The 56833-nt window shown below is 71.8% G+C and carries 50 protein-coding genes and 1 pseudogene (1 of these 51 cut by a window edge); 22 read left to right on the plus strand and 29 right to left on the minus strand.

What is annotated here, in order from left to right:
* The first annotated feature begins 92 nt into the window (after positions 1-92).
* On the plus strand, positions 93-854 hold the full coding sequence (locus Msi02_RS04120; protein WP_204047127.1) for a hypothetical protein: 762 nt from the start codon (positions 93-95) through the stop codon (positions 852-854).
* A gap of 25 nt (positions 855-879) precedes the next feature.
* Here the strand turns inward: Msi02_RS04120 and miaB are convergent, their stop codons facing one another.
* On the minus strand, positions 880-2376 hold the full coding sequence (miaB, locus tag Msi02_RS04125) for a tRNA (N6-isopentenyl adenosine(37)-C2)-methylthiotransferase MiaB (protein WP_204047128.1): 1497 nt from the start codon (positions 2374-2376) through the stop codon (positions 880-882).
* 212 nt (positions 2377-2588) lie between these two features.
* Here miaB and Msi02_RS04130 point away from each other — a divergent pair, with 212 nt between their 5' ends.
* From Msi02_RS04130 to Msi02_RS04140, 3 genes are all read left to right on the plus strand, one after another.
* Positions 2589-4004, plus strand: a complete 1416-nt coding sequence (locus tag Msi02_RS04130; RefSeq protein ID WP_204047129.1) for a sensor histidine kinase — start codon at positions 2589-2591, stop codon at positions 4002-4004.
* A gap of 120 nt (positions 4005-4124) precedes the next feature.
* Positions 4125-6212 carry a sensor histidine kinase gene (locus Msi02_RS04135; protein ID WP_204047130.1) on the plus strand — a complete coding sequence of 696 codons (2088 nt, stop codon included), beginning with the start codon at positions 4125-4127 and terminating at the stop codon, positions 6210-6212.
* Positions 6184-6819: a response regulator transcription factor gene (locus tag Msi02_RS04140; protein ID WP_204047131.1), complete on the plus strand. Its 636-nt coding sequence runs from the start codon at positions 6184-6186 to the stop codon at positions 6817-6819. The genes Msi02_RS04135 and Msi02_RS04140 overlap by 29 nt, the downstream gene beginning before the upstream one ends.
* A 164-nt stretch (positions 6820-6983) precedes the next feature.
* Here the strand turns inward: Msi02_RS04140 and Msi02_RS04145 are convergent, their stop codons facing one another.
* Complete coding sequence (locus tag Msi02_RS04145; protein ID WP_204047132.1) at positions 6984-7628, minus strand: hypothetical protein; 645 nt, start codon at positions 7626-7628, stop codon at positions 6984-6986.
* 174 nt (positions 7629-7802) lie between these two features.
* Here Msi02_RS04145 and Msi02_RS04150 point away from each other — a divergent pair, with 174 nt between their 5' ends.
* The 6 genes from Msi02_RS04150 to Msi02_RS04175 all read left to right on the plus strand — a co-directional run bounded on the left by Msi02_RS04150 (position 7803) and on the right by Msi02_RS04175 (position 13887).
* A complete protein-coding gene (locus Msi02_RS04150; RefSeq protein ID WP_079312037.1) occupies positions 7803-8558 on the plus strand; it encodes an amino acid ABC transporter ATP-binding protein in 756 nt (251 codons plus the stop codon).
* Between the two features lie 59 nt (positions 8559-8617).
* Positions 8618-9451, plus strand: coding sequence for a glutamate ABC transporter substrate-binding protein (locus Msi02_RS04155; protein ID WP_079312032.1), 834 nt, complete (start codon positions 8618-8620; stop codon positions 9449-9451).
* Positions 9452-9484: 33 nt separating this feature from the next.
* Positions 9485-10156 carry an amino acid ABC transporter permease gene (locus tag Msi02_RS04160; RefSeq protein ID WP_079312030.1) on the plus strand — a complete coding sequence of 224 codons (672 nt, stop codon included), beginning with the start codon at positions 9485-9487 and terminating at the stop codon, positions 10154-10156.
* Positions 10153-11031 carry an amino acid ABC transporter permease gene (locus Msi02_RS04165; RefSeq protein ID WP_079312028.1) on the plus strand — a complete coding sequence of 293 codons (879 nt, stop codon included), beginning with the start codon at positions 10153-10155 and terminating at the stop codon, positions 11029-11031. The genes Msi02_RS04160 and Msi02_RS04165 overlap by 4 nt, the downstream gene beginning before the upstream one ends.
* 79 nt (positions 11032-11110) lie before the next feature.
* Entirely contained in the window at positions 11111-11848 is a 738-nt protein-coding gene (locus Msi02_RS04170; protein WP_204047133.1) for a transporter substrate-binding domain-containing protein, read from the plus strand.
* Positions 11849-11901: 53 nt separating this feature from the next.
* Positions 11902-13887, plus strand: a complete 1986-nt coding sequence (locus Msi02_RS04175; RefSeq protein WP_204047134.1) for a S9 family peptidase — start codon at positions 11902-11904, stop codon at positions 13885-13887.
* A gap of 10 nt (positions 13888-13897) precedes the next feature.
* On the opposite strand, the gene Msi02_RS04180 is transcribed toward Msi02_RS04175, so the two are convergent.
* Entirely contained in the window at positions 13898-14557 is a 660-nt protein-coding gene (locus Msi02_RS04180; protein ID WP_204047135.1) for a DUF305 domain-containing protein, read from the minus strand.
* A 285-nt stretch (positions 14558-14842) separates the two neighbouring features.
* On the opposite strand from Msi02_RS04180, the gene Msi02_RS04185 reads away from it, so the two are divergent.
* Positions 14843-16558: an LVIVD repeat-containing protein gene (locus tag Msi02_RS04185; RefSeq protein ID WP_204047136.1), complete on the plus strand. Its 1716-nt coding sequence runs from the start codon at positions 14843-14845 to the stop codon at positions 16556-16558.
* Between the two features lie 128 nt (positions 16559-16686).
* Here Msi02_RS04185 and rny read toward each other — a convergent pair whose 3' ends face one another.
* The 3 genes from rny to recA form a co-directional block, all read right to left on the minus strand.
* Positions 16687-18309 carry a ribonuclease Y gene (rny, locus tag Msi02_RS04190; protein ID WP_079312020.1) on the minus strand — a complete coding sequence of 541 codons (1623 nt, stop codon included), beginning with the start codon at positions 18307-18309 and terminating at the stop codon, positions 16687-16689.
* Between the two features lie 280 nt (positions 18310-18589).
* Entirely contained in the window at positions 18590-19195 is a 606-nt protein-coding gene (gene recX, locus Msi02_RS42975; protein ID WP_373308246.1) for a recombination regulator RecX, read from the minus strand.
* 407 nt (positions 19196-19602) lie between these two features.
* Entirely contained in the window at positions 19603-20703 is a 1101-nt protein-coding gene (gene recA, locus Msi02_RS04200) for a recombinase RecA (protein WP_030506474.1), read from the minus strand.
* Between the two features lie 329 nt (positions 20704-21032).
* Between recA and Msi02_RS04205 the strand changes: the two genes are divergently transcribed.
* Positions 21033-21308, plus strand: coding sequence for a hypothetical protein (locus Msi02_RS04205; RefSeq protein WP_079312016.1), 276 nt, complete (start codon positions 21033-21035; stop codon positions 21306-21308).
* Positions 21309-21333: 25 nt separating this feature from the next.
* On the opposite strand, the gene Msi02_RS04210 is transcribed toward Msi02_RS04205, so the two are convergent.
* From Msi02_RS04210 to Msi02_RS04235, 6 genes are all read right to left on the minus strand, one after another.
* The gene (locus tag Msi02_RS04210) at positions 21334-22419 is read right to left on the minus strand and encodes an ABC transporter permease (protein ID WP_204047138.1); all 1086 of its coding nucleotides are present in this window, start codon (positions 22417-22419) and stop codon (positions 21334-21336) included.
* Entirely contained in the window at positions 22416-23294 is an 879-nt protein-coding gene (locus tag Msi02_RS04215) for an ABC transporter ATP-binding protein (protein ID WP_204047139.1), read from the minus strand. The genes Msi02_RS04210 and Msi02_RS04215 overlap by 4 nt, the downstream gene beginning before the upstream one ends.
* Positions 23287-23595 (minus strand): winged helix-turn-helix domain-containing protein, encoded by a 309-nt coding sequence (locus Msi02_RS04220; RefSeq protein ID WP_079312010.1) that lies wholly within the window; start codon positions 23593-23595, stop codon positions 23287-23289. Before Msi02_RS04220 ends, Msi02_RS04215 begins: the two co-directional genes overlap by 8 nt.
* Complete coding sequence (locus Msi02_RS04225; RefSeq protein ID WP_204047140.1) at positions 23592-24023, minus strand: hypothetical protein; 432 nt, start codon at positions 24021-24023, stop codon at positions 23592-23594. Before Msi02_RS04225 ends, Msi02_RS04220 begins: the two co-directional genes overlap by 4 nt.
* 205 nt (positions 24024-24228) lie before the next feature.
* Positions 24229-24423 (minus strand): DUF3046 domain-containing protein, encoded by a 195-nt coding sequence (locus Msi02_RS04230; RefSeq protein ID WP_079312006.1) that lies wholly within the window; start codon positions 24421-24423, stop codon positions 24229-24231.
* Positions 24424-24518: 95 nt separating this feature from the next.
* Positions 24519-25007, minus strand: a complete 489-nt coding sequence (locus Msi02_RS04235; protein WP_204047141.1) for a VOC family protein — start codon at positions 25005-25007, stop codon at positions 24519-24521.
* 140 nt (positions 25008-25147) lie between these two features.
* On the opposite strand from Msi02_RS04235, the gene Msi02_RS04240 reads away from it, so the two are divergent.
* A complete protein-coding gene (locus Msi02_RS04240; protein WP_204047142.1) occupies positions 25148-30184 on the plus strand; it encodes an Lhr family helicase in 5037 nt (1678 codons plus the stop codon).
* A gap of 83 nt (positions 30185-30267) precedes the next feature.
* Here Msi02_RS04240 and Msi02_RS04245 read toward each other — a convergent pair whose 3' ends face one another.
* Both Msi02_RS04245 and Msi02_RS04250 read right to left on the minus strand, forming a co-directional pair.
* Positions 30268-30951 (minus strand): M15 family metallopeptidase, encoded by a 684-nt coding sequence (locus Msi02_RS04245; protein WP_204047143.1) that lies wholly within the window; start codon positions 30949-30951, stop codon positions 30268-30270.
* A 16-nt stretch (positions 30952-30967) separates the two neighbouring features.
* A complete protein-coding gene (locus Msi02_RS04250; protein WP_204047144.1) occupies positions 30968-32143 on the minus strand; it encodes an ROK family transcriptional regulator in 1176 nt (391 codons plus the stop codon).
* A 215-nt stretch (positions 32144-32358) separates the two neighbouring features.
* Between Msi02_RS04250 and Msi02_RS04255 the strand changes: the two genes are divergently transcribed.
* The 4 genes from Msi02_RS04255 (at position 32359) to Msi02_RS04270 (ending at position 37178) form a co-directional block, all read left to right on the plus strand.
* Complete coding sequence (locus tag Msi02_RS04255; protein ID WP_079311996.1) at positions 32359-33690, plus strand: sugar ABC transporter substrate-binding protein; 1332 nt, start codon at positions 32359-32361, stop codon at positions 33688-33690.
* A 3-nt stretch (positions 33691-33693) separates the two neighbouring features.
* Positions 33694-34710, plus strand: coding sequence for a carbohydrate ABC transporter permease (locus Msi02_RS04260; protein ID WP_204047145.1), 1017 nt, complete (start codon positions 33694-33696; stop codon positions 34708-34710).
* On the plus strand, positions 34707-35558 hold the full coding sequence (locus Msi02_RS04265) for a carbohydrate ABC transporter permease (RefSeq protein ID WP_030506489.1): 852 nt from the start codon (positions 34707-34709) through the stop codon (positions 35556-35558). The genes Msi02_RS04260 and Msi02_RS04265 overlap by 4 nt, the downstream gene beginning before the upstream one ends.
* Positions 35559-35693: 135 nt before the next feature.
* On the plus strand, positions 35694-37178 hold the full coding sequence (locus Msi02_RS04270; RefSeq protein ID WP_204047146.1) for a glycoside hydrolase family 3 protein: 1485 nt from the start codon (positions 35694-35696) through the stop codon (positions 37176-37178).
* Here the strand turns inward: Msi02_RS04270 and Msi02_RS42980 are convergent.
* A complete protein-coding gene (locus Msi02_RS42980; RefSeq protein ID WP_239108112.1) occupies positions 37168-37614 on the minus strand; it encodes an MFS transporter in 447 nt (148 codons plus the stop codon). The two genes, Msi02_RS04270 and Msi02_RS42980, sit on opposite strands and share 11 nt — an antisense overlap.
* Before the next feature lie 88 nt (positions 37615-37702).
* A pseudogene (locus Msi02_RS44405) lies at positions 37703-38293 on the minus strand (MFS transporter); the annotation flags it as partial.
* A gap of 131 nt (positions 38294-38424) precedes the next feature.
* On the opposite strand from Msi02_RS44405, the gene Msi02_RS04280 reads away from it, so the two are divergent.
* Positions 38425-38985, plus strand: coding sequence for a CGNR zinc finger domain-containing protein (locus tag Msi02_RS04280; protein ID WP_079311988.1), 561 nt, complete (start codon positions 38425-38427; stop codon positions 38983-38985).
* Between the two features lie 19 nt (positions 38986-39004).
* Here the strand turns inward: Msi02_RS04280 and Msi02_RS04285 are convergent, their stop codons facing one another.
* Positions 39005-40183, minus strand: coding sequence for an ROK family transcriptional regulator (locus tag Msi02_RS04285; protein WP_079311986.1), 1179 nt, complete (start codon positions 40181-40183; stop codon positions 39005-39007).
* Positions 40184-40415: 232 nt separating this feature from the next.
* Here Msi02_RS04285 and Msi02_RS04290 point away from each other — a divergent pair, with 232 nt between their 5' ends.
* The 3 genes from Msi02_RS04290 (at position 40416) to Msi02_RS04300 (ending at position 43659) form a co-directional block, all read left to right on the plus strand.
* Complete coding sequence (locus Msi02_RS04290; protein ID WP_204047148.1) at positions 40416-42308, plus strand: endonuclease/exonuclease/phosphatase family protein; 1893 nt, start codon at positions 40416-40418, stop codon at positions 42306-42308.
* Between the two features lie 66 nt (positions 42309-42374).
* The gene (locus tag Msi02_RS04295) at positions 42375-42839 is read left to right on the plus strand and encodes an RrF2 family transcriptional regulator (protein WP_079311982.1); all 465 of its coding nucleotides are present in this window, start codon (positions 42375-42377) and stop codon (positions 42837-42839) included.
* A gap of 34 nt (positions 42840-42873) precedes the next feature.
* Positions 42874-43659 carry a DNA-formamidopyrimidine glycosylase family protein gene (locus Msi02_RS04300; protein WP_204047149.1) on the plus strand — a complete coding sequence of 262 codons (786 nt, stop codon included), beginning with the start codon at positions 42874-42876 and terminating at the stop codon, positions 43657-43659.
* Between the two features lie 351 nt (positions 43660-44010).
* Here Msi02_RS04300 and Msi02_RS04305 read toward each other — a convergent pair whose 3' ends face one another.
* The 6 genes from Msi02_RS04305 to Msi02_RS04330 form a co-directional block, all read right to left on the minus strand.
* Entirely contained in the window at positions 44011-44367 is a 357-nt protein-coding gene (locus Msi02_RS04305; RefSeq protein WP_079311978.1) for a helix-turn-helix domain-containing protein, read from the minus strand.
* A 253-nt stretch (positions 44368-44620) separates the two neighbouring features.
* Positions 44621-45115 carry a CinA family protein gene (locus Msi02_RS04310; protein WP_079311976.1) on the minus strand — a complete coding sequence of 165 codons (495 nt, stop codon included), beginning with the start codon at positions 45113-45115 and terminating at the stop codon, positions 44621-44623.
* The gene (pgsA, locus tag Msi02_RS04315) at positions 45112-45867 is read right to left on the minus strand and encodes a CDP-diacylglycerol--glycerol-3-phosphate 3-phosphatidyltransferase (RefSeq protein ID WP_308441781.1); all 756 of its coding nucleotides are present in this window, start codon (positions 45865-45867) and stop codon (positions 45112-45114) included. The genes Msi02_RS04310 and pgsA overlap by 4 nt, the downstream gene beginning before the upstream one ends.
* Entirely contained in the window at positions 45864-47276 is a 1413-nt protein-coding gene (gene rimO, locus Msi02_RS04320; protein WP_204047150.1) for a 30S ribosomal protein S12 methylthiotransferase RimO, read from the minus strand. Before rimO ends, pgsA begins: the two co-directional genes overlap by 4 nt.
* Before the next feature lie 30 nt (positions 47277-47306).
* On the minus strand, positions 47307-48026 hold the full coding sequence (locus Msi02_RS04325; protein WP_204047151.1) for a helix-turn-helix domain-containing protein: 720 nt from the start codon (positions 48024-48026) through the stop codon (positions 47307-47309).
* Positions 48027-48168: 142 nt separating this feature from the next.
* Entirely contained in the window at positions 48169-48762 is a 594-nt protein-coding gene (locus tag Msi02_RS04330; protein WP_204047152.1) for a nuclear transport factor 2-like protein, read from the minus strand.
* Between the two features lie 81 nt (positions 48763-48843).
* Between Msi02_RS04330 and Msi02_RS04335 the strand changes: the two genes are divergently transcribed.
* On the plus strand, positions 48844-49395 hold the full coding sequence (locus Msi02_RS04335) for a winged helix-turn-helix transcriptional regulator (RefSeq protein WP_204047153.1): 552 nt from the start codon (positions 48844-48846) through the stop codon (positions 49393-49395).
* 33 nt (positions 49396-49428) lie between these two features.
* Here the strand turns inward: Msi02_RS04335 and Msi02_RS04340 are convergent, their stop codons facing one another.
* The 6 genes from Msi02_RS04340 to Msi02_RS04365 all read right to left on the minus strand — a co-directional run.
* On the minus strand, positions 49429-51975 hold the full coding sequence (locus Msi02_RS04340) for an FtsK/SpoIIIE family DNA translocase (RefSeq protein ID WP_204047154.1): 2547 nt from the start codon (positions 51973-51975) through the stop codon (positions 49429-49431).
* Positions 51976-52040: 65 nt separating this feature from the next.
* Positions 52041-52754: an alpha/beta fold hydrolase gene (locus Msi02_RS04345; protein WP_204047155.1), complete on the minus strand. Its 714-nt coding sequence runs from the start codon at positions 52752-52754 to the stop codon at positions 52041-52043.
* A 29-nt stretch (positions 52755-52783) separates the two neighbouring features.
* The gene (locus tag Msi02_RS04350) at positions 52784-53545 is read right to left on the minus strand and encodes a 4'-phosphopantetheinyl transferase family protein (RefSeq protein WP_204047156.1); all 762 of its coding nucleotides are present in this window, start codon (positions 53543-53545) and stop codon (positions 52784-52786) included.
* A gap of 64 nt (positions 53546-53609) precedes the next feature.
* Positions 53610-53879, minus strand: a complete 270-nt coding sequence (locus tag Msi02_RS04355; RefSeq protein ID WP_204047157.1) for a hypothetical protein — start codon at positions 53877-53879, stop codon at positions 53610-53612.
* 214 nt (positions 53880-54093) lie between these two features.
* Entirely contained in the window at positions 54094-55635 is a 1542-nt protein-coding gene (locus Msi02_RS04360; protein WP_204047189.1) for an acyl-CoA carboxylase subunit beta, read from the minus strand.
* A gap of 134 nt (positions 55636-55769) precedes the next feature.
* Positions 55770-56833, minus strand: partial view of an NAD-dependent epimerase/dehydratase family protein gene (locus Msi02_RS04365; protein WP_204047158.1) — the 3' portion only. The gene runs 43 nt beyond the window's last position; the window shows 1064 of its 1107 coding nt (coding positions 44-1107); its start codon lies beyond the right edge, outside the window; the stop codon is at positions 55770-55772.

Consider the following 56833-nt stretch of genomic DNA (forward strand, 5'->3'; position numbering starts at 1 on the left):
CCGGCAATTGACAGAACCACCGCGGGAATTCGTACGCGGCGGGCAGACTGAGAAATCGGAAACAACCGACCGCCGCACGGAAGAACACGACCTTGCCGGATTTCTCCCCCACTCCACGGCACCGGCGCGACGGTCATCCCGTCCTCGCCCTCACGGGCGTGATCGGTGTGACCGCGATCGCCGGGCTCGGCGTCGTCCTGGCCGTCCTGCCCGCGCGGGATCCCGTGCCCTCCGCCGCCCGGCCGGTGGCCGCCGATCTGGGCGCTCCGGCCGCACCGGCACGTCCGGCGCCGGGATTTCCCGCTGCCGGCCCCTTCTTCTCGCCGGCGACCGCCCCGCGGCAACCCGCCTCAGAGCGGCCGGCGAGCCGACGCGGTGCGCTGCCGCCCGGTCACGAGGCCGAAGCGTCGCGGTTGCCCGGTCGCCATGCCCGGACGGCGAACCCCTCCACCCGGTCCCGGCCGCCCTCACCGGTCTCGTCGGCGCGGCGCGGCGGAAGCGACTCCAGCGGTGCGACAGGCCTCGCCGGGACGAGGGAGGCGCACCGGCCGCGCCCCACCCGGATCGCTTCCCCGGGCACCCCGAAGCCGGCCGCACGGGGCCCTGCGACCGGCGACTCGGCGGCCGGGAGCACAGCCGCCAGGAACGCGGCGAAAACGGCCAAGGACGCAGCGTCCAAGGACGCAGCGCCCAAGGACACGGCTGCCCGGGACTCGGGCACGCGCAGCACGGCCGTGCCCCCCACCGGGGTGGACGGCGCGGCGCGCACCCGGATCCAGGACCCCTGCCTGCGGTTCGACGACGACCTGCGGCGTGCCTACTGCTACGAGGTCCTGCGCCGCCTCGCTCAGTGACCCGGCCGGCGCGGGGCTCCGTGCGTCAGACGGGCGAGCAGGCGGACGGCTCCGCGGGGAGCGGAGCGGGACGGCCGATGGTGGGCATCCCCAGGTTCACCGCGCTGCCTCGCTGCGGGGCGGCCTGCCGTGCCTCCCACGCGTCGCCCGCGCGGGTCCGCCGTACGGACAGGACCTTGTCGGCCACCAGGTGGTGCGGCGCGGCGTAGGTCACCTCGACCGTGACCATGTCACCCGGACGGGCGTCGGCGGCGGCGAGGTGCACGAGGCGGTTGTCGGCCGCGCGGCCGGACAGGCGGTGGGTGGCGTCGTCCTTGCGGCCCTCGCCCTCGGCGATCAGCACCTCCAGGGTGCGCCCGACCTGCTTCTTGTTCTCCTCCCAGGAGATCTCCTCCTGGAGGGCGACCAGGCGCTCGTACCGCTCCTGGACGACGGCCTTGGGCACCTGGTCGTCCATGGTCGCGGCCGGGGTGCCGGGGCGGATGGAGTACTGGAACGTGAACGCGTTGGCGAAGCGCGACTGCCGCACGACGTCGAGGGTCTGCTGGAAGTCCTCCTCGGTCTCGCCGGGGAAGCCCACGATGATGTCGGTCGAGATCGCGGCGTCCGGCATCGCGGCCCGGACCCGCTCGATGATCCCGAGGTAGCGCTCGGACCGGTACGACCGGCGCATGGCCTTGAGGATGCGGTCGGAGCCGGACTGCAGCGGCATGTGCAGCTGGTGCATCACGTTCGGCGTCTCGGCCATGGCGGCGATCACGTCGTCGGTGAAGGCGGCCGGGTGGGGCGAGGTGAAGCGGACCCGCTCCAGGCCCTCGACGTCCCCACAGGCCCGCAGCAGCTTGCCGAACGCCAGCCGGTCGCCGAACTCCACGCCGTAGGTGTTGACGTTCTGGCCAAGCAGGGTGATCTCCAGGACGCCCTGGTCGACCAGCGTGCGCACCTCGCTGAGGATGTCGCCGGGACGGCGGTCCTTCTCCTTGCCGCGCAGCGACGGCACGATGCAGAACGTGCAGGTGTTGTTGCACCCGACCGAGATCGCCACCCAGGCCGCGTAGGCCGACTCGCGGCGGCTCGGCAGCGTGGAGGGGAAGGTCTCCAGGGACTCCTTGATCTCGACCTGGGCCTCTTCGGCGATCCGGGCCCGCTCCAGCAGCACCGGCAACGACCCGATGTTGTGGGTGCCGAAGACGACGTCCACCCAGGGGGCCCGGCGGACGATCTCGCCCTGGTCCTTCTGCGCCAGACACCCGCCGACCGCGATCTGCATGCCCTCTCGGGCCATCTTGATCGGCCGCAGGTGGCCCAGGTTGCCGTAGAGCCGGTTGTCGGCGTTCTCGCGTACGGCGCAGGTGTTGAACACGACGACGTCCGGCGTCTCCCCTTCGGCCGCGCGGACGTATCCCGCGTCCTCCAGCAGCCCGGACAGCCGCTCCGAGTCGTGCACGTTCATCTGGCAGCCGTAGGTCCGCACCTCGTAGGTCCGGGTCGCGCCCTCGGTGCCCGCAGTGGTCCCAGTCATCGCACTACAAGGGTAGGCGCTTCCCCGCCCTCGCCCGTACCGGAAGCATCGCGCACCCGATCGCGGGCGGATCCGCCGTCATGACCAGGGCTCGCATCTGCCATTACCCAGGCTTGTGAGAAGCGAAAAGTTCGTTTTATTGAAGCATTCATGTCTGTGTGGTGCCCTTGTGAGGGCACAGACCCACGCTCCCCACGGATTGGCCTGAACCGATGTTGAACTGGAACCGATCATCCGTTCTCGTCCGCAGGACGGTTGGTTACTCCGCCGTCGCGGCACTGGTCTGCACGGGGGTCAGCGTGCTCTTCCTCTTCGTCGTGGGCAGCAAGGACGCCGACGCGGCCCGGGGCCGGGTCACCGGGGCGTGGGACCGGACCGTGCCCCTCATCAGGCAGGGATTCCTCCCCCCTGTGCTGCCGGCCGGCCAGGACATCGCGATCCAGGTCCTGGACACACGCCAGCAGGTCGTCGCGTCCACGCCGCAACTCACGCGCAAGCCCCCGATGGCCACCTTCCACGCGACCAACGCAAGCGTGCATGCCGAACGGGTGTTGTGCCCTCCGGCCGGGCTGAAGGGCTGCATGACCGTCTTCTCGTACAAGGTCTATCAGCCGGACGGTCCTTGGCTCCTCTACGTGGCGGTGCCCACGGTCCCCTGGTACGGGAACACCGCGGCCCTGTCTTTCGCGATCGGCATGTCCCTGCTGACGACCGCGATGACGGCGGCCGGGACTTTCCATGTGGTCAAAAGGGATATGACCGCGGTGGACGCCATCCGCACGGAGCTGGCGGAGATCACCGCCACCCATCTCCACCGCCGGGTCCCCGTGGCGCACAACAACCAGGAAGAGATCAAGCTCTTGGCCGGAACGGTGAACGACACCCTGGACCGGCTCGAAGGCGCGTACAAGCAACTGCGGCAGTTCACCTCGGACGCCTCCCACGACCTGCGCAGCCCCCTCACCGCAATGCGGGCTCAGCTCGAAGAGGCCCTCATGCACCCGCACGACACCGACTGGCCGAAGACGACCGCGGCGGTGCTCGCCGGGGTGGACCGGCTTCAGGCGATCGTGACCGACCTGCTGACCCTGGCCAGGCTGGACGCCCGCGCCCCCCTCGACCTCAGTGCGACCGACCTCGGCCGGCTGGTCGGCGGCGAGCTCGACCGCCGCACCTACCGAATGGAGATCGTGAGGGACTTCCAGCGGAACGTCTTCGTCGACTGCGACCGGCTGCGGATCACCCGGCTCCTGGTGAACCTGCTCGACAACGCCGAACGGCACGCCACCTCACAGATCACCGTCAGCGTGCGGGCCGACGGGCCGACGGCGACGCTGGAGGTCCTCGACGACGGCGCCGGAATCGCCCCGGAACATCGGGAAAGGGTCTTCGACCGCTTCACCCGCCTGGACGCCTCGCGCGACCGGGACTCCGGGGGAACCGGGTTGGGGCTGGCGATCGCGCGGGAGATCGCAGAAGCACATCAGGGCACCTTGACCATCCAGGACAGCGAACGGGGAGCACGGTTCGTCCTGCGCCTCCCCGTCCGCGAAGCGCCGCAGATCACCGGCCGAAGCGAGCAACGTGCCGGTCACACCGGCCTCTTCAGTTCCCCGGTCCCGCGATGAACAGGCGTCGGCGCCGTACGAACCGGGCGTCCTGGGACATCGTCCTGTTCGCCTGGGCATTTCGGTCGCTAGCCTGAGCCCGACTCGGCGCTCGCGCCGGAGGCGCGAAGGAGGCGGGCAGTGCGGCGTACGGCGTGGGCGGTCTGCGTGCTCAGCCTGCTCCTGGTCGCCGAGGCCCTGGTGCTCGGTCACCGCAACGGCGCCGGGCTGTTCGCCCAGAGCCACCTCCTCTTCGTCACCGCCTGCGCGCTGGTCGGCGGCCTGATCTCCGCCGAACGTCCGGGCAACGCCGTCGGGTGGCTGATGGCGACGTGCGGCCTGTGTTTCGCGCTGCTCGACGCGACCGGGCACTACGCGCTGGCCGGGCTGCCGTTCGCGACGCCGATGGCCTGGCCGCAGACGTGGCTGTGGGTCCCCGCAAACCTGTCGGTCGCCGCCGTGCCGGCCTTCTTCCCGTCGGGACGGCCGTCGTCGCCCGGGTGGCGGGCGGCCCTGTGGGCGCTCGCCGCCATCGCCGCCGCGACGACCGCGCTGAGCGCCCTGCTGCCCGGCCCGAGCCACCAGCTCGGATGGGGGACTCCGCTGCCGAATCCCCTTGGAGTGCCCGCGCTCGCCGCCGTCTCCCCGTTCGTCGAGCCGCTGACGACCGGGCTCATGGGTGCCCTGTTCCTGGCGGGCGCGGCCGGTCTCGTACGGCGGGCCGGGCGCGGCGACGCCGACGAACGGGTGCAGCTGAAGTGGCTCGGGTACGCCGCGGGGCTCGCCGGGCTGATCGTCGCGGGGCGGCTGGCCGCGGGGTTGTCCGACGGCGACCCGCGCTCCATCTGGCCGATCACCAGCCCGTTCTGGGAGCTCATGGGGACGTTCGCGGCCTGCCTGCTCCCTGCCGCCGCCGCGGTGGCGGTGCTGCGGCACGGCCTGTTCGACATCGACCTCGTCATCAACCGCACGCTCGTCTACGTGCTGCTGTCGGCGTGCGTGTTCGGCGGTTACGTGCTCGTGGTCACCTATCTCGGCGCCGTGTTCCGCGCGGCGGACGGGCTGCCGGTGTCGGTGGCCGCCGCCGGGGTGGTCGCCGTCGTCTTCGCGCCGCTGCGCGAGCGGCTGCAACGCGCCGTCAACCTGGTGATGTACGGCAGGCGCGACGATCCGTACGCGGCGCTGGCCCTGCTGGGCAGGCGCCTCGAAGAGGCGGCGGAGCCGGGCGCGGTGCTGGCCGCGGCGGCCCGGTCGGTGGCGGAGGCGCTGCGCCTGCCGCACGTCGCGGTCGAGGTCGCCGGAGGGCCGACCCACGCGTACGGCGTGCCCTCCCCCGGCGCCGTACGGCTGCCGCTCGTGCACCGGGGCGAGCCGGTGGGCGACCTGGTCCTGTCTCCGCGCCCGGGCGAGAGCGGGCTCGGCGCGAGAGACCGCCGGGTTCTCGCCGACCTCGCCAGGCAGACGGGGATCGCCGTGCACGCCGTACGGCTGTCGGCGGACCTGCAGCGCTCGCGTGAACGGCTGGTGGCGGCCCGCGAGGAGGAGCGGCGGCGGCTGCGGCGCGACCTGCACGACGGCCTCGGGCCGACCCTGGCCGCGCTGACCATGCGGGCGGAGGCCGTGCAGGACATGGTGCGCGACCCGGACGCCCTGGCGATGCTCGAGGAGATCATGACGGACGCCCGCACGGCGATGGCCGACGTACGGACGCTGGTGGATGGGCTGCGGCCACCGGCCCTCGACACGCTGGGCCTGGCCGGGGCGATCAGGTCGCACGCGGCCCGGCTGCCCGGCGTCGAGGCCGACGTCGAGATCGACGGATCCCTCCCGGCGCTCCCCGCGGCAGTGGAGGTGGCGGCGTACCGGATCGCGGCCGAGGCGCTGGCGAACGCGCGCCGCCACGCCGGAGCCGGGCGGATGCGCGTACGGCTCGGCATGACCGGCGACGTGCTCGAAGTGGAGGTCGCCGACGAGGGCGGCGAGCCGCTCACGGACGGCGGTGGGAGCGGGGTCGGCACGGCGTCGATGCGCGAGCGGGCCGCCGAACTCGGCGGCACCTGCGTGATCGGCCCGCGGCCCGGTGGCGGGACGCGGGTGCTGGCCCGCCTTCCGACGCGAATCACGGCACAGAACACGGCACAGGGCACCGTGCGGGACACGGCCGGTGCCACGGCAGGGGACACGAGACGGGAGGCGGGCGATGGAGCCGATCCGCGTGCTGCTGGTTGACGACCACGCGGCCTTCCGGGCGGGGCTGCGCGCGCTCCTGCGGCCGGTGGAGGAGATGGAGGTCGCCGACGAGGCGGCCAGCGGCGAGCAGGCCCTCGCCCTCCTCCCCCGCGTGCAGCCCGACGTCGTGCTGATGGACCTCGCCATGCCCGGCATGGGCGGGGTGGCGGCGACCGAGCGGATCACGAGGGACAACCCGCACGTGCGGGTCCTGGTGCTGAGCATGGCGGACGACGACGCGGTCTTCGCGGCAGTGCGTGCGGGGGCGCGCGGATACGTGCTCAAGGGCGCGCGCCGGGCCGAGCTCGTACGTGCGATCCGGGCCGTGGCCGAGGGTGAGGCGATCTTCGGCCCCGCTCTCGCCGGACGGCTGATGGGATATTTCTCCGATCTCGCGAGGAAGCCGGAGCCGAGCTTCCCCGAACTCACCCCGCGTGAACGGGAGATCCTTGGCCTGGTCGCCGGCCATCTGACGAACGTCCAGATCGCGGCCCGGCTCGGGCTCAGCCAGAAGACCGTGCGCAACCACGTGTCCAGCATCTTCGCGAAGCTGCGCGTGGCCGACCGGGCCGAGGCGATCATGCGGGCCAGGGAATCGGGCCTCTAGCTCGAGCTTCGGCAGGCGGCCAGGATCAGCCAGGAGGCGTGGCTCCCGGACATCGAAGCGGATCGCCGCCGCTTGACCTCAGTCGTCCGATGTACACGGGGTCAACCCTGGGGGCAGCAGGAGGAGGCCGGGTGCCGAAATCGGTGCCGGAGGGCGAAGCCGGCTTACGCGGCGCGCCAGTCGTCCACGGGCATGCGCAGGACCTTCAGCGCGACGGCGCCGAACGCGGCGAGGTGGAACAGCGACCCGATGGCCTGAACGGCCGGCGGCTGCCCCATCGTGAGGAACGGCCCGCAGACGCCCGCGAGCGCCGCCACCGGGACCCACCACGGAGCCCGCCGCACCGCCGCCAGGCCCGCCAGGAGCACCAGCAGGCCCACATGGGTGAGGAAGCCCGGCAGGAGGATGCCGTACACGAACCCGCCGAGCGCGCCGGCCACCTCGGTCACCCTGGCGGCCGGGGCGTCCGGAAGGGTGAGCGCCAGCGCCAGGTCGTAGAAGTCGGTCATGAACAGGCAGGTGGCGGTGACCGCGCCGATCAGGCCGACGGCCGCGCCGATGTTGCCCGTGCGCGGCGCCCGTGTACGGAGCAGATGGGCGAGGCCGAGGATCACCGGGACCAGGCAGACGGTCGCCCACTGGAACAGCAGCGCGCTCGCCTGCACCTGCACCGGACTGGCGCGGAACACCGCGGGATCGTGCTCGGTGCCCGGCGGCGAGGTCAGGAAGGCCAGGCCGAGCAGGACGGGCCACGCCAGCATGGCCGCGCCCGCAACGGTCTTCCGAAACAGATCCGGATTTTTCAGCATCTGTGCTCCTACACGATGAGAGGTCGGCAGGAGCAAAGCGGGACCGTGTCCCGGGCCGCATGGGGCGGGCCGTACGGACAAACCGGGAGTGATGTCCTGAGCAGCCGGGATGTGATCTATTCGGTACCGGCCCGTTAGTGACTCGGCGACCTTGACCCCCCTACGTTGTTGACCATGACGGAGATCAGTGGTTCCGACCCGCTTGTCAGGCTGGAGGGAGTCAACAAGCATTTCGGTCCCCTGCATGTGCTCAGGGACATCGACCTGAGCGTGGGCCGGGGTGAGGTGGTCGTCGTCATCGGCCCCTCCGGCAGCGGCAAGTCCACGTTGTGCCGGGTGATCAACCGGCTGGAGACGATCGACACCGGGACCATCGTCTTCGACGGCCGGGAACTGCCCGCGGAGGGCAGGGCTCTGGCCCGCCTGCGGTCCGAGGTCGGGATGGTGTTCCAGTCCTTCAACCTCTTCTCCCACAAGACGATCCTGGAGAACGTCACGCTCGGCCCGACCCGGGTGCGGAAGATCTCCCGGCAGCAGGCCGAGCAGCGGGGCATGGAACTGCTCGAACGGGTCGGCATCGCCTCACAGGCGGGCAAGTATCCCGCCCAGTTGTCCGGCGGCCAGCAGCAGCGCGCGGCCATCGCCCGCGCGCTGGCCATGGACCCCAAGATGATCCTTTTCGACGAGCCCACCTCGGCCCTCGACCCCGAGATGGTCCAGGAGGTGCTCGACGTGATGACCGGCCTGGCCAAGGACGGCATGACGATGATGGTCGTCACGCACGAGATGGGCTTCGCCCGCCGGGCGGCCAACCGGATCGTGTTCATGGCCGACGGCCAGATCGTCGAGGAGGGGTCGCCCTCGGAGTTCTTCACCCAGCCGAGCACCGAGCGCGCCCGCGACTTCCTCTCCAAGATCCTCACACACTGATCCTCAGCTCAGTGATCCCAGCTCACGACAAGCTCCACAAGAAGCGAAAGGTGACGCGGATGCGATTCGGAGCCGGCCTGCTCGCGCTGGCCGCCCTGGCCACCGGCCTCACGGCCTGCGGCAACTCCGGTGCGGACTCGATCGTCGACAAGGCCAAGAACGACAAGAAGCTCGTCATCGGCATCAAGATCGACCAGCCGGGCTGGGGACTGAAGAAGCCCGACGGCAGCTACGGCGGGTTCGACGTCGACGTGGCGAGGTACGTCGCCAAGGAACTCGGCGTGCCGGAGAGCGGGATCACGTTCAAGGAGGCCCAGTCGGCCAACCGTGAGCCGTTCATCCAGCAGGGCCAGGTGGACATGGTCGTGGCGACCTACTCCATCACCGACGAGCGCAAGAAGAAGATCTCCTTCGCCGGGCCGTACCTGGTCACCGGGCAGGACATCCTCGTCCGCGCCGACGACACCTCGATCACCGGGGTCGACTCGCTCAAGGACAAGAAGGTCTGCGGCGCGCAGGGCTCGTCGTCGCCCAAGCGCCTCGCCGAGAAGTTCGGCGCGGAGTGGGAGTCCAAGAACCTCACCCAGCAGCAGGGGTACGGCGCGTGCCTGCCGCTGCTGGAGAACAAGCAGGTCGACGCGATCTCCACGGACGCGACGATCCTCGCCGGGTTCGCCGCCCAGTTCCCCGGCAAGTTCAAGCTGATCGGCCAGCCGTTCAGCGAGGAGAAGTACGGCATCGGCATCAAGAAGGACGACAAGGCCGGCCGCGACGCGATCAACAACGCGATCGAGAAGTTCTTCAAGGACGGCAGCTGGCGCAAGGCCCTCGACGCCAACCTCGGCGAGTTCGGCAAGTACTTCACCTCGCCGCCGTCCGTCGAACGGTACTAGAGCACCGATAGCGGCACTGGAAGGAGGCCGGCGGTGGAGGCCGTCGTCGACGAGCTTCCCGTCATCCTCGGCGCGTTCTGGCTGACGGTGAAGCTCACGGTGGTCAGCGGGGTGATCTCGCTGGTCTGGGGGATCGTGCTGGCGGCCATGCGCGTCAGTCCGCTGCCGGTGCTGAGAGGGGCGGGCGCGCTGTACGTCAACGTGCTGCGCAACACGCCCCTCACACTGATCATCGTGTTCTGCGGTCTCGGCCTGGGCACGGTGATGAACGTCCAGTTCTCCCGGGACGACCTGTCGCTCAACAGCTTCTGGCTGTCGATCATCGGGTTGTCCGCCTACACCTCCGCCTTCGTGTGCGAGGTCGTCAGGTCCGGGATCAACACCGTGCCGCTCGGGCAGGCGGAGGCGGCCCGGGCGATCGGGCTGACGTTCCTGCAGACGCTCCGCCTGGTGATCCTCCCCCAGGCGGTGCGCACGGTCATCGCGCCGCTCGGGAGCCTGCTGAACGCGCTGGTCAAGAACACGACGGTCGCGGCCGCGATCGGCGTCATGGAGGCGGCGCTGCGGATGAAGAACCTGTTCGACGCCCACGGAGACGCGATCATTCCCATCTTCCTCGGCTTCGCCGCCGGGTTCGTCGTGCTGACCCTGCCCATGAACCTGCTGTCCGGCCGCCTCGCGCGGCGCCTGGCGGTGGTCCGATGACCGAGCGCGGCGCCACCGTCCTGTACGACGTCCCGGGCCCGCGCGCCCGCCTGCGCAACAACGCGCTGACCCTCGCGTTCGGCGTCGTCCTGCTGCTGGTCGCGTACTTCGTGTGGACCAAGTTCGACGAGAAGGGCCAGTGGGACGGCAAGCTGTGGCAGCCGTTCCTGCGCGCCGACACCTGGACCGAGCTGATCCTGCCCGGCCTGCTCAACACGCTGGCCGCCGCCGCGGTCGCCGCGGTGCTCGCGCTGCTGTTCGGGGCCGTGTTCGGCATCGCCCGCCTGTCGGACCACCGCTGGGTGCGAATCCCGGCCGCGGTGGTCGTCGAGGCCTTCCGCGCGGTCCCGGTGCTCATGCTGATCTTCTTCGCCCAGTACGGCGGGAGCCTGGCCGGGCTGGTCGTCACCGAGTTCGCGGCCGTGGTCTTCGGCCTCACGGTCTACAACGGGTCGGTCCTGGCCGAGATCGTGCGCGCGGGCATCCTCGCCGTGCCGCGCGGCCAGGCCGAGGCGGGATCCGCCATCGGCCTGCGCAAGAACCAGGTGATGCGGCTGATCCTGCTGCCGCAGGCGGTCACCGCGATGATGCCCGCGATCGTCAGCCAGCTCGTGGTGCTGCTCAAGGACACCGCGCTCGGGTTCGTCGTGGCGTACGCCGACCTGCTGAACGCGGGCGCCCGCGTGGTGCCGGCCAACTACGCCAACCTGATCCCGTCGGTCATCGTCATCGCGGCGGTCTACATCGCGATCAACCTGGCGCTGGGCTACCTCGCCACGTGGCTGGAACGGCGCAGCAGGCGCAGCCGCAAGGTCGCGGCCGACCCGGCCGCCGCCGAGGCGGCCGCGGGCGGCGAGGTCGCGCTGATGCGCTGACCCGTAGGGCTCGCGGGCAAAGGGATCTTTGCCGTGTCGCTGCTGGCAAGGGGACGCACGCGACCTCGATATTGAGCGCGTGTGGCGTGGCGTTGCCGTGGTCGGCGTCCTGGCGGCCGCGTTCCTGACCGGTGGATGCGGGAACGACGGCACGCTGGTCGTCGCCGTGCGTCCCGGGCAGCCGGGCCTGGTCACCCGGCTCCCCGACGGGCGCTACAGCGGCTTCGACATCGAGGTCGCGCAGTACGTCGCCAGGGCGCTCGGCTACCGCGACGACCAGGTCGTCTACACGCTCGACACCACGCGGGCCGATCTCGTCGTCGGCGCCACCGGCCCGCCGGGCTCCCGGTACGTCGCCGGCCCCTACCTCGTCACCAGCACCGACGTCCTCGTCCGGACCGGCGACCTGTCCATCCGCCGCCCGCGCGACCTCGCCCGCAAGCGCGTCTGCGCCACCCGGGAGTCCGCCGAGCCGCTCGTGAAGAGGTTCGGCACCCGGTGGCGGCGGTTCTTCCTCGCCGAGGCGAACCTGCCCGCGGCCTGTGCGCCGCTGCTCGCCTCCGGCCGGACCGACGCGATCGTGGCCGACGCCCCCGTGCTCGCCGGGCTGTCGGCGCAGTATCCCGGCAAGTTCCGGTTCAGCGGCAGGTCTCTGGCCACCGAGAAGTACGGCATCGCCACCGGGACGGCCGCGCTGCGCGACCAGGTCGAGGAGGCGCTGCGCCGGATGTTCGACGACGGCACCTGGAAGCGCACGGTCATCGACCAGCTCGGCGCGCTCGCCACCCGCTATACCACTCCCCCGTCCCTCGACTGATGCGTTGCCGCATTCCCGCCCCCGGGGACGGGCCCGTCCGGCAGGATGCGGTCATGCCCCCCACGCCTGGCCCGAGGCCGTTCTCGCCACGGCCGTCGCCCATCTCCACCGCCGACGTGGCACGCGCCGGTCTGCGGCTCGGCTTCCCGAGCGTGCTGGGCGCGGAGACGTGGTGGGAGGAGGACCGCCCCGCCGAGGGCGGCCGCCGTACGGTCGTCCACCGGGCCGCCGACGGCGCACTCACCGACCTGCTTCCCGCGCCCTGGGACGCCCGTACGCGCGTCCACGAGTACGGCGGGCGGTCCTATGTCGTCGTCCCCGGCCACGGGATCGTGTTCGCGCACCACCCCGACCAGCGGCTCTATCTGGCCCGCCCCCGCGCCGGCGGGGAGCCGGGCCTGGGCGCGGAGCCACCCCGCCCGATCACGCCGGAGCCCGGCGAGCCGGGCGCGCTGCGCTACGCCGACCTGCGGGTCCAGGACGGCGCGGGCGGCCCGCGGGTGTGGTGCGTACGGGAACGCCATCACCAGGACGCCAAGGTCACCCGTTCGATCGTGATCGTGGACCCGACCGGGGCCGGCGAGGTCGCCGAAGTGGTCACCGGCAGCGACTTCTACGCCTCGCCCACGCCGTCCCCCGACGGCCGGCACCTCGCCTACGTCTGCTGGAACCATCCGCACATGCCCTGGACCGGCACCGAACTACGGGTCACGCGGCTGTCCGACGGCGCCACGTGGACGGTGATGGGCGGACCGGCCGAGTCGGTCCTCGCGCCGCTGTGGTGCGACGAGCGGCGCCTGTACGCGGTCTCCGACCGGTCCGGCTGGTGGAACCTCTACCGGGCCGACATCTCCGGGTCGCCGTGCGAGGCCCTCTGCCCGGCGGAGGAGGAGTTCGCCGGGCCGCTGTGGCAGCTCGGCGGCCTGCCGTACGCCGTGCTGGGCGACGGGCGGCTCGCGGTGCTGCACGGGCGCGGCGACCTGCGCCTGGGCGTCCTCGACCCGGAGACGGGCAGGCTGACCGACCTCGACGTCCCTTTCCAGGGGTGGGCGCCCGCGCTGGACGCGGACGGCGACGTGCTCGTCGGCCTCGGCTACCGGGCGGGCGCGCCGCGTTCGGTCGTCCGGATCGACGCCGCCGACGGCTCCGGTGACGGCTCCGATGACGCGGGTCACGACGGTGACGCCGGTCGTGCCGATCGTGCCGGTCGCGCCGAGGAGCTGCGACGGGAGATCGACGACGTTCCCGCCCGCGTCCTCCCGGTGCCTCGTGTCGTGGAGTTCGAGGCCGCGGAGTCCGGGGCTACGGAGGCCGGGGCCGGCATGCGCGTCCACGCGTACCTGTATCCGCCGGAGCAGGCGGACGAGGGCGGCGCGCCGTACGTCGTCTTCGTGCACGGCGGGCCGACCGGGCATGCGACGAGCGAGCTCAGCCTGGAGAAGGCGTTCTTCACCAGCCGCGGCATCGGCGTGATCGATGTGAACTACGGCGGATCCAGCGGATACGGCCGGGCCTACCGGGAGCGCCTGCGCGGCCGGTGGGGCGTGACCGACGTGGAGGACGTGGTCGCCGCGGCGAAGTGGCTGGTCGCCGAGGGCCTCGCCGACCCCGCCCGGATCGCCGTACGCGGGGCGAGCGCGGGCGGATGGACGGTCATGGCCGCCTGCGGCGCCTCGGACGTCTTCGCGGGCGGCGTCGCGGTGGCGGGCGTCAGTGCGCTCGGGCCCCTCGTCGCGGCCACCCACGACTTCGAGTCGCGCTACGTGGAGTGGCTGGTCGGTCCCGAGGACCGGTACGGCGAGCGTGAACCGCTGGCCCGGGCCGGCCAGGTGAACTGTCCCATGCTGCTCATGCAGGGGCTCGCCGACCCGGTCGTGCCGCCGGCCCAGTCGCAGGCCTTCGCCGAGCGCCTGATGGAGCGCGGCGTGCCCTGCACCTTTCTGACGTTCGAGGGCGAGGCCCACGGGTTCCGGCGGCTGGAGACCAAGGCGGCGGCCCTCGCCGCCGAGCTGTCGTTCTACCTGCAGATCTTCCGGTGAGCGGGGCCGGTCACGCCTCGGCGAGAAGCGTGCGCATCCGGTCGATCTCGATGCGCTGGTCGGCGTCGACATGGGTGACGAACTGGTTGATCTCTGACTCCTCGCCTCCCCCGTCGCCGAAGAGGCGCTCCACCATGGTCAGCGCTCCCAGGTGGTGCTGGATCATGTACTCGTAGAAGAGCCGGTCGAACGGCGCCCCCTTGGCCTGCTCCAGTTCGGCGAACTGCTCCTCGCTGAGCATGCCGGGCATGAGCTCTCCGCCGCCGTGGTCGTGCCCCGCGCCGGAGCCCACGCTCGGCACCTGCTGGAGCCGGGCCCTGAGCCAGCGCACCATCTGGTCGATCTCGTCCTGCTGGGAGATCTCGATCCGCTTGGCGAAACGCGGGAGGTCCTTGCTCTCGCTGCGCCCGGCGACGAGCGCGGTCATCCGCAGGGCCTGGGAGTGGTGCCGGATCATCCCCTGCATGAACCGCACGTCGGCGTCGGTGTACTCCCGGCCGTCGGAGCTCGGCACCTCGTCAGCCGGCAGGACCTTGCTGCCCTGTCCCGGCGCGCCCGGCTGCACGACGTTCACCTTGGCCCGCTCGGGGGTCTCGGCCGTACAGGCGCTGATCGAGGCGGCGGCGAGCACGAGCACGAGCAGCTGCCGGAACGAGGACGGGGAGATCATGCCTGCACTCACTTCTTTGGCGGTTGGGGGATACCGGCCAAACCGGAGGATGTGTAGGGGTATAGCACATTCACCCCAGATTCAGTTAGTGTCCCCCAAACGCCGCGTAGATCTTTTGGGCTGGGCCGGGCCCCGGGATCTGTCGCACGCGCAATGGGTCACGCCGGCAAGACCAGAAAAGGAGGGGTGCGACCCTTGAGAATCAGCCGTGCGGCAGCACGTTGGGGGCGTGCTGGATTAAGGAAGATCGGAGTCGTCGCCGTTGGGGCGGCCCTGGTGGGCGTCATGCCCGCCACAGCCATGGCGAGCGACACCGATCCACGAGCCGGCCTGGGGGCCGGATGGCTGGATGCCCAGCAGGCGAGCCAGGGGCTGGAACTGCTGGCCCACCGGGACAAGCCTGAGGGCTTCTACCAGGCCTCGAGCCCGGGCAACTCGTCGTACGCGAACTCGGACATGGCGTTCAGCGGCAAGTACGCGTTCGTCGGCAACTACACCGGTTTCAACATCTACGACGTCTCCACGCCCTCGAACCCGGTCCTGACCACCTCCGTGGTGTGCCCGGGCGGCCAGGGCGACCTGTCGGTGTACGGCAACCTGCTGTTCATGTCGGTGGAGGAGACCCGGGGCCGGATCGACTGCGGCACGCAGGGCGCGAGCGGCAGCGTGAACCCGGACCGCTTCCGCGGCGTCCGGGTGTTCGACATCAGCGACATCAGCAAGCCGGTCCAGGTGGCGGCCGTCCAGACCTGCCGCGGCTCGCACACGCACACCCTGGTCACCAGCAAGAACGACCCGGGCAACGTGTACGTCTACGTCCAGGGCACGGCGAGCATCCGCTCGGGTTCCGAGCTCGCGGGCTGCGCCAACACCGCGGCGACCGACCCGAACACGGCCCAGTGGCGCATCGAGGTCATCAAGGTGCCGGTGGCGGCGCCGCAGAACGCGGCGATCGTCTCCACGCCGCGCCTGTTCACCGATCCGGCGACCGGGGCGATCAACGGTCTGCAGAACACCCCGCAGACCCCGCGGCACCCGTCCGGCTCGGCCTGGTCGCCGTCGCCCGTCACCACCCACTGCCACGACATCACGGCCTACCCCGAGATCGGCCTCGCGGCCGGGGCGTGTGCGGGCAACGGGATCCTGATCGACATCTCCGACCCGGCCAACCCCAAGCGGCTCGACGCGGTGACGGATCCGAACTTCGCGTACTGGCACTCGGCCACGTTCAACAACGACGGGACGAAGGTCGTCTTCACCGACGAGTGGGGCGGCGGCAGCGGGGCGCGTTGCCGGGTCACCGACGAGCCGTCGTGGGGCGCGGACGCCATCTTCGACATCGTCGACGGCAAGCTGAAGTTCCGCAGCTACTACAAGCTGCCGGTGCCGCAGACGAACCAGGAGAACTGCGTCGCGCACAACGGGTCGCTCGTTCCCGTGCCCGGCCGGGACATCATGGTCCAGGCCTGGTATCAGGGCGGTGTCTCGGTGTTCGACTTCACCGACTCGGCCAACCCGCATGAGATCGCGTACTTCGACCGGGGTCCGGTCAGCGCGGCCTCTCTGCTCCTGGGTGGTTTCTGGTCCGCGTACTACTACAACGGCCATGTCTACGGCAGCGAGATCGCCCGCGGGTTCGACGCGTTCGCGCTGACCCCGAGCGAGCACCTGGACCAGGCCGAGATCGACGCGGCGGCCACGGCCACCTTCGACCGGTTCAACACCCAGCACCAGCCCCGGGTGACGTGGCCGGCGAGCTTCCCGCTGGTGCGCGCCTACTACGCGCAGGCGCTGCGCACCGGCACCGTGAAGAAGAACGTGGCCGACAATGTGCGGAAGTTCGTCGACCGGGCCGAGCGGTTCACGGACGGGCCGCAGAAGAACGCCGCCGTGGCGCAGCTTCGGGCCGTCTCCCACCAGCTCGACACCTCCGTCGGCGCGCAGGCGACGCTGGCGAAGGCGCTCAACGACCTCGCCGACGCGCTCAGCCTGAAGGCCTGAGCGCGTGATCAGGGGGCGTCCCACCGGGCCGCCCCCGCACGAACCGGGCCCCCGCCCAGTGGGCGGGGGCCCTTGGTCTTGGCGAGCATGCGACGCGACGCCGTCTTGGGCACCGGCGGGGTGGGGTTCTAACGGGCGAATTCCGTGGCGCGGGACTCGCGGACCACGGTGATCCGGATCTGGCCGGGGTAGGTCAGCTCCTCCTCGACCTGCTTGGCGACGTCCCTGGCGATGACCTGGGCCTGGATGTCGTCCACGTTCTCGGGCCTGACCATGACCCGGATCTCCCGGCCCGCCTGCATGGCGAAGACCTTGTCCACACCGTCGTACGACTGGGCGATCTCCTCCAGGCGCTCCAGCCGCTTGACGTACGCCTCCAGGGACTCGCGGCGGGCGCCGGGGCGGCTGCCGCTGATCGCGTCCGCGGCCTGGGTGAGCACCGCCTCGACGGTCCTGACCTCCACCTCGTTGTGGTGCGCCTCGATGGCGTGGACGACGTCCTCGTGCTCGCCGTACCGCCGGGCGATCTCCGCGCCGATCATCGCGTGACTGCCCTCGACCTCGTGGGTGAGCGCCTTGCCGATGTCGTGCAGAAGCGCGCAGCGCTTGACGAGGTCACGGTCGAGCCGCAGCTCGGCGGCCATGATCCCGGCGATGTGCGCCGACTCGATCAGGTGCTTGAGCACGTTCTGGCCGTAGGAGGTGCGGTAGCGGAGCTGGCCCAGCAGGGTGACCAGCTCGGGGTGCATCTCGGTGATGCCCAGCTCGACCAGCGCGTCCTCTCCCGCCCGCACGCACAGGTCCCGCACCTCGGCCTTGCTGCGCTCGTACGCCTCCTCGATGCGCTGGGGGTGGATCCGGCCGTCGAGCACGAGCTTCTCCAGCGTCAGTCTGGCCGTCTCCCGCCGGACCGGGTCGAAACACGACAACAGCACCGCCTCCGGCGTGTCGTCGATGATCAGGTTGACCCCGGTCGTGGACTCGAAGGCCCTGATGTTGCGGCCCTCGCGGCCGATGATGCGGCCCTTCATCTCGTCGCCGGGCAGGTGGAGGACGCTCACCACCGACTCGGCCGTCTGCTCGGTGGCGACCCGTTGCACGGCCAGCGTCACGATCTTGCAGGCGCGTTTCTCGCCCTCCTTCCGGGCCTCACTCTCGATCTCCCGGACGATCAGCGCGGCCTCGCGCTTGGCCTGGTTCTCGATCTCCTTGACCAGCTCCGCCTTGGCCTGCTCGGCCGTCAGGCCGGCGACCCGCTCAAGGATCTCCTGCCGCCGCTCGGCCACCCGTTCCAGCTCCTCGCGGCGGTCGGCCAGCTCGGTCTCGGTCTCGGCCAGCTTGCGGGCCCGCTCGGTCTGCCTGCGCGCCTCCTCGTCGAGCCGCTGCTCCCGCTCGGCCAGCCGGTTCTCGCGCCGTTCGAGGTCGGAGCGCAGCTCCTTGAGCTCCGTCTTGAGGATCCGCGCCTCCTCCTCGACCTCCTTGCGCATCAGCGCAGCGCTCTCTGCGAGTGCCTCCGACTTCTTGAGAATCTCCCCCGCGTCACGCTCCGCCTTCGTGCGGATCTCCTCGGCCTCGCGCCTGGCCCGTTCGAGTTCCTCGTTGACCTCGGCCTTCACCTCGGCGAGTTGCTCGGGCGAGGGGCCGGGCGGTGTGACGACACCCGTGCGGCGCATGACTATGACGAGGGCGGCGATCATCACGAGAGCCAGCAGCACCACCGCAACCGCAAGAACGATCACGATCGTGTCCATGCGCGCTCACCCCTCACGACAACTCTTGGCAGGGGTCACACGCGCAGCACGGCAGCGCCCGGTGGCGTCACCAGGACAAATATCGTCGCAATGCCCGGACGCCCCGAGGGGCGACCGATATGGCCCGAAGGCCGGTCAATGTCTCTCGTCCGTCGTGGTACACCGTTATGGCAATCCGCGCTGCGCGGAGTAACTCCTCACTGCGGTCGAGATTAAGCGTCAGAGAGGTAACGAGCAAGCAAAGATGCCCTGTCAAGTGACTTTTGTGTGGTGCTATGGCTCACTCGAAGGTATCCGGAAGCCCATCTGACGGACTGCCTTCGGCCTCGATCGCCTCCCGGACCACACGGAAGGCGAGTCCCGGCGAGTAGCCCTTGCGGGCCAGCATGCCGACCAATCGTCGCATCCGTGCCTGCGGCTCCACGCCGCGGGTGGCGGCCAGCTTCCGGTCCACCAGCCTGCGCGCGGTCTCGGCCTCCTCGTCCGGATCGAGCCGCCCTACGGCGTCCTTGACCGTCTCCTCGGCCACGCCGCGCTGCCGGAGTTCCTGGGCGAGCGCGCGGCGGGCGAGCCCGCGACCGCTGTGCCGGGAGCTCACCCACGCGGTGGCGAAGGCCTCGTCGTCGATGAGCCCGACCTCGGAGAACCGCTCCAGCACGGCGTTCGCCGCCTCCTCGGGCACGTCCCGCTTGCGCAGGGCGTCCGCGAGCTGGGCCCTGGTCTTGGGCGCCATCGTCAGCAGCCGCAGGCAGATGGCTCTGGCCACCGCCTCGGGGTCGGCCGGAGGTCCTTCGCTCGCCGCGGTGCCCTCCTGCGGCCCGTCGGGAAGCCACCCGCCGGAGCGCTCACGCTTTCCCCGGCCTCTCGGCGCTCTCCGTTCCCCCAGAGATCCCGGTTCCCGTAGTCCCGCCCGGTCTCCCAGAGCCCCCGGTTCCCCCAGCCATGCCCGATCTGCCAGAGCCCCCGGTTCCCCCAGCCATGCCTGGTCTCCCAGCCCTGCCTGGTCTCCCGGAGCTTCCTGTTCTCGCAGGCGTGCCCGTTCTCCTCTGCGGCTGCCACGCCCCTGGCGCCGGCGTCCGGCCCGGCCGGCCTCCTGACCGGCTTCCGCACTCCCAGCCTCCGCACGCCCGGTCTCCGCGCGCCGAATCTCCTCGCGCAGGGCGGCGATCGTCGCAGACGCGTCCTCAGCCCGCCCGTGCGGCTCTTCGGCCGGCCCCCAGGGTCCCGAGTTCCAGTCCCCCGGCCCGATCTCGTCGTCCGGGCCGGGGGCCTCCTCGCGCCTCATGCCTGCGCTCAGACGTCACCCGGCTTGGGCGCACTGGCCGCCTTGCTGCCCCGGCCGGACGTGGGGGCGGGCGGCGCCGCCGGAGCGGCGGGGGGCTCGCTCGGCGAGTCGAGCCGCGGCCCGACACCGAGCTTCTCCTTGATCTTCTTCTCGATCTCGTTGGCGATGTCGGGGTTGTTCTTGAGGAAGTTGCGGGCGTTCTCCTTGCCCTGCCCGAGCTGGTCGCCCTCGTACGTGTACCAGGCACCGGCCTTGCGCACGAACCCGTGCTCGACGCCCATGTCGATCAGCCCGCCCTCGCGGGAGATGCCGATGCCGTACAGGATGTCGAAGTCGGCCTGGCGGAAGGGCGGGGCCATCTTGTTCTTGACGACCTTCACCCGGGTCCGATTGCCGACCGGCTCGGTGCCGTCCTTGAGCGTCTCGATCCTGCGCGCGTCCAGCCGCACCGACGCGTAGAACTTCAGCGCCTTGCCACCCGTGGTGGTCTCGGGGCTTCCGAACATGACGCCGATCTTCTCGCGGAGCTGGTTGATGAAGATGGCGGTGGTCCGGGTCTGGTTCAGCGCGCCGGCGATCTTGCGCAGGGCCTGCGACATGAGGCGGGCCTGGAGACCGACGTGGCTGTCGCCCATCTCGCCCTCGATCTCTGCCTTCGGCACGAGGGCCGCCACCGAGTCGATCACGATGATGTCGACGGCGCCGGAGCGGATCAGCATGTCCGCGATCTCCAGCGCCTGCTCACCGGTGTCCGGCTGGGAGACGAGCAACGCGTCGACGTCGACGCCCAGCTTCTTGGCGTACTCGGGGTCGAGGGCGTGCTCGGCGTCGATGAACGCGGCGATGCCGCCGCCCTTCTGGGCGTTGGCCACGGCGTGCAGGGCGACCGTCGTCTTACCGGAGGACTCGGGGCCGTACACCTCGACGATCCTGCCGCGGGGATAGCCGCCGATGCCGAGGGCGACATCGAGAGCGATCGAACCGGTGGGGATGACCTCGATCGGGGCACGCGCGTCGTCTCCGAGGCGCATGACGCTGCCCTTGCCGAACTGCCGCTCGATCTGCGCGAGGGCGGTCTCAAGGGCCTTCTCGCGGTCGTTGATTGCCATTGGGTGCCCCCTGAAGGGTGGTCGTCTGCTCGGTCACCGAAAAGCTACGGGGTGCCACCGACATTTTCCGGAGCTTCCCGCAGTCCGCCCCGGAAGGCGGGCCGGGAGCCTGTCGCGCCGGCGACCTGACGGCGCGCACCCCGGCGGCGACCAGTCCAATATAGCCGAACGACTGTTCGATCACATGCCGGAACCGCCGACGAGCCCGCGAACGAACGGCGTCCCAACCGCGCCGTTACATTCCCGGGCGTTACTCTGCCATGGTTGCCACCGCTCTGACCTGGGACGATCCTTGTAGCAAAGCTGGATCTCCCCGCTGGAGGGGCCACGTGACGGGCACCGGCGACTACAGCGGACAGCGCCTGGCCCGCCTTGAGGCGCTCGCGGCGCGGCTCCCCGAGCATGGTCTCTCCGCACGGCTGCTCGGCACGGACGACCCGGTCCTGTCCGTCTGGCACCCGGGCACCGGCAGGCAGACGATCGTCTTCGCGACGCCCGCCAAGGAAGGCTGGATGTTCCTGTGGGCGCCGGGCGGCCAGGAGAGCGCCGACGACCCCGGCCGTGCGGCCGAACTGATCCATCGGACGCTCTCCCGGCACCCCTGATCCTCACGGTCGCGCCCCGCCCCCGTCAGCGGACGACCTCGCCCAGCTTGACCCGCGCGCCGGTGCGGAGCACCGCCCTCCGGTACACGCGGGCCGCGCCCAGCAGGACGGCCACCACGGCCACGACCATGAGAGCCCCGGCGATGAGGATCTCCCCCAGCGGCACGTCGACGGCGGCCGTACGCACGGGCATGACCATCGAGGAGAACGGCGGCACGAACGACAGCACGCGCGCGACCGTGCCCGTCGGCTCGACGGCGGCGAAGTAGGCCGTCAGGTAGGTGAGCATCATGAGCATGGTCATCGGCGTCAGGACGGTGTTGAGCTCCTCCTGCCGCGACACCAGGGAACCGAAGGCCGCGGCGAGCGCCGAGAAGAAGGCGTAGCCCAGCACGAACCAGACGACCGCGCTGACCACGATTCCCCCCATTCCGGGCGGCAGGTCGGCCGTGAAGCCGGTCGCGAACGACGCCGCCAGACCTGCGGCGATGACCACGACGAGGTTGACCAGCCCCAGCGAGCCCAGCCCGACGATCTTGCCGCCGAGGAGCTGCCAGGGGCGCACCGAGGTGAGCAGGATCTCCACGATGCGGCTGCCCTTCTCCTCCACCACGCCCATGGCGACGAACATCGAGGAGTAGATGAGCAGGAAGAACAGCACCATCACGATCAGCGTGGCGATGCCGGTGCGCACGCCCTGGTAGCGGGCGTCCGCGCCGACCGACTCCACCGTCAGCGGCGTGATGGTGAGGCCGGCCGCCTTGATCTGGGCGTCGCGGTGGGCGCTCTCCAGGACCAGCCCGAGCCGCTGGTCGAGTTCGCCGTTCGCGAGAACCTTGTCCCCGTTGATCAGGGCCGCGTCGAGGTCCCCGTCGATCACGGCCTTCCGCGCGGCCGCCTCGTCCGGCCACCGGGAGTACGCGAGCTGGGCCGCGGGCGGGGGCGCCTGGCCCACGACGCCCACGTTGTAGGTGTCGTCGCCGCCGAGGACCTTGGGCAGGAACGCCAGCGCGGCCACCAGGACGGCGCTGACCGCCAGACTGATCAGGTACGACTTCGTCCTGACGCGCGTGCGGATCTCCCGCTGGGCCACCAGCCACAGGCCGTTCATGCCACCGCCTCCCTGAAGATCTCGGCCAGCGTCGGCTGCCTGCGGCCGAAGTGCTCCACCCTGCCCGCCCCGATCGCCGTACGCAGGATGTCCTGGTCGTCGCCCTCCTCGCACAGCAGGACGTCGCGGTCGCCCTCGCGGGTCAGCTCGCCGGGCAGGCCGTCGGCCCAGCCGGGCGCGGCGTCCCTGACCACGACCCGCAGCACCCCGCGGCCCTCCCGCTCGCGCAGCTCGCCGACCGGCCCGTACGCCACCATGCGGCCCGCCGAGATGATGCCCACCGAGTCGCAGAGCCGTTCGACCAGGTCGAGCTGGTGGCTGGAGAAGATCACCGGCACGCCCGCGGCGGCGCGGTCCTTGAGCACCTCCGCGAGCGCGTCGACCGCCAGCGGGTCGAGGCCCGAGAACGGCTCGTCGAGGATCAGCACCGCCGGCTCGTGGACGAGCGCGACCGCGAGCTGCACCCGCTGCTGGTTGCCGAGCGACAGCGCCTCCACGGCGTCGTCGCGCCGCTCGACCAGGCCGAGCCGTTCGACCAGGGCGGCGGTGGCCGAGCGCGCGGCGGCCGGGGCGAGCCCGTGGAGTCTGCCGAAGTATTCGATCTGCTCGGCGACCTTCATCTTCTGGTAGAGGCCGCGCTCCTCCGGCATGTAGCCGAACGTGCGGCGGTCGTCGTACGTCACCGGGCGCCCGTCGAGGCGCACCTGGCCGGAGTCGGCGTCGAGCACGCCCATGACGATCCGCATCGTCGTCGTCTTGCCCGCGCCGTTGGCGCCGACGAACCCGAACATCTCGCCCGGCCGTACGGTGAAGCCCACCCCGTCGAGGGCGGTCTTGTCTCCATAGCGTTTGCGCAGGCCGTCGATCTCAAGCACGGGGGGCTGCCTCCACAATTCGTCGTAGAACGTCCATGTATGTCTCGAAGGCCGTACGTCCCCCATCGGTCAGCGAGAGCCAGGTGCGCGCGCGCTTGCCGACGAAGGTCTTCTCCACCCGGACGTAACCGGCCTGTTCGAGCGTCAGGATGTGCTTGCTGAGCAGCGAGTCGCTGACCTCGATGGTGTCGCGGAGGAAGCGGAAGTCGGCCTTGTCCGCCGCGGCCAGGGCCGCCATGATCGACAGCCGCACCGGCGCGTGGATGATCTCGTCGAGCTCGTGGCGCGGATGGGCCGTCATCGGTTCCTCATCACGCGGAGCCCGCCGTACACCAGGGGCAGCCCGGCGAGCACCGACAGCGCGGCGAACGCCGCCGTCCAGCCCGCCGCGGGCCGGTCGGGCAGCAGCCAGACGCCGACGACGAACGGCACCGCCATCGTCATCACGTACGCGACCGAGACCGGCCCGTTGATCCGCTTCATCAGCCGATCGTGAACCCGCAGCCGGGCCCAGTACACGCACAGGGCGACCGTCAGGACGACCCATCCGAGCCCGGCGATCAACGGCAAGGGGTGGCCGCCGAGGAAAATCGCCGGCCAGTAGACCATCGTGGCCAGTCCCACGAACAGGTACGCCCGTCCGGGCCCGCGCGAGGAGTGCCGGACCCGCCGTCCCACGCGCCCGATCTCCTGGAGAGCCTCATCGGGAGTGAAGTGGTCTCCGCTCATGCGCTTCCTCCGTGTTCATCCGCTAAACACGCTAGCAAGCACTCAACCGGTGTTCAAGTGGTCGCCGTAGACGACGGAGGGCATGAGTAATTGGACGAATGACACGTGACGGGATCACACCGCCGCGGTCACGGGGTGGAGCCGGCGGGGAGCGCCGCCGAGCGGTGGCCGCCGGCGCGCTCTGCCGGCAGGCGGGAGGGGGGTTTCAGCGCAGCTTGGGGTCCACGTCGACCTCCTGGCAGACGGCCTGCCAGACCTGCTTGGCCGCCACGCCCTCGGAGAGGGCCTGCTCGACCGTGCGCCCGCCGAGCCCGGCGATCACGTAGTCCTTCGCCCACGACTCCGCGTACGCCTCCCCGAAGTGGCGGCGCATCCTGTTCCAGAAGTCTGTGAGGCGCATGCGTTCAGTATGACGCCGCGGCCCGGATGACCCGTCCCGGCCGCGGCGCCGCGATCGCTTCCCGACCGGCGCTTCCCGACCGGCAGGAGACGGCGTCACATGACGCGGGTGCCGTACATCTCGCCGAGCGGGTCCGCGAGCAGTTCCAGGCGGGCGCCGTCCGGGTCCTGGAAGTAGATCGAGCTGCCGCTCTCCACCTGGTACGGCACGCCGGCGGCGTCGAGCTTGCCGCGCAGGCGCTCCCAGGTCGCCCGCTCCACGGAGATCGCGATGTGGTGGAGCCCGCCGAGGACCTCCTTGTACGGCTCCAGGTCGAGGCCGGGGAGGTCGAAGAACGCCAGCAGGTTGCCGTTGCCGATGTCGAAGAAGAAGTGGTTGGACCCGCGGTAGTCGCGGTTCTCGAATATCTCGGTCAACGGGAACTCGAGGAGCTCGTGGTAGAAGCGGATCGTCCGCTCGACGTCAGACGAGATCAGAGCGAAGTGGTGCAGGCCCCTCGCGCTGCTGGCGGCACGGCGCTCGCCCAGGTAGCGCTCGCGGATCCGCGCGCGCTCCGCCTCGATGGCCGCGTAGTCGATTTCCATACTCAGGAAGATTGTCCCGATGGGGGCATCTCATGCCATCCCGGGTCAGGGGAGCGGCCGCCTGCCTGGGCCGGCTTGCCCCGCACTTGCCTCTCACCTGGTGACGGGATGGCGGTGCGGCGTTTTCTGTCGGTGGGGGGATGCATGATGGGCAGGTGGGTGCGATCGACGGCTTCAGCCCGGTGACCAGGGAGTGGTTCACCGGCGCCTTCGCGACGCCGACCGCCGCGCAGGAGGGCGCCTGGTCGTCGATCGCGCGGGGCGAGAACACGCTCGTGGTCGCTCCCACCGGGTCCGGCAAGACGCTCGCGGCCTTCCTGTGGGCCATCGATCGCCTCGCCGTCGAGCACACGGCGGGCCCGGCCTCGCCGGGAGACCTGGCGGCTGGGCAGCCCCGCCGCCGCGGCGCGCGACGCGGCCGGAAGGATGACGGGGAGCCGCCCCGGCCCTGCCGGGTCGTGTACGTCTCCCCCCTGAAGGCCCTCGCGGTGGACGTCGAGCGCAACCTGCGGGCCCCGCTCACGGGCATCCGGCAGACGGCGCTGCGGATGGGCCTGCCCGCCCCCGACATCTCTGTGGCGATCCGCTCCGGAGACACCGCGGCCGAGGATCGGCGCCGTTTCGCCGCCCGGCCCTCCGACATCCTGATCACTACGCCCGAGTCCCTGTTCCTGATCCTCACCTCACAGGCGCGCGAGGCGCTGCGCGGCGTCGAAACCGTGATCGTGGACGAGGTGCACGCCGTCGCGGGGACCAAGCGCGGGGCGCACCTCGCGCTGACGCTGGAGCGGCTCGACGCCCTGCTGCCCGCTCCGGCCCAGCGCATCGGGCTGTCGGCGACCGTACGGCCGGTCGAAGAGGTGGCGACGTTCCTCGGCGGGTCCCGCCCGGCCACGGTCGTGCAGCCGCCCTCCGAGAAGGTCATCGAGGTCGACGTCGTGGTGCCGGTGGAGGACATGACCGAGCTGGCGCCGCCTCCGCCCGGCGCCGACGGCGAGTCGCCGGAGCAACGGAGGAGCATCTGGCCGCATGTCGAGGAGCACCTTCTCGACCTGATCGAGGCCCATCGGTCCACGATCGTCTTCGCCAACTCGCGGCGTCTGTCTGAGCGCCTGTGCACCCGGCTCAACGAGCTCGCCTGGGAGCGGCGGACCGCTCCCGGGCGGAGCGAGGATCCGAGCCCGGGCATCGGAGATCCGGCCCACTGGTCGGATGCCTTCGAGGAGTTGCACGCGCAATGGTCGGACCGGCGCGAAGGACCTGATGCCCAGGGCGGGGATGCCTGGCGGACGGGCCCGGCGGCCATGCCGTCCGAGATGATGGCCCAGGCGGGGGCCTCGGCGGGAGCGATCCCCGAGGTGGTGCGGGCGCATCACGGCTCCGTCTCCAAGGAGGAGCGGTCCCAGATCGAGGAGGCGCTGAAGTCGGGCCGCCTGCCCGCGGTGGTCGCCACCTCCAGCCTGGAGCTGGGCATCGACATGGGGTCGGTGGACCTGGTGGCCTGTGTCGAGGCGCCGCCCAGCGTGGCGAGCGGCCTGCAGCGCATCGGCCGCGCCGGGCACCAGGTCGGGGCCGTGTCCCGAGGCGTGATCTTCCCCAAGTATCGGGGCGACCTGGTCCAGACGGCCGTCGTGGCCGAGCGCATGCGAACGGGGCAGATCGAGGAGATCCGCTATCCGCGCAATCCCCTCGACGTGCTGGCCCAGCAGATCGTCGCGATGACGGCGCTCGACGAGTGGACGGTCGACTCGCTGGAGGCGGTGGTGCGCCGGGCCGCGCCGTACGCCACGCTGCCGCGCAGCGCGCTGGAGGCGACGCTCGACATGCTCGCCGGGCGCTACCCGAGCGAGGAGTTCGCCGAACTGCGTCCGCGCATCGTGTGGGACCGGGTGACGGGCACCCTTCATGGCCGTCCCGGGGCCCAGCGTCTGGCGGTGACGAACGGGGGCACCATCCCCGACCGCGGGCTGTTCGGCGTGTTCCTGGTGGGCGACAAGGCGTCGCGCGTGGGCGAGCTGGACGAGGAGATGGTCTACGAGTCCCGCGTCGGCGACGTGTTCGTGCTGGGCGCCACCTCGTGGCGGATCGAGGACATCACCGCCGACCGGGTCCTGGTCTCCCCCGCCCCCGGGCAGCCGGGCAAGCTGCCGTTCTGGCACGGAGACGCCCCGGGCCGGCCCGCCGAGCTGGGCCGGGCGATCGGCGCGTTCCTCCGCGAGCTGTCGTCCGCCGGGGCGGGCGGCCGGGGCGACCCGGCGTCGGCGCGCGAGCGGATCCGCGCGGCGGGGCTCGACGACTACGCCGTCGGCAACCTGCTCGCCTACCTGACCGAGCAGCGGGAGGCGACGGGCTATGTGCCCGACGACCGCACTCTCGTGGTCGAGCGGTTCCGCGACGAGCTGGGCGACTGGCGCGTGGTGATCCACTCCCCCTTCGGCGCGCGGGTCCACGCTCCCTGGGCGCTCGCCATCGGGCGGCGGCTGCGCGAGCGGTACGGCGTCGACGTCCAGGCCGTCCACTCCGACGACGGCATCGTGCTGCGCGTGCCCGACACCTTCGAGGAGGCGCCGACCGACGTCGCGGTGTTCGACGCCGAGGAGATCGAGCAGGTCGTGATCGAGGAGCTGGGGGGCTCCGCCCTGTTCGCCTCCCGGTTCCGGGAATGTGCCGGACGTGCCCTTCTGCTGCCGCGCCGCTCGCCCGGCAGGCGCAGCCCCCTGTGGCAGCAGCGCCAGCGGGCGGCCCACCTGCTCGGCGTCGCGAGCAAGTACGCCGGGTTCCCGGTGGTGCTGGAGACGATGCGCGAGTGTCTGCAGGACGTCTTCGACGTGCCGGGCCTGGTGGAGCTCATGCGGGACGTCGCCGCCCGGCGGGTGCGGGTGGTCGAGGTGGAGACCTCGCAGGCGTCCCCGTTCGCGGCGTCACTGCTGTTCAACTACATCGGCGCGTTCATGTACGAGGGTGACGCGCCGCTGGCCGAGCGGCGGGCGCAGGCGCTCGCCCTCGACACGGCGCTCCTCGCCGAGCTCATGGGGCAGGCCGACCTGCGGGAGCTGCTCGACCCGGATGTCGTCGCCGAGACCGAGCGGGAGCTGGCGCGGCTGGACAGGCCGCTGCGCGACGCCGAGGACCTCGCCGATCTGCTGCGCTCGCACGGTCCGCTGCTCGCCCAGGACGTCTCGATCCGCGAGGGAGATCCCGCCTGGCTCGCCGACCTGGAGCGGGCTCGCCGGGCCATCCGGGTACGCGTGGCGGGCCACGAGCAATGGGCCGCTGTGGAGGACGCCTGGCGCCTGCGCGACGCGCTCGGGGTGCCGTTGCCTGTGGGCGTCCCGCACGAGTTCCTCGAAGCGCCGCTCGCCGGTGGGCCCGGCGAGCCGGGCCGGGTCACCGCCCCCGATCCGCTCGGCGACCTGGTCGCGCGCCACGCCCGCACCCGCGGGCCGTTCTCCTCCGGCACGGCCGCAGGGCGCTTCGGCGTGGGCGTCGCGGTGGTGGACGAGGCGCTGCGCCGTCTCGCGGCGGCGGGCAGGGTGGTCGCCGGCGAGTTCCGCCCAGGGGGCCGGGGCGAGGAGTGGTGCGACGCCGGGGTGCTGCGGCTGCTGCGGCGCCGGTCGCTGGCGCGGCTCCGCAAGGAGGTCGAACCGGTCCCCCCGGAGACGCTGGCGGCGTTCCTGCCCGCCTGGCACGGCATCGTCCCCCAGAGCGTCCCGCCGACCGGCGGCGGACCGGGCGGCGACGGCGGCCGGGCCGGGCTCGCAGGGCCCGGCGCCCAGAACGGCCAGGGCCACGGCTCGCCGCGGGCCATGGACGCTCTGATCACGGCGATCGAACGCTTGCAGGGAGCGGCCATCCCTGCTTCCGCATTGGAGTCGCTGGTGCTCCCCGCGCGAGTGCCCGGATACTCCCCCGCCCTGCTCGACGAGCTGACCTCGTCCGGGGAGGTCGTCTGGGTGGGCCAGGGCTCCCTGCCCGGTGGCGACGGGTGGGTCGGTCTCTATTTCGCCGACACCGCACCCCTGCTGCTCCCCGCGCCGTCGGAGATCACCATGACTCCGCTGCACGAGCAGATCCTGGAGATCCTGAGCGGGGGCGGCGCGTTGTTCTTCCGCGAGCTGTCCAACCGGATCGCGGCGGCGGCGCTCGGCGACCAGGCGCCGCCCCTGTCCGGCCCGGACGCCGCCTCGGCCCGCCGGGCCAGAATCCTCGGCCGCGAGGGCACAGCAGGGCCGGATGGCGCGACGGGGCCGGATGGCGTGGCGGGTGTCGCGCGTGCGAGCGCGCTGCCGGACGACACGACACTCGCAGCGGCCCTGTGGGACCTCGTCTGGGCGGGCCGGGTCACCGGCGACACGCTGGCCCCGCTTCGCTCGACACTGGGCACCGGGCGGCCCGCCCACCGGCCGGCGGCGACCAGGCGCCGCCGCGCGGTGCTGCCGACGAGAAGCGGGCCGCCGACCGTGAGCGGCCGTTGGTGGCTGCTGCCCTCGCCGTCGGGTGACGCCACCCAGCGGGCGCACGCGCAGGCCGAAGTCCTGCTGGAGCGGCACGGCGTGCTGACGCGGGGCGGCATCACGGCCGAGCGCCTGCCCGGCGGGTTCTCCGCCGTCTACCAGGTGCTGCGCGCCTTCGAGGAGAGCGGCCGGTGCCGCCGGGGCTACTTCGTCGAAGGTCTGGGCGGCGCCCAGTTCGCCCTCCCGGGCGCGGTCGACCGCATGCGCGCCATGTCCTCCACCATGTCCTCCGCCATGTCCTCCACGCGTCCCGCTCCGGCCGAGGACCTGTGGTCGATCCCCGCCCCGCCGCCGCCCCGCCGTGCGGTCGTGCTCGCGGCGACCGACCCCGCCAACCCGTACGGCGCGGCCCTGCCCTGGCCGGACCGCACGGACGACGTGACCCACAAGCCGGGCCGTAAGGCCGGCGCGCTGGTGGTGCTGGTGGAGGGCGAACTGATCCTCTACGTCGAGCGCGGAGGGAAGACCCTGCTGTCGTCCGGGCCCGAGGAGGACCTGCGGCCGGCCGTGCAGGCCCTGGCCGTCGCGGTGAAGCGGGGAGCACTGGGGAAGCTGACGGTCGAGCGGGCCGACGGCACCGCCATCGCCGACTCCCCGCTCGCGGCGGCGCTGGAAGCCGCGGGATTCCACCCCACCCCCCGCGGCCTGCGGATTCGCGCCTGACCAGGTTCACGTTCGGCAGGCGGAGCCGTGAAGCACGCTCGCCACGCTGCGCCGTCCCGAAGCACCGGTGGGGCGGAAATGCCCTACAGCTCGACGGGGCCGTAGATGGCGGCGGGGGCGCGACGGGTCATGGCCCAGTAGCGGTCGCCGTACGACCAGTGCCACCACTCGGTCGGGTAGTTGACCAGCCCGGCCGCCTCCAGGGCGGCGCGCAGGACGTCGCGGTTGCGCCGCGCCTCGGCTCCCACGGGGGCGGCGGTGTAGCACGCGCCGCCGCTCTGCTCAGGGGTGGCGTTGACCGCCGTCCCCATGTCGAGCTCCACCCCGTCGTCGCCGCACAGCGTGAGGTCGACGGCCGCGCCCGCCGTGTGGGGGGCCACCTCGATCGGCGAGACGTACCGGCTCGCGGCGACGTGCAGCTCCGCGCCCGACATGTGGGGGAACGCCGCCCGCAACTCGTCCTTGTACTCCTCGAAATACCTCGTCTGCAGCGCCGGCGGCCGGTAGCCCTCGACCACCACCAGGTTGCACCCTGCGGGCAGGCGCTCCTGTGCCTCCTCCAGGCGGGCGAGCAGGCCCTCACGCAGGTGGGCGTAGGCCCCGGCGGGGTCGGCGAGCCGCCCGTCCACCCGCAGCCGCCCTCGTACGTCGCTCAGCTTCTCCCCGCACTCGTTCACTCCGATCGAGGTCACGCGGGGATCGGAGATGAGCACCGGATTTTCGGCGAGGCCGGGCACGGCGGAGCGATCATGCGGAAAGTCGGGCATGAGGATCAACCTACCGTCACACGGTGTCCGAGAAGACCTCTTCACGCGCTCGGTCCAAAGCGGCGACGATCGCACCCATGAGAACGGGATTGCCCTCCACTCCGGTCGCCACCACGGTGGGGCGGCTCGGGCACACCCTGGCCACCGCCTCCTCGACGCGCTCCGCGAGGTGGACGCCGCCGGCCCTGCCCACGTCACCGCCGAGCACGACGAGCCCCGGGTCGAGGACCACGGAGACCGCCGCGACCCCGACCGCGAGCCGCCCGGCCAGGTCCTCGACGAAGGCCTCGTTGCCGGCGTCCATGGCCGTACGGACCAGGTCGGCCACCTCGGCGTCCCGCACGTCCGGGGCAGCGAGGCCGTGCGCGCGGGCCAGGTTCCACAGCGCCTCTCCTCCGACGAGGCGCTGGAAGGACCCGGTCTGCGGCGCGGTGACCGCGCTCGGCAGCGGTTCCCCTGGGACGGGCAGCCAGCCGATCTCGCCCGCGCCGCCGGTGATGCCGCGGTGCAGCCGGCCGCCGAGCATGACGCCGAGGCCCTGGCCGACGCCGGTCCACAGGATCACGAAGTCGTCGGCGCCCCGCGCGGCGCCGTACGTCTGCTCGGCGAGGGCCGCCAGGTTGACGTCGTTCTCGATGATCACGCATTCGCCCAGGAGGGTGCGCAGCCCGGCCAGGATGCCGACGTGCCACGTGGGCAGGTCGACCGAGTAGCGCACGTCGCCGGTGAGCGGATCGACCACTCCGCGCGTGCCGATGACGAAGCAGCGCAGCCGGGTGAGCTCTATCCCGGCCGTCCCGCAGGCCCGCTGGACGGCCTCGTGGACGATGCCCACGGGATCGCGGGCCTCGCTCGGGTCCACGGCCACCTGGGCGACGACCGTGCCGGTGATGTCGGCGACGGCGGCGGTGACGCTGTCCGGCAGCACCTCCAGCCCCGCGACGTACGCACTGGAGGGGTTGACCCCGTACAGCGCGGCGTTGGGGCCGCGTCCGCCGGGGCGCTCCCCCGCGGCCGTGACCAGCCCGCGCGTCTCCAGCCGGGCCAGGAGCTGGCCGGATGTGACCTTGGACAGCCCGGTAAGCTCTCCCAACTCGGCCCTGGTCAGCGGGCCTCTGGAGATGAGGAGTTCCAATGCCGCGCGGTCGTTGATCTGCCGAAGCAGCCGAGGCGTACCCGGTCGTTGAGGCACCGGCTGGTTCCCCTCTCGTCACGATCCGCTAACGCGGTCTTTTTTATAAGAAAGTTTCTTGTTAGTTTATCGCCAGCCAGCCCGGAGGCAACCGATCAGCCTCGGGACGCCAGAGCGCCGACCGAAAGGAGAGCGCCTTCCGGCAGGTGAGCGGCCCGCCGACACCCCCCATGAGGCGCACCCCCGACGCGAAGCCGGGAAGGGAGAGACACAACGTGAAGATCGCGAAGATCGCGGTCGCGACCACCGCGACCGCTGCCCTGGCCCTGGGACTCGCCGCTTGCGGAAGCGACGACTCCGGAAGCACGACGGCCCCGTCGTCCTCCGCCGCCGCGAGCGGTCCGAAGTTCGCCGGCCAGACTCTTACCGTGTGGCGACTCGGTGCCCCCACCGACGTCTTCACCAAATACATGGACGACCTGAACGCCAAGTTCAAGGAGAAGACGGGCGCCGAGGCGAAGGTCCAGTGGATCCCCTGGCCCGACGCCCAGAAGAAGTGGACCACCGCGCTCGCCGGCGGCGAGGGCCCGGACGTCACCGAGTTCGGCAACGACCAGGTCGCCGCCTGGGTGGCCCAGGACGCGCTCGCGGACATCACCGACGCCGTCAAGAGCGACCCCGAGCTCCAGCAGATCCCGCAGAACCTGTGGAGCTACGAGACGATCGACAGCAAGATCTACGCCGTGCCGTGGGGCGGCGGCACCCGCGCCGTGCTCTACCGCAAGGACTGGTTCGACAAGCTCGGCATCGAGATCCCCAAGACCTGGGACGACCTGGTCGCCGCGGCCAAGAAGATCGTGGACAAGCAGGGCAAGGACGTCGACGGCTTCGCCTTCAACGGCGGCTCCGACGCGAACATGTCGCTGTCGCCGTTCGTCTGGTCGGCGGGCGGTGACTTCGCCAAGTTCGAGGGCGGCAAGTGGGTGGGCCAGCTCACCCAGCCGGCCTTCAAGGAGGGCTTCCAGTTCTACACGGATCTGGTCGCCAAGGACGGCGTGTCCGGCAAGGGCCGCCTGACGCAGAACTCCGTCGACATCGCCCAGCGCTTCGCCGCCGGCAAGGTCGGCATGTACGTCACCGGCGGCTGGGACATCGCCGCCATCAAGGAGCAGAGCAAGGGCAAGGTCGACGAGTCGAAGATGGGCTTCTTCTCGCTGCCCGCCAAGGACGGCTCCGGCCCGGCCCCGGCCTTCCAGGGCGGCAACGACATCGCCGTCTGGAAGGACGCCAAGAACCCCGAGCTCGCCCTCGAGTACGTCAAGCTCGCCGCGGGCAAGGAGTTCGGCGTCCGGTACGCCAAGGAGGGCGGCCTGCTCCCGCTCTACCCCGACGCGCTCGCGGAGCTGGGCAGCGACCCCGCCCAGAAGCCGTTCACGGACACCTTCAAGGTCGCCAAGGGCTTCCCGGCCAGCCCCAACTGGGCGGAGGCCAACGACACCAAGGCCGTGCTGCAGAACGCGGCGCGTGAGGTGATCGAGGGCAAGAAGAACGTCGACCAGGCTCTGGCGGACGCGAACACCGAGCTTGAGACGATCCTCAACCAGTAGATCATGACTCACTCGTCAACCCTCGCCCGGGGCGGAGCCGACACCTCCGCCCCGTCGCGGCGCAGTCGCAAGCGGACGCGCAGGTCGGGGCTCTCCCCGAAGGCCGTTCCGTACGTCCTGCTCCTGCCCGGCTTCCTGGTCATCGCGGTGCTGCTGCTCTACCCGCTGTACCAGATGGTCGAGATGTCCTTCCACAAGGTCGGGCTCCGGCAGATCAAGGCCGTCAACCCCGCGCCCGCCGACTTCGTCGGCTGGGACAACTACTCGCAGATCCTCGACTCGGACCTGTTCTGGTCGTCGCTGCGCAACACGGTGCTCTTCGCCGTCGTCACCGTCGCGCTGACGCTCGTCCTCGGGACCCTCGTCGGCCTGCTGCTCAACAAGCTCGGCCCGAAGATGTCGACCTTCGTGATCGTCGGCATCATGGCCGCGTGGGCCACCCCGCCCACGGCCCAGGCGATCGTGTGGAAGTGGCTGTTCGACTCCGACTCGGGCATCGTCAACTGGACGCTGAACCTCCTGCCCGACTGGCTGTCGAACCTGCTGTTCGGCCGCGCCGACTGGAGCGGGCACCCGTGGTTCAACGACACGCTCACGCTCTACTTCGTGCTGATCGTGGCCGTGGTGTGGGCGTCGTTCCCGTTCATCTCGGTGTCGGTGCTCGCGGGGCTCAAGAGCATCCCCTCGGAGCTGTACGAGGCGGCGAAGATGGACGGCTCGGGCGCGGTCCTCACGTTCAGGAGGATCACGCTTCCGCTGCTCAAGCCGGTGTTCTCGGTGCTGGTCGTGCTGTCGATCATCTGGGACTTCAAGGTCTTCACACAGCTCTACCTGCTGGCCGGCGGCACGGTGAACCGCGACGCGTTCAACCTGTCGCTGTGGAGCTACGCCGAGGCGTTCAGCAGCCCGCCGAAGATGGGCCTGGGCGCCGCCATCGCGGTCGTGCTGACCGTGATCCTGCTCCTGATCACCTTCGTGTACGTGCGTCAGATCGTGAAGACGGAGGACGACATCCGATGAGCCCGCTCGCCCGCAGGAGGCTCGGACGGGCCGCGCTGAACGCGGCCGGGGTCGTGGTGTTCCTCTTCGCGGTCTTCCCCGTCTACTGGATGGTCACCACGGCCTTCAAGCCGAACGACCAGATCTTCACCACGAGCTTCATCCCGTTCCCCAGCCCGCCCTCGATGGACCACATCTCGCGGGTCTTCACCAAGGGCGTCGCCGGCCACTCCATCTGGCAGTACCTGTTCAACAGCACGCTCGTGGCGCTCAGCGCCGTCGTGCTCGGCGCGGTGTTCGCGCTGCTCGCGGCGACCGCGGTGGCCAGGTTCCGCTTCCGGTTCCGCACCTCGTTCCTGATCCTGCTGCTGATCGTGCAGATGGTGCCGGCCGAGGCGCTGCTGATCCCGCTGTTCACCATGGTCAAGCGGCTCGGCCTGTACGACCAGCTGCTCGGCCTGATCATCATCAACGTCGGCCTGACGCTGCCGTTCTCCGTCTGGATGCTGCGCACGTTCGTCGCGGCCGTGCCCAAGGAGCTGGAGGAGGCGTCCTGGATCGACGGCGCGGGCCGGTTCACCACGTTCTGGCGGGTGCTGTTCCCGCTCGTCGCGCCCGGTCTCGTCGCGACCAGCATCTTCGCGTTCATCACCACCTGGAACGAGTTCGTCTACGCCCTGACCCTCATCGGCGACCAGGGCAAGTACACGATGCCGGTCGCGCTGCAGTTCTTCGTCGGCCAGCGTTCGACCGACTGGGGCGGCATCATGGCCGCCTCCACCCTGATGACCATCCCGGTCCTCATCTTCTTCCTGCTGGTCCAGCGGCGGATGGTCTCCGGCCTCGTCGCGGGCGCGGTCAAGGGATAACCACACCGCCACCGGCACCTCCCCCTCGTACGGCCGCCCTTGTCGCCGCCCTTGTACGGCCACCGCGACCCGGTGGCCGTACGGGCCCTGCCCGCGCGCCGTCACACCCTCTGTCACCTAAGGAGCCGAGACACCATGTCCGCCACCCGCGACCCCCTGACGGGGGCCGCCGACCCGTCCACGCGTACCGGCGACCCGGGCCTGCACCGGCTCGCGGCGGGCGCACTGCTGATCTCGTTCCGGGGCACGACCGCGCCGGACTGGGTCCTGCGCGGCCTGGAGGACGGTCTGGGGGGCGTCTGCCTCTTCGGGTTCAACGTCGCGGACGGCGAGCAGGTCGCCGCGCTCAGCGCCCGCCTGCACGAGGCGGGACGCCCGGTCGTCTCCCTGGACGAGGAGGGCGGGGACGTCACCCGGCTGGCCTACCACACCGGGAGCGCCTACCCGGGCAACGCGGCGCTCGGCGCGGTGGACGACGTGGCGCTGACCGAGCGGGTCTACCACGCGATGGCCGCGGATCTGGCGCGGTGCGGGGTGAACCTCGACATGGGCCCGGTGGCCGACGTCAACACCGCCGACGACAACCCGATCATCGGCACCCGGTCGTTCGGCTCGTCGCCGGACCTCGTGGCACGGCACACGGTCGCCGCCGTACGCGGCCTGCAGTCCGCGGGGATCGCCGCCTGCGTCAAGCACTTCCCGGGTCACGGCGCCACCCACCAGGACTCGCACCTGGAGATCCCGCTGGTGGACGCCTCGCTCGACCTGCTGAGGGAGCGCGAGCTGGTCCCCTTCCTGGCGGCGATCGAGGCGGGCGCGAAGTCCATCATGTCGGCGCACGTGGCGGTCCCCGACCTGACCGGGACGCTGCCCGCCACGCTGAGCCGGGAGACGCTGACCCGGCTGCTGCGGCGCGAGCTCGGCTACGACGGCGTCGTGATCACCGACGCCCTCGACATGCACGCGATCAGCAGGAGCGTGGGGCTCGCGGAGGGTGCGGTGATGGCCCTGGCCGCGGGCGCCGACCTGCTGTGCCTCGGGCCGCTGCCCACTCCGGAGGACGTCCGGGGCATGGTGGACCACATCGTGGACGCCGTCGCCGAGGGCAGGCTCACGGCCGAGCGGCTGGAGGAGGCCGCCGCGCGGGTGGAGCGGCTGCGCGACTGGTTCGGCGCGACACGCGCCGAGGACGCGGAGGGCGACGTCATCGGCCTGGACGCCGCCCGCCGCGCCGTGTCGCTGACGGGCTCGGCGGGGCCGCTGGTCGACCCGTTCGTGGTCGAGATCGACACGCCGCCCACGATCGCGGTGGGCGAGGTGCCCTGGGGGGTCGCGCCGTGGCTGCCGCAGGCCGAGATCGTCCGGGTCAAGCCGGAGGAGGCCGACGCCGCGGCGCTGCTCGGGCGGGCGCGGGACCGCTCGCTGATCGTCGTCGTCAAGGACGCCCACCGCCACCAGGGCAGCCGCGAGCTGATCTCGGGGCTGCTCGCCGCCCGCCCGGACGCCGTCGTGGTGGAGATGGGCCTGCCGATCTGGCGGCCCGACTCGGGGGCCTACATTGCGACGTACGGCGCGGCCCGCGCCAACGCCCAGGCGGCCGTCGAACTGCTCACGGCGTGAACGCCTCGGGCACCGCCGTCGTGCCGCGCGTACGAGGAGAGCGGACGACCGCGTAGAGGACCGCGGCGGCGACCTGGACGGCGGCGATCCCGAGCAACACGAGCGGCGCGGGCAGCCCGGCGCACAGGCCGGCCACGGCGGACCCGCAGGACGCCGCCGTGATCTTCAGACCCGCTCCGAGCGTGAACACCTGGGGCCGCAGCCGGGGCGGCGCGTGGTCCGCCCGGATGCGCAGCGTGGCGCTCAGCAGCGGCCCGTCGAACAGCCCGGCGAGGGCGAACAGCGGCATCGCCCAGGTCACCGAAGGCGCGAGCGCGGCGACCGCCAGGGCCAGCCCCAAGCCGAGCATGGCGAGCCCGGCCAGGCGTGGGGCCGGAACGGGCCGCCGCGCCACGGCCAGCGAGCCGATCAGGGCTCCCACGGCGAACGCCGTCACCAGTGCGCCCCAGTGCGCCCCCCGCGCCCGGACTGCCGTGCGCGTCCGCGAAGAGCACGGTGGCGGCGGTGAGGCCACCGATTCCGAGGAAGGCCAGGCAGGTGGCCGCCGTGATCGCCCGGAGCTCCCGGATGCGCCACACGACGGCGAGCCCCGCCATGAGGTCGCCCCGCAGCGTCGGACGCTCCTGCGTGTCCTGCCGGCGACGGTGCGGCAGCAGGGCGACGAGCGCGGCCGCGCACGCCGCGGCCGCGCCCACGGCCGCCATGGCCGGCGCGGGCGAGGCCAGGCCGGTCACCACGGTCACCGCGAGAGGGCCGGTCACGGACGCCGCGTTGAACACGGCGGCGTCCAGGGCGTAGGCGCGGTCCCGCGCCGCGCCCGCCGGAACCAGCGCGGCCAGCAGACCGGACAGCCCGCCGGAGACCACCGGCCCGCAGCAACCGCCGGCCAGGGCGACCGCGAGCGTCACGGGCAACGGCGCGCGCCCGACGAGGAGCACCAGGGCCTCGACCGCCAGCGCGAACCCGGCCAGCGCCCCGGCGTAGAAGACGCGCGGGCTGCGCACCCGTCCGGCGAGGGCGCCCGCGAGGGGCGCGGCGAACACGTGCGGCGCCATCAGGGCGGTGAGCACGAACGCGCCCTCCGCCGCGCTGCCCGACCGGTCGAGGGCGAGCAGGACGGCCGCGACCGCCACACCCTCCTCGGCCAGCCGGGCGAGCAACGCGGTGACCAGATAGAGCCTCACTCCGGCGGGCACGCGACCTCCCATGTAACGGCTTTGCGAATCAAGACGTTACCCTAGGACGTGTGAGCGAGACGTCGACCAAGCAGGGATTCCAGCCGGCCCGGCGGCTGATCGACCTTGTGAACGCGGTCCGCCGGTCCCAGGACCTGCCGCGCGCCGCGATGGCCGACCTGCTCGCCCGGCACGGTGAGAGCGCCGGAGACCTGACGGAGCGGGAATTCTCGGACTCGGACGCGGACGCCCTGCGTGCCGCCGCCCTCCGCATGGCGGACGTGCTGGCCGAGACCGACACCGACAAGGCCGCCCAGGCCCTCAACGTCCTGCTGGCCGAGCACTGCGCGCCGCCGTACCTGTCCCGGCACGACGGTCACCCCTGGCACCTGCACGTGGACCGGGGCGAGAAGGCGGGCTGGGACGAGTGGTTCCTCGCGTCGAGCGCGCTGGCCCTGGCGCGGATCCTCAGCGAGTACGGCCGCGTCACCTGGGGCGAATGCGCCGCCGCGACCTGCTCGGCCTTCTACCTCGGCACCGGCCCGGGCAGCGCCCGCCGCTACTGCTCGGCCGCCTGCGCCTCACGGGAGCGGGTGGCCGCCCACCGCCGCCGCGCCCGCGAGCGGTCCTGACGACGGCCTCGCACCCTCCTCAGGAGGTGAAGATCTCTTCCCGGGCCTGGTCGAGCGCGGCGAGGACGGCGCCGCGCAGCACCGGGTTGCCCTCCACCTGGCTCGTGACGACCTGCGGCGGGACGGGGCAGATGCGCGCGACCGCCTCCTCCACGCGGGCGGTCAGCGCCGCCCCGCCGGCCCGGCAGACCTCTCCGGCCAGCACCACGAGGCCGGGGTCGAGCACCACGCACACCGACGCCACACCGAGGGCGAGCCGCGAGGCGACCTCGTCGAGCAGGGGCTCGCCCGCGGCCCCGGCCGCGACGGCCGCGGTCACGCAGTCGGCGGCGGTGTCCCCGGCGAAGCCGTGCCCACGGGCCAGTTCGGTGACGGCCTCGGAGCTGACCAGCGACTGCAGGCCGCCCCCGAGCGACGGCAGGCGCCCGGGGACCGCCCTCACGTCGTCGGCGAGCGGCACCCCGGGCACCGGGAGATAGCCGATCTCCCCCGCGCTGCCCGAACGGCCCCGGTGCAGCCGCCCGCCCAGTACGACGGCCAGGCCGATGCCACGGCCCACCCACACGAGCACGAAGTCGTCCACCTCCTGGGCGGAGCCCTTCGCGCGTTCGGCGATCGCGGCGAGGTTGACGTCGTTCTCGATCGTGACGTCCCGGCGCAGGTCGCGTGCGAGCGCCTCGTGGATGCCCTCGTGCCACTGCGGCAGGTCGAAGGAGAACCGCACATCGCCGGTGCGGGGGTCGACGACGCCGGGCGTGCCGATCACCACGCCGCGCAGCCGCGACAGCGCCACCTTCGCGCTCCTGCAGGCCTTCACCACGGCCGCGTGCACCAGCGACACCGGGTCGTCCTGCCCCTCGGGGGAGGCCGTCACCTCGGCCACCACGTCGCCGTTGATGTCGGCGATCGCCGCCGACACCCGGTCGGGGCCGACCTCGAGCCCCGCGACGTACGCACAGGAGGCGATCACGCCGTACAACGCGGCGTTGGGCCCCCGGTTGCCCGCCTGCTCCCCCACGACCTCCACGAGGCCGCGCTCCTCCAGACGCGCCAGCGTCTGGGACGCGGTGACCTTGGACAGGCCGGTGAGCTCCCCGATCTGGCCGCGGGTCAGGGGACCCGAGGCGAGCAGCAGTTCCAGGGCGGCCCGGTCGTTGATCTCCCGGAGCAGCCGGGGTACGCCAGGACGTCGCTCCATGCTCCTGCTTCCCATCGTCTGAGTCTCCGGCTCGCCGTCGGTGCGCCCCACCCACGCCCCTCCGGTTCGCTCGGCCCCCGGTGGCGCTTCGGTCATGCACGCCCGTGAATGAATAACAAGGTTTAAAGCAAGCTTAGCGAGCAGACGAGTGCGGGGGATCGCCCCAGGTCGAACGATTGGTAACGCTCCCATGGTTCATGAGGATGGCTCATATGAGTCCGAAGGGAGCGCCATGACCGAGACGGCCGGGCAACCGCACACCACACCGGCCCGCCGGCATCCCGCTCCCCCGTGGCCACTGGTCATGCTCGTCGCGGGCGTCGCGCTCCTGTTCGACGTGGTGCGGGTGTTCCTGCCGTCCCTCATCACCCTGTACGGCAGGGCGGGCGAGACCGACCCCGCGAGCATGGGGTTGTACGCCGCGCTGTGGTTCGTCCTGCCGTTCGCCGCCGTTCCCGCGGCGCGGCTCACCTCGCCCCGGGTCGTCACGATGGCGGGCGCGGTGGCGCTCGTCGCGGCCCGGCTCGGCCTGCAGGCCGCGGACGGGGGCACGCCCCAGCTTCTGCTCGCCTCCGCCGGGGTCACGGCGGGCCTGGTCTTCCTCTACGGCTGCGCGCGGACGACGGCGGGCACATGGGTGCCGGCCGGGCTGATCGGCGGCCTGGCCGCCTCCTCGATCGTCCATCTGGCCCTCGACCGGGTGGACCTCGTCTGGCGGGGCGGGCCGCTGCCCTGGCTCGCCGTCGCCGCGCTCTGCCTCGCCTTCCTGTGGTCCGTACGGCTCTCGCCCGCGTCGCCCGCCCCCGCCCCGGCGGCCGTGTGGTTCGCCTTCGGCCCGATGCTCATGCTCGCGGGCATGTACTGCGGCGGCCCGGCCGTACTCGCGCAGGACACCGGGCAGCACAGTGCGCCCTTCACGGCCCTGGCGGTCGCGCTCCAGGTCGTGGCGCTGTGCGCGGCCGTCGTCTACGCCTGGACCACGTCGTGGGGCTGGACCGCCGGGCTCTTCCTCGTCGCCGGGGTGGCGGCGGCGGAGACCGGCGTGCAGGGCCTGCCGGCTCTCGTGACGGCGGTCGCCCTCGGGGCCTGCGCCGGCGCCGCCGGACAGCAGGCGGACACCACCGCGGGCGGGCGTGGGGGCGTCGCGGTGCTGGGCGGGATGCTCGTGTTCCTGGCCGGGGCGTTCCTCTACTACGCCGCCTTCGACGCCGACCTGGGGTTCCCCAACGCGCTGGTCCCGATGGCGGTCGCCGTTCTGGTCGCCGCCGTCGCCGTACGCGCGGGCCGGCGGCACCGGACAGCCCCGGTACGGCGGGCGCCGCGGCGATGGGGCTCGATCGCACTGTCGTCGGCCCTGCTGGCCGGCCTCCTCACCTGGCAGTCGCCGCCCGCCACGAGGACGATCACCGGTGACGAGTTCACACTCGTGGCGTACAACATCCGGATGGGCTTCGGGCTTGGCGGGCGGCTCGACCTCGACCGCGTCGCCGCCTGGGCCGCCGCCCGGCGTCCCGACGTGGTGCTGCTCAGCGAGGTGGACCGGGGCTGGCTGCTCAACGGCGGGCACGACGACCTGGCGAGGATCGCTCGCGGCCTGGGCATGCGCTACCACTTCGCCCCCGCCGCGGACCGCCTCTGGGGTGACGCGCTGCTCACGAACCTGCCCGTCGCCGAGATCGGCTCGACCCGGCTGGGGCGGCACGGATACCCGACCGGCGCCCAGGCCCAGTCGATCGTGCTGGAGGTCGGCGACCACGAGGTGGGGATCGTGAACACCCACCTGCAGGAGCCGCGCGGGCAGGCGCCCGAGGTGGCGGCGATCGCCCGGCGGCTCGCCGCGAACACCCTCCCGCCCGGGGTCGGGGTGGCCGGTCCGCGACCGGTGATCGTGGTGGGAGACCTCAACACGACGCCGTCGGACCCCCAGATGCGCGTGCTGGAGGCCGCGGGCCTGTCCGACCCGCTGCGGGCGCTCGGCGACCCGCCGACCTCTCCCGCCGACGCCCCCGTGCGGCGCATCGACCACGTGCTGATCTCGGACGGACTCACCGCGGTGGCGGCCGACGCGCCCCGGGTGCCGTTCTCCGACCACCTCCCGCTCGTCGTACGGCTGCGCCTGGAATAGGCCCGGCCGGGCCGTGTTGGCAGGCGGGCGTCCTACCGATGCCAACCAGGCGGGATAATCGACTACATGCGACTTTCTGCCCGTGTCGACTACGCCCTCCGTGCCGCCGCCGAACTCGCCGCGGCGGGTGAGGGACCCACCACGGTGGGCGAGCTGGCCAAGGAGCAGGAGATGCCCCCCAAATACCTGGAGAACATCCTGCTGCAGATGCGCCGCGCCGGACTGGTGCGCGGGCAGCGGGGCCCAGAGGGGGGCTATGTCCTGGCGCGGCCTGCCAGTCAGATCTCGCTCGCCGACGTGATCCGCGCGGTGGACGGGCCGCTGGCCAACGTGCGGGGCGAGCGGCCCGAGCACGTCGGCTATCAGGGCGCCGCCCAGGCGCTGCAGCAGGTGTGGATCGCGCTGCGGGCGAGTGAGCGGGCCATCCTCGAGGAGGTCACCCTGGAGCAGATCGCCAAGGGCGAGCTGCCGCCCCGGGTGACCGAGCTCGCCGCCGACCCGGCGGCGTGGGACTCGCACATGCCGGTGTGAGCCGCCTGTACCCGATCCTCCCGGGAGGAGAGCCGTGCCGGAGGGTGACGCCGTCTACCGGACCGCCAAGCGGCTCAGGCAGGCCCTCGACGGCCGGAGGCTGACCCGCAGCGACTTCCGGGTGCCCAGGTACGCCACCGCCGATCTGCGCGGCCGGACCGTGCTGACGACGGTCTCGCGCGGCAAGCACCTCCTGACCCGGGTGGAGGGCGGGCTCACGGTCCACACCCACCTGCGCATGGAGGGGAGCTGGCGGGTGGGCCCGGCGGGCCGCCCGGCGCCGAGGGGCGACGTGGTCCGGCTGATCCTCGCCAACGCCCAGTGGCAGGCCGTCGGCACGCGGCTGGGCATGGTCGATCTCGTGCCCACCGACCGTGAGGAGCGGGTCGTGGGCCATCTCGGCCCGGACCTGCTCGGGCCGGACTGGGACGCCGCCCTGGCCGTACGGAACCTGCTGCGCGCCCCGCAGCGGTCGATCGGGGAGGCGCTGCTCGACCAGCGCGACCTGGCGGGCATCGGCACGATCTGGCGGGCCGAGACGCTGTACGCGGCGCGGGTGTCCCCGTGGCGTCCGGTGGGGTCCATTCCGCCGGACGATCTGGAGGCGCTGGTCTCGGTCGCCCACCGGCTGATGGACGCGAGCAAGGACGCGCCGCTCCCGGTGACGACGGGCGATCCGCGCCCCGGACGGTCGCTGCTCGTGTACGGCAGGGCACGTCGCCCGTGCCGTCGCTGCGGCGGCCCGATCAGCGGCGGGGAGATGGGACCACAGCCGGCCGAGCGGCTGATCTACTGGTGCCCCGCCTGCCAGCGGGATTGATCGGCCGCACGTCAGGCCGCGCGCTGGGAGCGAGGGCGGTCCCGGGACGGAAGCCGGGGATGGGGCCGGGAGGCCGCAAGGGGACGAGAGGCCCGGCGAGCGCGACGAAGCGGGACAGAGCCGAACGGGCACGTCGGGAACGGAAACGGGCCTGCGGCGGGGGCCAGGCGCCCGCCCGTGGGATCGGGACAGGGCACCCGGGTCCGGGTCGACCCGGACTGCGAGCGCGGGCCACGCCTGACGTCCTTGCCGGGCGTGCTTATGGGGGCCGTGTCTTATGAAGCCTCGGAGACGGTCAGGCGAAGTCGCGGAGACGCCGTCCGCCGGCACGGCGGGGCGCCGAGACGCCGCCTAGGCGGCGACCATGTCCTTGACCTCGGGGAAGCCCTCGAATTCCGGCCCTGACGGGACGGTCTCGGGGATGGGCAGGCGCTCGTGCTCGGGCAGCTCTGCCAGCACGGGGGCGGCCTGCAGTTCGGCCAGCGCGAACTGATCGGACACCTCGCGCAACACCTGGGACAGCGGGACTCCGAGCGCGCCGCAGATCGAGGCGAGCAGCTCGGAAGAGGCTTCCTTCTGGCCGCGCTCGACCTCGGACAGATAGCCGAGTGAGACACGCGCCAGAGTGGAGACCTCGCGAAGGGTGCGATTCTGCCGCACCCTCAGCCGCCGCAGTACGTCACCGAGCAGCTGACGCAGCAGGATCATCTGTCGCTCCCTCCCCAAGGGGGGCGCCTTCACGACGCCTCTCGCGGTGGGCTCATGTCGCCCCTTCTTCATCTGCCCTTCGTACATACGCCTCGCCGTCATCATGGGTTCGCTCGGCCCCTTCGCCGGGCGTGCGCCTGTCTTGCTCCTCGCCGATGGCTCACGGACCTCACTCACAGCTCCACCGTACCTGTAGAGGGCGACACCGCGGCAGACCGAGGCGAGCATGTTCGCTGGGGACGTAACGCGGTAATCACCCCGAATGTTCCCCCAAATTTGCCTTCAGCACACCTTCCAGCAGGGTCAACGCCTCCTGACAGGTGGCAGTTCTGATCGTGTCCCTGTCTCCGGTCAAGCGCAGGTCGCGATGCCAGAGGCGCTCTCCCGGTCCGGCCAGGGCGACGTGGACCGTGCCGACCGGTTTGCCGTCCTGGGGATCGGGGCCGGCGACCCCGGTCACCGCCAGGCCGTAGTCGGAGTCTGTGAGCTTGCGCACTCCGGTGGCCATGGCCGCGGCCACGCCGGGGTGCACCGCCCCCTCCCTCTCGAGAAGATCGGACGGAACGTCGAGGAGGCTCGCCTTGAGGTCCGTGGCGTAGGCGATCACCCCGCCCCGGAAGGCGGCCGAGGCCCCCATCGGACCGGTCATCGCGGCCCCGATCAGGCCGCCCGTGAGCGACTCCGCCACGGCGACCGTCGCGCCCTGACGGACCAGCAGGGACAGCACCTCGCTCGCCACACCCATCATCCGCTTCGCGCGCTCCTCGCCACCTGCCGCAGCCGCACCGCCCGCACCACGTAGTCGGCCCCGGTCCCCACCGTGACCACCAGGGCGAGGCCCATGGCCGCCCACCTGACCAGGTCGGGCACGCCCGGCACGACGTAGAGGGCGATGGCCACGATCTGCAACACGGTCTTCACCTTGCCCCCGTAACTGGCCGGGATAACCCCGTGCCGGATCACGAGGAAGCGCAGCAGCGTCACTCCCGCCTCGCGGGCGATGATCACCACGGTGACCCACCACGGGATCTCACCGAGGTACGACAGGCTGAGCAGCGCGGCGCCGATCAGCGCCTTGTCTGCGATCGGGTCGGCGATCTTCCCGAAGTCGGTGATCAGCGCGTACTTCCTGGCGAGCCAGCCGTCGAGCTGGTCGGTGAGGGACGCGAGCAGGAAGACGCCGAGGGCCGCCAGCCGCCAGCCCTCCCCCTCGACGAACAGGAAGACGGTGAAGACGGGGACGATCGCCAGCCGGGCGATGGTCAGGGCGTTCGCGATGTTCCAGGTGCTGACGCGGCGCACCGTGCCCTCTACGCCGCCCTCTACGGCGGCCTCCGCGCCCTCTCCGGCCACGCCGACGGACGGCGGCTCGGGCGCCGGGGCCGCCACCGGCACGGCGGGCACTGCGGCGGGCACGGCGGCGACCGGTGGCGCCGCGGGCTCCGGTGTCATCTCTCCCGGGCCCGCCACGTCCACCGGTGGCTCACCGCGCTCCGTCATGTGCCTGCCTTGATCCGGGCGATGAGGTCGACCCCCTCGGAGTCGACGGCGACCGCTTGGACGATCTGGCCGGGGACCAGGCCGATCCCCTGGACCGTGACCGCTCCGTCCACCTCGGGGCCCTGGTGCGCCGCCCGGCCCTCGTATCCGCCGTCGCCGAGGTCCTCCTCGATCAGGACCTCCAGCTCGGTGCCGATGCGCTCCTCGGCCCGCTGGGCGGTCAGCTCCTCGGCGAGCTCGGTGAGGATCGCGACCCGCTCGTCGATCACGTCCTGGTCGAGCTTGCCCTCGAAGCCGTACGCCTCGGTGCCCTCCTCGTCGGAGTAGCCGAAGACGCCGATGACGTCCAGCCTGGCCTCCTCGAGGAAGCCCACCAGCTCGTCGAACTCCTCCTGGGTCTCCCCCGGGAACCCCACGATGAAGTTGGACCTGACGCCCGCCTCGGGCGCGCGGTCGCGGATCTGCGCGAGCAGGTCGAGGAACCGCTTGGGGTCGCCGAAGCGCCGCATCCGCCGCAGCACGGTCCCGCTGGCGTGCTGGAAGGACAGGTCGAAGTAGGGCGCGACCCCCTCGGTGGAGGCGATCACGTCGAGCAGCCCGGGCCGCAGCTCGGCGGGCTGCAGGTAGCTGACCCGCACCCGCTCGATGCCCTCGGTCGCGGCCAGCGGGGGCAGCAGCTTCTCCAGCGCGCGCAGGTCGCCCAGGTCCTTGCCGTACGACGTGGAGTTCTCGCTGACCAGCACGAGCTCCTTGACGCCCTGACCGGCCAGCCAGGCGGCCTCGGCGAGCAGGTCCTCAGGCCGGCGCGAGACGTACGAGCCGCGGAAGGCCGGGATCGCGCAGAACGTGCAGCGCCGGTCGCAGCCGGACGCGAGCTTCAGCGAGGCCACCGGCCCGGAGCCGAGCCGCTTGCGCAGCATGCGCGGGCCGCTTGCGGGGGCGACGCCCTCCGGCAGCGGGTCATCCTGGGCGTGACCGGGAATGTGGGCCCGGGCGGCCGAGCGCTCCACCGGCGTGATCGGCAGGAGCGTGCGGCGATCCCGCGGCGAGTGCGGGACCAGCGGTCTGCCCGCGAGGACGTCGTCGAGACGCTCCCCGATCTCGGCGTAGTCGTCGAAGGAGATCACGGTCGCCTCGGGCAGGGCGTCCGCGAGCTGCGCGCCGTAGCGTTCGGCCATGCAGCCCGCCGCGACCACTTTCGCGCCCGAGTCGGCCGCGGCGAGCAGGGTGTCGATCGAGTCCTTCTTCGCCGAATCGATGAAGCCGCACGTGTTGACGACGACGATGTCGGGATCGTCGTCATCGGTGTGCCAGCCGGCGGCCTCCAGCCGCGCGGCCAGCTCCTCGGAGTCGACCTCGTTGCGGGCGCAGCCCAGCGTGATCAGCGATACGGTTCGGCGAGAAGACATGATGCGAACTACGGTATCGGCAGTCGGCGATTAACGGGGACTCGGGCCGCCCGCGTCGAAGGTCCGCCGGATCATCTGGCCGTCCTTGCCCGGCGTGCCGAGGTCCCTTCCGTTGACCTCCAGCCGGACCGCCCCCGCGTCGCCGATGGTCACCCGCATCCGGTCCTTGGCCGAATAGGTCGTGGTCTTCCCCTCGGGCAGCGTCCCCTGGAAGATCTCGTGGCCCTTGGCGTCCCTCACGTTGAGGTAGGCCGCCTTGCGCGCGGTGACCTTCATGACCACGAGGCCGGGCGCGACGGCCTCCTCCAGAGTCTTCTTCTCGTGGCCCTTCTCGTGACGCGAGTGCGCGTGCGGCGCGGTCACCGGGAGCTGGGCGGCCGTCGGGCCCGTCTTCCCGCCGGAGCCCCCGAGCATCCGCGCGACGACGACGACCGCGACGATGGCCAGGGCGACCGCGACGGCCTTCGTCCACCCCGGAGCCCTGCGGGCCCGCTCGCCCACGTCGCCCCTGAACACCGCCGACGCCTTGACCGGTGACGCGTTGTCGGCGTTCTCCTGCTCGTACTGCCGCAGGATCTCGTCCGGGTCGAGGCCGAGGTCGGAGGCGATGGTCCGGATGTGCCCGCGCGCGTAGAAGTCGCCCACCGAGAAGTCGTCCCGCTCGAAGCGCTCGATGACGGTCTCGCGGATCCGCGTGCGCTCGCTGAGCTGACGCACGGTCAGTCCGGCGCGCTCACGGGCTTCGGCCAAAACAGCACCAACGCTCATCGTTCCGCCCCCCTGTCTTCAACCGCACCGTCTTCCAGCTCGCCCCACGATGCGTAGTTAGTCACATTCAATCAGCAACTGACTACGGAGGGTACCCATTCGTGGACTCCGAGCAACTACCCTGTCACCTTCGCACCGGTTTCAGGGCGAGACGAGAGGAACGCGGCTCAGCCCCCGCGTGCGGGTCGTGGACGACGATCTCCAGCCGGGCGATCCGCCCCGCGCCGTCGAGGTCGAACCGGTAGTCGAGCTCGACGGGACTGCCGGGGAACGTTCCCTCCAACCGGCAGGTCACGATCGTCGGCCCGGCCACGCCGCCGACGCGGGCGGACAGCGGCGTCACGGTGTAGGTGTACTCGCCCGCTACGCGGTCGAGCCACCTTCTGATCTCGCCTGTTCCCCGATAGTCGCGCCCGTCGTCGGCGACGTGTGCGGCCTCGGCGAAGCAGACGGTCGCGGCGGCACGGTCGCCGCCGGTGGTCAGGCTCATGTAGGCGCGGACGGCGTCCGGGCAACCGGCGAGCGGCGAGTTCGTCATGACGGGTTCCTTCCGATGGTCGTGGGTGGAGCGGTCGCCTCTTGCCGGAGGCGGGGCGATCAGATGAGCTGGTTGGCGCGCGATCGCGCCGCGACCGATGTCCGGCGCGCCCTCGGCCGTGACGGTCTCGGCGACGACCGCGTGGCGGCCTTTCAGCGAGAGGGCGTCCAGAAAGGGCATGATTCTCCCCGATCGAGTGACTTCGATCTTAGCAGTGACAAGCGACTGCTAAGATAGCAGCAACTCGACCGAAGGATGGACATGGTCAGCAAGATCAGGCTGGAAGATCGCGAATGTCCGCTGTCCGCGACGCTGGGCATCGTCGGCGAGTGGTGGACGGTGCTGATCCTGCACGACTGCTTCGACGGCTACACCCGGTTCGACGAGTTCCAGGCCAACATCGGCCTGTCGTCGAGCATGCTCACCGCCCGGCTGAAAGGCCTCGTCGATCGCGGCATCCTGGAACGCAGGCCCTACCAGGAGCGGCCGGTCCGGTACGAGTACGTGCTCACCGACCTCGGGCGGTCGTTGCGGCCGGTGCTCGTCGCGATGGCCGCGTGGCGCAACGCGCAACTGGCCCCGCAGGAGCGGTCGATGATCCTCGTCGACGCGCGGACCGGCCGGGAGGCCGAGCCCGTGGTCGTCGACGCCCACACCGGCGAGCGGGTCGACGGCGCCGGCTACGTCTTCGCGGCCGGGCCCGCGGCGGGACCGATCATGCGGCAGCGGTACGAAGGCGTGGCGCGCCGGCCCGCGCCCGAGGCCGCCTTTCCAGCGGGCGCGCCGGAGAGCGCGGCGCCCGAACGGGCCTGATCACGGACGGCACGTCCGCGATCAGGCCGGCGTTCAGCCGGTCTCCCCGCGCAACTCGGCGAGCAGGCCGGGCAGTTCGTCGGGCTTGACCAGCACCTCGCGAGCCTTGGACCCCTCGCTCGGGCCGACCACGTTGCGGCTCTCCAGCAGGTCCATCAGCCGCCCGGCCTTGGCGAAGCCGACACGCAGCTTGCGCTGGAGCATGGACGTGGAGCCGAACTGGGTCGACACGATCAGCTCCGCGGCCTGGATCAGCAGGTCGAGGTCGTCGCCGATCTCCTCGTCGATCTCCCGCTTCGCGGCGGCGGGCGCGGCGACGTCCTCCCGATACTCGGCCTGCATCTGTGCCTTGCAGTGGGCGACGACCTCCGCGATCTCCTTCTCGGAGATGAACGCGTTCTGCAGCCGCATCGGCTTGCTCGCGCCCATCGGCAGGAACAGCGCGTCGCCCTGCCCGACGAGCTTCTCGGCTCCGGGCTGGTCGAGGATGACCCGCGAGTCGGCGAGTGAGGAGGTGGCGAACGCCAGCCGCGAGGGCACGTTCGCCTTGATCAGGCCGGTGACGACGTCCACGGACGGCCGCTGCGTGGCGATGACCAGGTGGATGCCGGCGGCCCGGGCGAGCTGTGTGATGCGGACGATCGAGTCCTCCACGTCGCGGGGCGCGACCATCATGAGGTCGGCCAGCTCGTCCACGATCACCAGCAGGTAGGGGTACGGCTGGTAGACCCGCTCGCTGCCCGGCGGCGGCACCAGCTTGCCCGCGCGCACGGCCTTGTTGAAGTCGTCCACGTGCCGGAAGCCGCTGGCCGCGAGGTCGTCGTACCGCCGGTCCATCTCGCCCACCACCCATTCGAGGGCCTCGGCGGCCTTCTTCGGGTTGGTGATGATGGGCGTGATGAGGTGGGGGATGCCCTCGTACGAGCTGAGCTCGACCCGTTTGGGGTCGACCAGCACCATGCGGACCTCGTCGGGCGTGGCCCGCAGGAGGATCGAGGAGATCAGCCCGTTGATGCAGGTCGACTTGCCCGCGCCGGTGGCGCCGGCGATGAGGATGTGCGGCATCTTGGCCAGGTTGGCCACGATGGTGCGGCCCTCCACGTCCTTGCCGAGGCCGACGATCATCGGGTGGTGGTCGGCCTGGGCCACCTGCGAGCGCAGCACGTCGCCGAGCGACACGAGGTCCTTGTCGACGTTGGGGATCTCCACGCCGATCGCCGACTTGCCGGGGATGGGAGACAGGATCCGGACGTCCGCGGACTTGACGGCGTAGGCGATGTTCTTGGTGAGCGCGGTGACCTTCTCGACCTTGACGGCCGGGCCCAGCTCGATCTCGTACCTGGTCACCGTCGGACCCCGGGTGAAGCCGACGACCTGCGCGTCGATGGAGAACTGCTCCAGCACGCTGGTCAGCGCGTTCACGACCGTCCGGTTGGCCTTGGTCTCCTGCTTGGGCGCGCTGCCCGGCCGCAGCAGCGTGAGGTCCGGCAGCGTGTAGGGCCCCTCCTGGCTGGACAGGACGAGCTGCTCCACCTTGCGCGGCGCGGGGGTCGGCAACGGAGGCTGGGGCGCCGGCTTGGGTATCTCCGGCTCGGTCGGCTCGGCCGACTCCACGACGTCGTCCACGAGGCCGGGGACGATCTCCGGCGAGTGGTCCTTCTCCGACAGCACGGGCGTGTCGTACGGCTTGATGTTGTCGCCGCCCTCGGCCGCGTCACGCCCGCCGCCCTGCTGCTTGCGCGTGCGCTTCCTGCCCGGCGCGGGGGCCTTGCGGCGCTCCCCGGTCTCCTCCGGCCGCTGAAAGAGCATGTGCTGGATCTCGGCGAGACGTTCGGGGATGCGGTGGACCGGGGTCGCGGTGATCACCAGCAGGCCGAAGCCGGACAGCATCAGCAGCAGCGGGATCGTGATGAACGCCGGCAGGATGCTCGACGGCGGAGCCGAGACGATGAAGCCGATCATGCCGCCCGCCGCCGACACGTTGTCCATGCCGTCGTTGGGACCGCCTGAGGGGTACGGCGTGCCGTGGGCGACGTGCACGATCCCGAGGATCCCGGCCAGCAGCGCGGTCCAGCCGATGCCCATCCTGCCGGTCTCGGCGTTCTGGTCGGGGTGGCGCAGCAGCCGCCAGGCGAGCACCGCGAGCAGCACGGGCACCGCCCAGGCGAGCGATCCAACCGTCCCGCGCACCACGGCGTCGACGAACGCGGCGAAGCCCGTCTTGGTGTCCCGCCAGGTCAGGGCGGCGAGCACGATGGCGCCCGCGAGCACCGACAGGCCCTGCCCGTCGCGGCGGTGCATGGGGTCGAGGTCGCGGGCTCCCTGCCCGAGCGCCCGAGCCGCCGCGCCCACGCCGTTCGCCACCAGCATCCACATGCCGATGACGAGCTTGCCGATGACGAGGAAGAACCAGCTGATCGGGTCCTGGCCGGTGGCGACCGGCCGTTTGGGCGCGGGCCTGGGCCTGGGCGCCGCCCTGCCTCGGGAACCCGCCGGGGATCGCTTCGGGGAAGCCGTACGGGATCCGGAGCGCGACGCGGGGCGCTTGCCGGACCCCTGTCCGGACGTACGGGTGGCCATGATGCCGAAGTTACCCCGGATGCAGGCGATTACCGGGGCGGCGCGCCGACGGAGGCGGGAGGCCTCTATCCGGCGGTCCGGTGCAGCACCTCGGCCAGCCGGGCGGGAGCCGAGATCATCGGCCAGTGCCCGGTGTCGAGCGTCTCGAACCGCCAGTTCGGCAGCCCGCGCATGGCGCGCACGTCGTCGGCGATGCGGCCGCCGAAGTGTTCCAGCGAGCAGATGACGTAGGTGGCGCGTTGCTGCTCCAGGGGCCGGGTCAGGACGGCGGGCTCGGCGATCGTGCGCCCCGGGTGGCCGACGAAGCGCTCGGTCATCTGCCGCGCCTGCCGCAGCGACAGGCCCTGGCCCTCGGCCACCACCTGGGCGTCGGGCGGCGGCCAGCGTCCGTTGTTGTCCGCGATGAGCCGCAGCTCCGCGGCGTGCTGGCGCTCGGGGAAGGCGTGCAGCATCGACTTGCCGTGATGCGGCAGGAAACCCTCGACGAACACCGTCCGCGTCACCCGGTGGAAGGCGCGGTCGGCCACCTGGCCGGCCACGATGCCGGAGTAGCTGTGGCCGACGACGACGACGTCGTGGAGGTCCTCCGCCTCCAGCAGCGCGAGGACGGTCCCCACATGCGTGTCCAGCCCGACCGCCGAGACGTCGGTGTCGGCGCGGGACAGGCCGGGCAGCGTGACCGGGAGAGCTCGGTGGCCGTAGCCGCGCAGCCGCCGCGCCACCGGCTCCCACGCCCACGCCCCCATCCACGGGCCCGGAATCAGAACGAATGTCTTCACGAGAATCCATGTCCCTCTGCTGTCCGGTTCTACGCGGCCCGCCGGGACGGGTCAACGGAGAGCGGCTGGTGCTCGATCGGGGCCGACTCCAGCACCTCCACCTCACGGTCCCCGGTCAGCAGCGCGACGACGGCGGCGTATCCGTGGCCGGGGTCCAGCCGGTGGATCCGCACGGTCTCCGGGGGGACGTCCAGCGGCCAGCGCAGCAGGACGGGCGGGTCCTCCGTCACGTCGAACTCCACGAGGTTCGGGGAGACGCGCAGGCCGTGCCCGGTGGCTTTGAGCGCCGCCTCCTTGCACACCCAGACGCGTACGAAGGCCTCGTACCGCTCGGACTCCGGCAGGCTCAGCACGGCGTCGCGCTCGCTCGGGGTGAGCGCGCACTTCACGAGATCCTCCACCGAGCCCGTGGACTCCACCTTTTCCACGTCGACCCCCAGCGGCGCCTCCGCGGTCAGGGCCACGGCGACCCGGTCGCCGGAGTGGGAGATCGAAGCGTGCAGGACGGACCTGCCCGCCACGATCCTTGGCCGGCCGTGGTGCTTGTCGCAGTCGGGACACGTCCGGTCGACCACCACGTCCTCGGGACCGACTCCGAGCCGGGCCCCCGCCGCCACTCGCAGCAGCCAGGCGCCGGTCAGGAACCGGCGGCGGTCGGCGTCGCGCCGGAAGCGCGCCGCCCTTTCCAGCTCCACCACGCTGAGCGGCTCGGTCAGGGTGTCGATCGTCTCGTTCCGCGGATCCGCCCACCACACGCGGCACTCGCCCGCCTGCAACACAGAGACAACCATTGGTCCTTCTCCTCTCCTACGTCATGTCCGACGGTCAAGCCCCGCCGGTCACTCCTCGGCCCGTTCACTTGGGGGACCCGGCCGCCAGCGGGCGGCAGGCCACGAGTTCCAGATGGCTGACCTCAGAGCTGGCGAGGGCCCGCTCCACCTCGGCGTGGACGTCCTCGCTCGTCGCCTCCTCGCCGGCGCTGATCCGGATCACGATCTCGCCGGCCACCTGGCTCAGGTCCTTCTGCCATCGCCGCGGCAGAAGAGCCAGCACGCGTATCCCGTCGACCGGCGAGGTGGGTGCCGACCACGGCGCGCTCCGCCGCATCGTCAGTTGATAAACCATGACCTGCGAACCTTCTCCCGCCTCCAGCCGCTCCGACGTGCGAACCCGACACCTTCACTGTGCTTCGGGGCGGTGCCGGAGACCAGGTGCGGAGGCGGCAGCAAGCTGCATGCGGGTAACCGCAAGCTGTCAGATCCGGAGGTGCTAGGAGGGCATGCCGAAACGCCCGGCCCGCCGGTGGCGGGTTCCGGGCGTCAGGGGACGGCGGGCAGGACTACAGAGGCACGTTCCCGTGCTTGCGCCGTACGACGGGCCCGCGCTTGTCGCGCAGCATGGCCAGGCCGCGGGCGACGGCCGAGCGGGTGTCCGCGGGGTCGATGACGTCGTCGACCAGGCCCCGCTCGGCGGAGAAGTAGGGGTGGGCGAGCTCCCCCCTGTAGGTGTCGATCAGTTCCGCGCGCCGCCTGGCCGGGTCGCCGGCGGCGGCCAGTTCCTTGCGGTAGACGACGTTGACCGCGCCCTCGGCGCCCATCACCGCGATCTCGTTCGAGGGCCAGGCGAGTGACAGGTCCGTGCCGATGGACCTGGAGTCCATGACGATGTACGCGCCGCCGTACGCCTTGCGCAGGATGACCTGGATCCGGGGCACGGTCGCCTCGCAGTAGGCGTAGAGCAGCTTGGCCCCGTGCCGGATGACGCCGGCGTGTTCCTGGCCGGTGCCGGGCAGGAAGCCGGGCACGTCGACCAGGGTCACGAGCGGGATGTTGAAAGCATCGCAGAACCGGACGAACCGCGCGGCCTTCTGGGATGCGTCGACGTCGAGCACCCCGGCCAGCACCATGGGCTGGTTGGCGACCAGGCCGACGACCTCGCCGTCGACACGGGCGAGCGCGCAGACGACGTTCCGCGCCCACGCCTCGTGCAGCTCCAGGAACTCCCCGTCGTCCACGATTTCCGCGATCACCTCGCGTATGTCGTACGGCTGTTTGGGGTCGGCGGGGACGATCTCGGCCAGCCGTGGCCGCGAATCGCGGGAGGCGTCCCTGGAGGGCCCGCGGGGCGGCGGCTCCATGTTGTTGGCGGGCAGCATCGAGACGAGATAGCGGACGTCCTCCAGGCAGCTCTCCTCGTCGTCGTGCACGAACGTGGCGATCCCCGACCGCCGGGCGTGGACCTGCGCGCCGCCCAGCTCCGCGTGCGTGACCCGTTCCCCGCTCACCGCCTCCACGACGTCGGGGCCGGTCAGGTAAAGCTGGGCCGTGTCCCGCACCATGAAGGTGAAGTCGGCCAGCGCCGTCGAGTAGGCGGCTCCACCGGCGCACGGCCCGAGCACCACACTGATCTGGGGGATCACGCCGGACGCCTGGACGTTGCGCTGGAAGATGCCGCCGTAGCCGTTGAGCGACAGCACACCCTCCTGGATGCGGGCGCCGCCGCTGTCGATGAGGCCGATGAACGGGTTCCCGGTGGAGACGGCGAGGTCCATCACCTTCTGGATCTTGAGCGCGTGGGCCTCGCCCAGCGAGCCGCCGAAGATGGTGAAGTCCTGGGCGTAGACGAAGACACGGCGGCCGTGGATCGTCCCCGAGCCCGTCACGACGCCGTCCGTGTGCGGGCGGCGCTCCTCCAGGCCCAGGCCGTGCGCCCGGTGCCGGCGGTACATGTCGATCTCGACGAACGAGTCCTCGTCCAGCAGCAGGCCGAGCCGTTCCCTGGCCGTCAGTTTGCCGAGCGAGTGCTGCCGGTCGACCGCGGCGGGGTTGCCGGTCACGATGTCGTCACGCAGGGCGTCGCGCCGCTCGCGCAGGGACCGCATCGTGGGGACGGTCCGCGCCTCCGGCTCCTGCCGCCCGCCCGTCTCACCCCGGTCGCCCGTACGCGGGGGCCCGGCCGCGGCGCCCTCTCCCGGCTGCCGGGGCAGGCCGAGCAGAACGGGGTCGTTGGTGATCGTCATGAACGCTCCTCTCCGTCGAGGACGAGGGTCCCGGCGTGGCCGGCGGGCGCCCTCCGGGACGCTCCCCGCGGCACGGCCGGACCCGCCTGTCCGACGAGACCGGCCTGCCGGGCGGACAGGTGGCCGTGGTCGCGCAGCCAGCGCACGGTGTCGGCGAAGGTCTCGGCGAGCGGGCGGGCCTCGATCCCGAGGGTGTCGACCCCCTCGGCGGGCCGGGTCGCGCACGCGCAGGTGTAGATGGCGCCGTACTCGGCGGGGATGTGCCAGGGCACGACGCGCTGCAGGAGGTCGGTGAGGCGTCCGACGGGGAGCATCATCCGGGCAGGCAGGAAAGCCGTGGGAAGGGCCCGCCCGGTGATCTCGCGCAACGTGCGCACGTACTCGCGGGTGGAGACGTAACGGCCCGGTCCGAACAGACGCCCGGCGCCGTGTTCCGGCATGCCGAGCAGCCGGGCGTGCAGCGCGGCGGTGTCCCGTACGTCGCCCACGGGGAATCCGCCCAGGGGCCAGATCGGCATCAGCCCGCGCAGCGCGTCGCGCATCCGGGACGTCTGGTCGCCCAGACGCGGGTCGTGCGGGCCGAGCAGGGCCGGCGGGTAGGTGATCACCACCGGCGCGCCCTCGCGCTGGTGTCGCCGAGCGACCGCCTCCGCCGCGGCCTTGGTCGCCATGTACGTGTCCCGGGGACGGCCGACCGGCGAGCGCTCGTCGATCACGCGTCCCGCCGCGGGGAACATCGCCACCACGCTGGAGACGTGGACGACCCGATACGCGCCGGCCCGGCGGGCGGCCCCGAGCACGACCTCCGTCCCGTGTTCGTTGACCCGCCGCATCACCGGGCGCAGCCTGCTGTCGAAGGAGTACACCGAGGCGGCGTGCAGCACGGCGTCGGCGCCGCGCACCGCCCGCGCCACGGCCGCCTCGTCGGTGACGTCGCCCGGCACCGCGTCGACGGCGCCGAGGTCGGCGCCGAGCGGCGCCAGCGCCCGGTCCACCGTGGACGGGTCGCGCACGAGCAGGCGGACCCGATGACCCGCTCGGAGGATCCCGGCGACGGTGT

Source organism: Microbispora siamensis, from assembly GCF_016863095.1.
In the GTDB taxonomy this organism is placed as follows: Bacteria; Actinomycetota; Actinomycetes; order Streptosporangiales; family Streptosporangiaceae; genus Microbispora; species Microbispora siamensis.

Coding starts and splice junctions, on each gene's coding strand:
- miaB (WP_204047128.1), bottom strand. CDS start 2,376: ATGACTGGGACCACTGCGGGCACCGAGGGCGCGACCCGGACCTACGAG.
- Msi02_RS04130 (WP_204047129.1), top strand. CDS start 2,589: ATGTTGAACTGGAACCGATCATCCGTTCTCGTCCGCAGGACGGTTGGT.
- Msi02_RS04140 (WP_204047131.1), top strand. CDS start 6,184: ATGGAGCCGATCCGCGTGCTGCTGGTTGACGACCACGCGGCCTTCCGG.
- Msi02_RS04145 (WP_204047132.1), bottom strand. CDS start 7,628: ATGCTGAAAAATCCGGATCTGTTTCGGAAGACCGTTGCGGGCGCGGCC.
- Msi02_RS04150 (WP_079312037.1), top strand. CDS start 7,803: ATGACGGAGATCAGTGGTTCCGACCCGCTTGTCAGGCTGGAGGGAGTC.
- Msi02_RS04155 (WP_079312032.1), top strand. CDS start 8,618: ATGCGATTCGGAGCCGGCCTGCTCGCGCTGGCCGCCCTGGCCACCGGC.
- Msi02_RS04165 (WP_079312028.1), top strand. CDS start 10,153: ATGACCGAGCGCGGCGCCACCGTCCTGTACGACGTCCCGGGCCCGCGC.
- Msi02_RS04175 (WP_204047134.1), top strand. CDS start 11,902: ATGCCCCCCACGCCTGGCCCGAGGCCGTTCTCGCCACGGCCGTCGCCC.
- Msi02_RS04180 (WP_204047135.1), bottom strand. CDS start 14,557: ATGATCTCCCCGTCCTCGTTCCGGCAGCTGCTCGTGCTCGTGCTCGCC.
- Msi02_RS04185 (WP_204047136.1), top strand. CDS start 14,843: ATGCCCGCCACAGCCATGGCGAGCGACACCGATCCACGAGCCGGCCTG.
- rny (WP_079312020.1), bottom strand. CDS start 18,309: ATGGACACGATCGTGATCGTTCTTGCGGTTGCGGTGGTGCTGCTGGCT.
- recA (WP_030506474.1), bottom strand. CDS start 20,703: ATGGCAATCAACGACCGCGAGAAGGCCCTTGAGACCGCCCTCGCGCAG.
- Msi02_RS04210 (WP_204047138.1), bottom strand. CDS start 22,419: ATGAACGGCCTGTGGCTGGTGGCCCAGCGGGAGATCCGCACGCGCGTC.
- Msi02_RS04220 (WP_079312010.1), bottom strand. CDS start 23,595: ATGACGGCCCATCCGCGCCACGAGCTCGACGAGATCATCCACGCGCCG.
- Msi02_RS04225 (WP_204047140.1), bottom strand. CDS start 24,023: ATGAGCGGAGACCACTTCACTCCCGATGAGGCTCTCCAGGAGATCGGG.
- Msi02_RS04230 (WP_079312006.1), bottom strand. CDS start 24,423: ATGCGCCTCACAGACTTCTGGAACAGGATGCGCCGCCACTTCGGGGAG.
- Msi02_RS04235 (WP_204047141.1), bottom strand. CDS start 25,007: ATGGAAATCGACTACGCGGCCATCGAGGCGGAGCGCGCGCGGATCCGC.
- Msi02_RS04240 (WP_204047142.1), top strand. CDS start 25,148: ATGCATGATGGGCAGGTGGGTGCGATCGACGGCTTCAGCCCGGTGACC.
- Msi02_RS04245 (WP_204047143.1), bottom strand. CDS start 30,951: ATGCCCGACTTTCCGCATGATCGCTCCGCCGTGCCCGGCCTCGCCGAA.
- Msi02_RS04260 (WP_204047145.1), top strand. CDS start 33,694: ATGACTCACTCGTCAACCCTCGCCCGGGGCGGAGCCGACACCTCCGCC.
- Msi02_RS04265 (WP_030506489.1), top strand. CDS start 34,707: ATGAGCCCGCTCGCCCGCAGGAGGCTCGGACGGGCCGCGCTGAACGCG.
- Msi02_RS04270 (WP_204047146.1), top strand. CDS start 35,694: ATGTCCGCCACCCGCGACCCCCTGACGGGGGCCGCCGACCCGTCCACG.
- Msi02_RS04285 (WP_079311986.1), bottom strand. CDS start 40,183: ATGGAGCGACGTCCTGGCGTACCCCGGCTGCTCCGGGAGATCAACGAC.
- Msi02_RS04290 (WP_204047148.1), top strand. CDS start 40,416: ATGACCGAGACGGCCGGGCAACCGCACACCACACCGGCCCGCCGGCAT.
- Msi02_RS04295 (WP_079311982.1), top strand. CDS start 42,375: ATGCGACTTTCTGCCCGTGTCGACTACGCCCTCCGTGCCGCCGCCGAA.
- Msi02_RS04305 (WP_079311978.1), bottom strand. CDS start 44,367: ATGATCCTGCTGCGTCAGCTGCTCGGTGACGTACTGCGGCGGCTGAGG.
- Msi02_RS04310 (WP_079311976.1), bottom strand. CDS start 45,115: ATGATGGGTGTGGCGAGCGAGGTGCTGTCCCTGCTGGTCCGTCAGGGC.
- pgsA (WP_308441781.1), bottom strand. CDS start 45,867: ATGACGGAGCGCGGTGAGCCACCGGTGGACGTGGCGGGCCCGGGAGAG.
- rimO (WP_204047150.1), bottom strand. CDS start 47,276: ATGTCTTCTCGCCGAACCGTATCGCTGATCACGCTGGGCTGCGCCCGC.
- Msi02_RS04330 (WP_204047152.1), bottom strand. CDS start 48,762: ATGCCCTTTCTGGACGCCCTCTCGCTGAAAGGCCGCCACGCGGTCGTC.
- Msi02_RS04335 (WP_204047153.1), top strand. CDS start 48,844: ATGGTCAGCAAGATCAGGCTGGAAGATCGCGAATGTCCGCTGTCCGCG.
- Msi02_RS04340 (WP_204047154.1), bottom strand. CDS start 51,975: ATGGCCACCCGTACGTCCGGACAGGGGTCCGGCAAGCGCCCCGCGTCG.
- Msi02_RS04350 (WP_204047156.1), bottom strand. CDS start 53,545: ATGGTTGTCTCTGTGTTGCAGGCGGGCGAGTGCCGCGTGTGGTGGGCG.
- Msi02_RS04355 (WP_204047157.1), bottom strand. CDS start 53,879: ATGGTTTATCAACTGACGATGCGGCGGAGCGCGCCGTGGTCGGCACCC.
- Msi02_RS04360 (WP_204047189.1), bottom strand. CDS start 55,635: ATGCGGTCCCTGCGCGAGCGGCGCGACGCCCTGCGTGACGACATCGTG.